We start from the raw sequence: 57671 nt of genomic DNA on the forward strand, positions 1-57671 counted from the left end.
AAATCGAACAGGCCCGTCGCTTTGCGGAAAACCGGGCCGGTGCAGCCAAATTGCGGGTAGTTGACGACGAGTGATCGTCTCGGGCAAAGTCGCCGCCTTGCTCAAATTTCATATGGACCCAGCGCCCCATGATTACTGTTTTCGGCTCCATCAACATGGACCTCGTCGCGACCGCCAAACGCCTGCCCAAGCCCGGGGAAACCGTGACCGGCGAGACCTTCTCCACGGCCGCGGGCGGCAAGGGAGCCAATCAGGCACTGGCCGCACGGCGTGCAGGCGCTACGGTGAAGATGGCGGGCGCCGCGGGCGATGACACCTTTGCCGCACCGGCGCTGACCTTGCTGCGCGATGCCGGCACCGATCTTTCTCTCGTCAAGACAGCACCCGGCCCGACGGGCACGGCCGTGATCCTGATAGGTGAAGGCGGGGAGAACATGATCTCGGTCATTCCCGCAGCCAACGGCGAAGTCTCCGCATCCGATGCTGCAAAGACCATATCCGACATGGCTACGGGCGATATTCTGATGTTGCAGTTCGAGATACCGGCGCCCGCCATCGAAGCGGCACTGACGACTGCAAAGGCAAAGCGCATCACCACCGTCATCAACACCGCACCGCTGACCGCAGACGGCCCTCGGCTTGCCGGCCTCGCCGATATCGTCATTGCCAACGAAACCGAGTTCGAACTGCTGATCGGCAAGAACGGACTTTCCAGCACCGAGCGGGAAAGCGAACTCAAGGCCCTTCACGAGAGGACCGGCCAGACTTTGATCGTCACACTGGGTGCAGATGGCGTGATCGCCATTCGCAATGGCAAGGTCTATAGGGCTTCCGGCCTCAAGATCGAGCCGGTGGACACGGTCGGTGCGGGCGATACCTTCTGCGGATATCTCGCCGCCAGCCTCGATCAGGGAATGGATTTTGAAAAGGCACTGAAGCGTGCCGCCGTTGCAGGTTCACTCGCCTGTACGCGCGCCGGCGCGCAGCCTTCCATTCCGCTCGCAGCGGAAGTGGATGCGGCACTCTGAGGGATCGGGCCGTTAGCGCATTTTCCGGACGTAAAACCGCTGTGCACTTTTGTTGGAAATGCTTTAGCGACGGATGAAGGTGAGATAGGCCGAGCTGCGGCCTTCTCTTTTCGCCTTGTTCTCGTAACGCGTGCCTGGCCAATTGGCATAGGGCGTGCGCCAGTCGTCAGCGCTCGTCGCCGTCCATTCAAAACCGCCATGCCGGGCGCAATGCTGTAGTGTCCAGTTGACGTATGTATCGATATCCGACGCAAAGCAGAATTTGCCGCCGGGCTTCAACACACGATGGAAACGGGCGAGATTGACGTCGGAAACGAAACGGCGCTTCCAGTGCTTTTTCTTCGGCCACGGATCGGGATAAAGCAGATCGATATGATCGATCGATCCCTCGGGCAGCCAGTCGAGCAGCTGTGTGGCATCATCGTCGTAAAGGCGAATATTCATCAGCTCGCGTTCGCGCACGGTGGCAAGCAACTTGGCCATGGAATTGACGAAGGGCTCGACGCCGATGAAACCCGTCTCGGGATTTTCGACCGCCCGGTGGGCGAGATGCTCGCCGCCGCCGAAACCGATCTCCAGACGGATCGATCGCACATCCGCCGGAAAGAGAGCGACGAGATTTTGCGGCGGGGCGTTTTCCAGATCGATTTTCAGCAAGGGCAGCAGGTTTTCGATCGTATCGACCTGCTGATTGCGCAGGGGCTTGCCCTTGCGTCTGCCAAAAAACGCTTCCGTTGCGCGCGAACGCCGTTCTTCCGTCATCTCATACTCTCAAGAACAAATAGACTTAACCCGCACAGCGCCACATGAGGCACTGTGCGGGTTACAAAAGGTGCAGACGGTATCTCTCAATCGCCGTCGAATGACAAGGCTTAGAAAGAATCCCCGCATTTTCCGGACTTAAAACCGCTACGCAGTTTTACTGGAAATGCTTCAGGCGCTCAAAGCTTCCTTGAGCGGCTTCACCAGATCGAGCTTCTCCCAGGAGAAGGAGCCGTCACGGCCAGCCTTGCGGCCGAAATGGCCGTAGGAAGACGTCTTGGCGTAGATCGGCTTGTTGAGATCGAGATGGCGGCGGATGCCCGACGGAGACAGGTCCATGACCTTGCGGATCGCGGCTTCAACCTGATCTTCGCTGACCTTGCCCGTGCCGTGCAGATCGACATAGATCGACAGCGGCTGTGCGATGCCGATCGCGTAGGAGATCTGGATCGTGCAGCGCTCGGCAAGGCCGGCAGCCACGACGTTCTTGGCGAGGTAGCGGGCGGCATAGGCTGCGGAACGGTCGACCTTGGTCGTGTCCTTGCCGGAGAATGCGCCACCACCATGGGGAGCGGCACCGCCGTAGGTGTCGACGATGATCTTGCGGCCGGTCAGACCAGCATCACCATCGGGACCGCCGATGACGAACTTGCCCGTCGGGTTGATATACCACTGGCAATCGTCAGCGATCTTCAGGTCACCCAGAGCTTCGCGGATATAGGGTTCGACAACAGCGCGAACCTTCTTCGAATCCCAGCTTGCATCGAGGTGCTGCGTGGACAGGACGATGGACACGGCTTCAGAAGCCTTGCCGTCGACGTAACGAACGGTCACCTGGCTCTTGGCGTCGGGGCCGAGTTTTGCCGCTTCGCCTTCGCCGCTCTTACGGGCGGTGGCGAGAAGCTGCAGGATACGGTGGGAATAATAAATCGGCGCCGGCATGAGGTCCGGCGTTTCCTTGCAGGCGTAACCGAACATGATGCCCTGGTCGCCGGCACCCTCGTCGCCCTGCTTGTCGGAAGCGCTGTCCACGCCCTGCGCGATGTCCGCGGACTGCGGATGCAGGAGAACGTCGATCTTGGCGGTTTTCCAGTGGAAACCATCCTGCTCGTAGCCGATGTCGCGGATCGCCTTGCGGGCGGCGGACTTGAACTTGGAAGGATTGATGACCGGGTGGCCAGCGGCATCCTTGAGGACCTTGCCGTCCTTGTCCTTCTTCAGAAGCGTGTCGGGAACCCGAACCTCACCGGCGATAACGACGCGGTTGGTCGTCGCAAGCGTTTCGCATGCGATGCGCACGGTCCACGGGTCAACGCCCGTCTTGGCCGCTTCACGATAAATAAGATCCACGATTTCATCAGAAATACGATCACAAACCTTGTCCGGATGACCCTCGGCCACGGACTCGCTGGTGAACAGGTAATTGGCACGCATGCGGGATTCCCCTCAAAGAACGGTCTTGGAGTTTGTTAGTCATTTCGGCCGCGAAAAACAAGGACACAACCACATAGATATATCTTTATGTGAGAATTCCTTTCCAATTGGGCACAAAAAAACGGTCCTTGCGGACCGTTGAGTGCCCGGCATCCCGTGCCGGAAATTTTTGCGCCACGCGGGCTGCGCTTACTCGGCATCGCCTTCGGCGGCAAGCGCCTTGACGAGATCGACGAGACGGCGGCGAACCTTCGGGTCGGCGATCTTCACGAAAGCCCGGTTCAGCTGCAAACCTTCGGCCGAGGACAGAAAATCGACCACGTAGTTAGAGCTCGAAGCTTCAGCCATGCCCGGCGCGCCGCCGGCCTGATCACCGGGCGCATCTTCGAAGAAAAAGGAAACGGGCACATTGAGGATCGCGGAAATATTCTGGAGGCGACTGGCGCCGACACGGTTCGTGCCTTTTTCATATTTCTGGATTTGCTGAAAGGTAATTCCGAGACTTTCACCCAGCTTCTCCTGGCTCATTCCGAGCATGGTTCTACGAAGGCGAATTCGGCTTCCGACATGAATGTCGATGGGGTTAGGCTTTTTCTTATTCTCGGTCATCATGCGGTCCTGACACTCGGAAAGGGTTGATATCTCGCTTCATTACTATTCGAAGAAATGAGTCGGCAATTCGACAGCGTCTAAACTTGTTTTACGACTGACGTATTCACTATGCAATTACAGGGGGTCCCGGTCAATTCTGGCGCCGAGCGAAACTCAAGGCGGGAAATACCGCAACAATCATCCAGATTGAAAAAATCAACCAGAAATACGTCCGATGTGTGTCGTAAGTAAATGCGTCATTAGACCCACCACTCAAAGTGGCGTCAACAATCCCCACCCGACCGTAGTCCAGTCCGGCAATAATGCGGCCATAGGGGTCAATGACGGCGGAAATTCCGGTATTGGCGCCGCGAATCACCGGCACACCCGTCTCGACGGCGCGCACCCTCGCCTGCAGAAAATGCTGATAGGGACCGGGCGTGTCACCAAACCAGCCGTCATTCGTCACATTGAGGATCGCCGCCGATCCCTGGAGACCCGGCGTCATCTCACCCGGGAAAATGATCTCGTAGCAGATCAGGGGATAGAAGGTCTTGCCCGAAGGAAGCGTGAGCGGCGTGCGTGATGAGGCGGCGGAAAAACCGCCCGGCAGGGCAATGACATTGTCGATGCCGAATTCCCGCAGAATGCCTTCAAAGGGAACATATTCGCCAAAGGGGGTCAGATGCACCTTGTCGGTCGCACCGATGATCTCTCCCTGGCTGTCGATCGCATAGACCGAATTGTAGTAACGCGGCGGCCGGCCCGCCCCCTGATCTTCCATCCTGACGGCGCCGGTGAACAGCACCTGGCCATCTTCGAGTGTTCTGGCGATTTCCGCGAGCGCGTCCGGGTTTTGCGTCAGGATGAACGGCACGGAGGTTTCCGGCCAGACGATGATGTCGGGGCGTTTTTTCCCTTCGCCCGGCGGCAAGGCCGACAACCGCAGATGCTCTGCAAAAATCTCGGCCCTGTCGGTATTCAGCATCTTGCGCGACTGATCGATGGAGGGCTGCACGATACGGACGGTCAGGGCGTCCGCAGGCGTCTCCGCCGGTGTCTGCAAGCGGTAAAAACCATAACCGAAATGGGCCGCCAGCAGCAGGCCCGCCAGCGCCAGCCCCGGTCCCATACCCTTTTTCGTGCCGATCAGCGCCGGTGAAGCGAAGATGAAAACCGCAAGCGTCGTAATGCTGAAAAGCCCGAGCAGATGCGCCGACTGCATCATGATCGGGATGGGCATGATGCCGTAACCGATGGCGTTCCAGGGAAAACCGGTCGCGAGGAAACTGCGCAGCCACTCCGAAAGGCCGAAGGCGGCGGCAAGCGCTGCGATGCGGCCGATACCATCCGACCAGAGGAGATTGGCCGCGGCGACGGCAAAACCGTAAAACAGCGCCAGAAGCGCAGGCAGACCGAGGATGGCAAGCGGCAGCGCCCAGGCAAATTCATCCGCTTCCAGCAACAAAGCATTGCCCAGCCACCACAGGCCGGCCACGAAATAACCGAGCCCGAAACACCAGCCGATGCCGAAAGCCGGCAGGATACGGCTGAAGAGACCTCCGCCCGGCTTCCCGGTGCAGCCGTCCACGAGCCAGACGAGCAAAGTGAAAGAGAAAAAAAGCGCCGCAAAAAAGCCGAATGGAGGCAGGGCGAGCGCCCCGACCGCACCTGCAGCAATCGCCATCACTGCTCGGCTCATGCCGCCGGCCAGCATTACCCTGCCTGCAAGACGCTCCATGCCATCTCCGTTTATGCGCGTCCGGAAAAGCCCGCTGCCGGCAAGGCCGCGCCACGGAATTTCCCCTCAACCCGACGTAAAGGAAAAAAGATTCGCAGTCCACAGGAGGGATGGCGGCGGAAGCCTCCTGCGGCCTTTTGGCGGCTGCGGCCTGCTGGATTGATGCCGCCAGGTGAGGTGACGGGGCTTCCCGTCACCCTTCCTGATCGGCGTTCTGCTGGTGCGTGATCAGGCGAACATCCGGCGCGGGCAGCGCGATAACGCCGTTGGCTTCACCCGGAGCCCGGTCGTCCTGACCCTGTGAGCCACGATCACGGACGATACGCACGCCCTTGATCCGCCGGCTATCCGCATCGAGAATCTGGAACTCGAAACCCGGCACGGCCCGAACCACTTCGCCCTTGGCCGGAATGCGGCCGAGCGCAAAAAAGATGAGCCCACCGAGCGTGTCGATTTCTTCCAGATGTTCGCGCACGTCGAACTCCGGGCCGATCGCCTCGGCAAGTTCGGTAAGTTCCGCGCGGGCATCAGCAACAAGCACATCGGCGGAAAGACGCGAAAACATCGCTTCGTCCTTGTCGTGCTCGTCATCGATATCACCCACGACCATCTCGACGATATCCTCGTGGCTGACGAGGCCGTCCGTACCACCATATTCGTCGATGACGAGGGCCAGCTGCGTTCTCTGCGCCTGCATCGTCTTCAACAGATCGGAAGCAAGCATCGAGGGCGGCGCAAAAAGAATCTTGCGCACAAGACCGGCATCGGCAACCGTCTGTTCGAGATCGACCCGCGCGAGGTCAAAATTCGGCCGTGGCGAACGCGGCGCCTTTACCTCACCATAAGCGACGCTGCGCGATCCGGCCCGGCGCTTGTTACGGGCCTGCTTGGCGACATAGGCCAGCAGATCGCGAATGTGGATCATACCCTTCGGGTCATCCAGCGTCTCGTCATAGACCGGCATGCGGGAACGTCCGGTTTCCTCGAACAGGATCAGCGCATCGCCGATCGTCATGTTCTGGTCGAGACCGTCAATGTCCACACGGGGGATCATGATGTCTTCGACCCGGATCTCACGGAAACGGAGGATATTATTGAGCATCGCCCGTTCTTCAGGCGAAAAGGCCGCACCGATTTCGGTGTCGTCCATCAGCGCATCGGTCAAATCCTCACGCAGGCGCTCACCTTGGGATGGTTTCAGCAACCGTGCGATGCGCGACCAGATGGTCGATCTCGGCTTGGCATTGTAGTCCTGACGTAAGTGACTACTGCCCTCCTCCGAGGAGGACTGCTCGCCGTTTTCTCTGCCCTCATTGGCAGGTCGTGCAGAATGTTCGTTCATGGCTCCAGACAATATTTAAAGCGGTTCCTGACCCGCGTAGGGATCAGATAGGCCAAGCACCGCCAAAATGCGAGTCTCAAGCGACTCCATTTCTTCCGCTTCTTCCTCGTCCATGTGGTCATAACCAAACAAATGCAGGAACCCATGAACGAGAAGATGGGTCAGATGATCCTCGAAACTCTTCTCAAGTTCAAGGGCCTCGCGTTCAACCGTCTCGCGGGCGATGACGATATCGCCCAGCATCGGGCCGGGCATTCCGCCCGGGTCCAGCGGAAAAGCGGGGAAAGACAAGACATTGGTCGCCTTGTCCTTGTCGCGCCATTCGGCATTGATTTCCCGGATATTTTCATCGTCGGTAAAGACCAGCGACAGCTCGACCGGCATTTTCGGAAAGGGTTGCTCCTCTTCCCGCTTCAGAAAATCGACCGCCGCATCGAGCACCTTGGTGGCAAAGGCAAGCAGGTCCTCTTCCGAGGACCAGCCTTCAGCCTCGACGCTGATTTGAATATCCAGAACTGTCATTGTCTTTACGTCAGTCGCCCTTCACGAGGCTTTCATCCGGCACGGCCGTGTGGGATTCGTAAGCCCGGACGATGCGCGCCACCATCGGGTGACGGACGACATCGACATCCTTGAAGCGCACGACGGACACGCCCTCGACATCGGTGAGGATTTGCAGGGCCTCGACCAGACCGGATTTCACGCCGCGCGGCAAATCCACCTGGCTCGGGTCACCGGTCACGATCATGCGGCCGTTCTCACCAAGACGGGTCAGGAACATCTTCATCTGCATGGTCGTGGTGTTCTGGGCTTCGTCCAGAATGACGGCAGCGTTGGCAAGGGTACGTCCGCGCATGAAGGCGAGCGGCGCGATTTCGATGACGCCCGCCTGAATGGCGCGCTCAACCTTGTCGCCCGGCATCATGTCATACAGCGCGTCGTAGAGCGGACGGAGATAAGGATCGACCTTTTCCTTCATGTCGCCGGGCAGGAAGCCCAGACGCTCGCCCGCTTCGACGGCGGGGCGTGAGAGGATGATGCGGTCGACCGCGCCGCGTTCCAGAAGCTGTGCGGCATGGGCCACAGCCAGATAGGTCTTGCCGGTGCCGGCGGGACCGACGCCGAAAACCAGTTCGGACTGCTCCAGCGCCCGCATGTAGACATCCTGCGTCGGCGTGCGGGCAGCGATGGTCTTCTTGCGAGTGGAAATCTGCGCCATGGAAATCTTCGCCTTGCGCTCCATCGTCGGCAAGGTCAGTTGGTCGTCAGCGGCCACCGCCATGCGGATCGCACCTTCCACGTCAGAGACCTCGGCGGTTCCGCCCTTGAGCAGACGTTCGTAGAGGAAATCCAGCGCACGGCGGGCCTGATTGGTGGCGACGACATCGCCGGTGATGGCGACGGAGTTGCCACGCGGGCGGGCGTCGATATTGAGGCGCTGCTCCAGGAGCTTCAGGTTCTGATCGAACTGACCGAATAGCTCTCCCGCTATCCTGTTATTCTCGAACGTGAGGACGAAGTGATTGGCGTCGGTCGCGGCTTGGCGTGGCTGGCGCGATGAATTTGATACCAATTCGTGTGCGTTCAAGCGGTCAGGCTCCTGTCCCAATCAGTGTCGGCTCCTCACTCTAACTCCCTGCCACCTCGGCAAACAAGCTGTTTGGACCCGTTGCGGTGATTCGTACATTAACAATGTCACCGATTTTCAACGTCTTTGCATCAAGATTCACGGATTGCAGCCATGGAGAGCGACCTATCAACTGCTCAGGCATGCGGCCGGGCTTTTCCAGCAACACATCCATGGTTTTTCCAACCAGTGATTCCGCAAATTCCTTCTGCTGCCGCAGCAACAGGGCCTGCAATCGTTCCAATCGCTCGGCCTTTACATCTTCCTCCACCTGATCGGTCAGGTCGGCGCCCGGCGTGCCGGGGCGGGTGGAATATTTGAAGGAAAAGGCCTGCGCGTATTTCACCGTCTCAACCATCGCCATCGTATCTTCGAAATCGCGATCGGTCTCACCGGGGAAGCCGACAATAAAATCCCCCGACATGGCAATATCAGGGCGGGCGCTGCGGATTTTTTCAATGAGCTGGATATATTCCTCACCCGTATGGCGACGATTCATCGCTTTCAGAATACGATCCGAGCCGGACTGCACCGGCAGGTGCAGATAGGGCATCAGGATGCGCAGATCACGATGGGCGCCGATCAGGCGATCATCCATGTCACGCGGGTGGCTGGTGGTGTAGCGAAGCCGGGCGAGACCCGGAATTTCGGCAAGCCGATAAAGCAGTTCGGCAAGGCCCCATTTTTCGCCCTTTGGGCCTTCGCCCTGCCAGGCATTGACGTTCTGGCCAAGCAGCGTGATCTCGCGCACACCGGCATCCACCAGTTTCATCGCTTCATCGACGATCTGGCGCACGGGGCGCGACACTTCCGAACCGCGCGTATAGGGCACGACACAGAAGGTACAGAACTTGTCGCAGCCTTCCTGCACCGTCAGGAACGCGGTGACGCCGCGTGTCCGCAATGTGGATTTCTCCGCGACCGGCAGGTGCTCGAACTTGTCCTCGACCGCATATTCGGTCTCGATGACGCGCTCACCGCCGCGTACCCGCTTCAGGGCGTCGGGCAGGCGGTGATAGGTCTGCGGGCCGATGACGACATCGACGGCAGGAGCACGGCGCAGGATTTCCTCGCCTTCCGCCTGCGCCACACAACCGGCAACGCCGATCATGAATTCACGGCCCTGCTCTTCGCGCGACTTTTTCATGTCACGCAGGCGGCCGAGCGCGGAATAAACCTTCTCCGCCGCCTTTTCGCGAATGTGACAGGTGTTCAAGAGAACCAGATCCGCCTCGCCCATGTCCTCCGTCTGAACGTAACCATCCTTCGCCAGCGCATCGCTCATGCGGACGGAATCGTAAACGTTCATCTGACAGCCGTAGGTCTTGATAAAAACCTTGCGGCTGTTTGCGCCCTCGCGGGCGTTCATGGGTGGGGCGTCGAGGCCAAGCGTTTCCTGGGTCATGGCGGCTATCTAGTGTTTTTCACCGCCAGATTAAACAGAAAAATGCCGGAAAAGCGAGGATGCCAGAGCAACGGAGTAATTCCGTTGCTCTTGAGTTTAGCTTACGCATCGGATTTCCCGAAAACCGCGCACACTTTTCGGTCCGATGCTCTATTTCCGCCAGCCGCCGCGCAGGCTGAAGGCCAGCATCGAGCGTATGGCGGCGGCAATATCGGTCGCAAGGCGCTTGCGGTTGTCGGCGCTGTGAAACGGAACGCTTTCGCCAAACGTGACGTCGACGTCGATGGCGCCCGCCTTGATGACACCCAGCAGATGCGGCACGAGCGTAATGCTGCCCGGCCAGGCGGCGATGATCCGGTGGTAACGCCCCATCGCCATGCCCTGCACCCGCGTATAGGCGATAGTGACCGGCTGCACGTAAACCAGCTTGCCCGGAACCTGCTCAGCGGCGGTGGAGGCGGCACCGAACAGGGAGGATTTGACGGCCAGCATGCGGTTGCCGTCCGAAGTGGTGCCTTCCGGGAAAAGGACGACGATCTCGCCGTCGGCCATGCGGCTGGCGATTTCGCTCACCTGGGCGCCGGTGCTGCGCTTCTGTTCGCGCTGAACGAAGATGCTTTTCTGCAGCCGGGCGAGCCAGCCGAAAACCGGCCAGTCGCGCACCTCGGTCTTGGCGATGAACACCACGTCGGCAATGCTGCCCAAAACGAGGATATCTTTCCACGAGGCGTGGTTGACCGCCAGCATCAGCGGTTTTGCCCGCTCCACATCCCCATGCACATGCACACGGATGCCGAGAACGTGACAGGCGATACGATGCCAGATGCGCGGAATGCGGCGGCGCAGCCGCCAGTCGAAGGCGAGACCCAGGAGTTGCAGCGGCAGCAATATGAGCGTCACGATCAGAAGAACGATCGCAATATAGGCTGTCCGGAGCCACATCATGGGAGAAACACCCGCTTGTTCACCGGTGTCTCAGCGCTCGTCGGGTTTCAACGGCACGCCGTAAAGTTCCAGCCGGTGATCCACGAGCTTGAAGCCATGTTCGCGGGCGATCTTTTCCTGAAGCGCCTCGATCTCGGCCGAATGGAACTCGATGACCACGCCGTTCTTCAGATCGATCAGGTGATCGTGATGTTCCTCGGGCACGGTCTCATACCGCGAGCGGCCATCGCGAAAATCGTGCCGTTCGATGATACCGGCGTCCTCGAACAGCTTCACCGTCCTGTAGACGGTGGAAATCGAGATGCGCGGATCCACGGCGGAGGAACGGCGATAAAGCTCCTCGACATCGGGATGATCGGCTGATTCCTGAAGGACGCGGGCGATGACACGGCGTTGGTCGGTCATCCGCATGCCGCGCTCGGCACAAAGCTCCTCCAGCGTTTTCGAAAGGTCTGTCACGTCTTCTAGCCTTTTGAGAATTCCGGTTTGCGGCTTTCGCCGAAAAAATGCCTATCGCAGGGAACTAGCGAAGATCGCGGCGCATGACAAGCGCCGTCGACTTGGTTCCATCCTTGGCGGTGTAATAGGCCTTGCGCTCCGCAACCGTCTTGAAGCCGAGCTTCCTGTAAAGTCCCAGCGCAGAGGCGTTGTTATTGTCCACCTCGAGGAACATGGTTTCGGCGCCGCGCATCATCGCCTCGCGAATGGCCGACTGCATCAGGCGCCAGCCGAGACCGGCGCGTGAGAATTTGTCGGCCACGGCAACGGTGAGGATTTCCGCTTCGCCGGCCACTTCCCGCGCCAGCACGAAACCGCCGAGCGGCTTGCTGAAAAATGCGTTGGTCTGGCGGGCGACGGCACCAAAAACCGCCCCTTGAGTGAGCAGGCCCGAAAACTCCCCATCATTCCACGGGCGTGGAAAGCGCAAGGCATGCAAGTCCGCCACCGCGGCGCAATCTTCATGCTGCATCGGAACGATCTCGAAATAGGGTTTCCAGCTCAGGTAATCGTCAAACATCGCAGGTATCGGGTATCGCAAATATCAGGCATCACGGGAATCAGTGGCAGGCACTCATGCCTGCCGTATCAGGCAACGTCCTGGCGTGCCAGCGCAAAACCGGTCTGTGGCCGGGCATCCGGTCCGCGCAAATAAAGCGGCGCCGGTTTGGGCTGGCCTGCCGGCTTGCGCGCACCAGCGCGGGCGACGGAGGCAATCGGGAAATGATCCGGCCCGGACCCGCTTTCCTCTCCGGCAAACAGCGGCGCGGCGGAACCGATGACGGTACCATTAAAACCGGAAAGAACACCTTTGGCATCATCCAGAGACAGAAGCGCCGCCTCGTTGAGCGGCGATCCATCCGCACCGAATGTCTGGAGATAGGTTTCGCCACGTTTGGCATCGAGCCCCACGGCCACCCGCCGATCGGGATTTTCGAGCAAATAATGCAAGGCGAGCGTCTCGAGCGTGGTAACGCCGACGGCCTCGACGCCGAGTGACAGGGCAAAACCGCGCGCAGCGGCAACACCGACCCGAATGCCCGTGAAGGACCCCGGACCGATGGTCACTGCGATGCGCTCGACCTTCTGGAGCGGCAATTGTGCCTGCTGCAGCGCACCGTCGATCACGGCCATCAGCCTTTCGGCATGGCCCTTGCCGATCGTTTCGCAGACCTCGCCGAGCACCCTGTCAGAGGCGCGGTCATAAATGCAGGCGGAGCAATCTACGCCTGACGTGTCGAGTGCGAGAACAATCATGGCCTGACTTACAGCATCAAACCGCTTCGACTTCGCGCACTTCCGGCACGAAATGGCGAAGCAGGTTCTGGACGCCGTGCTTTAGCGTGGCGGTGGAAGACGGGCAACCCGAGCAGGCGCCCTTCATGTTCAGGAACACGGTGCCATCACGAAAACCGCGGAAGGTGATATCGCCGCCATCCTGCGCCACGGCCGGGCGGACGCGGGTTTCCAGCAATTCCTTGATAGTGGCGACGATGGTTTCGTCCCCCTCTTCGAAGAATTCGCCTTCTTCGTCCGAGACTTCCGCGGCAATCGCGGTTCCCATGATCGGCCGGCCGGACATGAAGTGTTCCATGATCGAACCGAGGATGGCAGGCTTCAGATGCTGCCATTCCGCATCATCCTTGGTGACGGTGATGAAATCGAAACCGAAATAAACCCCGGTGACACCCGGAATCGTGAAGAGGCGTTCTGCCAAGGGCGAAGCCTGCGCCTGCGAAGCATTGAGGAACTCCGCTGTGCCGCTTTCCAGCACCACCTTGCCCGGCAGGAACTTCAGCGTGGCGGGGTTGGGCGTGGCTTCCGTCTGAATGAACATCGTCGTCTCCTTCGAGGTCGCGGTTCACGCCCCGTAATTTAGAATTCTTCCAAAAATACGCCCGGCGAAGCTTCACTTCAAGCCCTGACATGATAATTACATTCAAGAAATCGTCAGCCCTCAGATCCTGTCCGAAACCGGATCAGCAGAGCGCGTCGATTTCCTCGTCCGACAGCGTATCCGGCAAGACGGTGACCGGGATCGGGAAGGCCGCACCGCGTCCGGCGATGGAGGAGACCAGCGGTCCTGGCCCTTCTTTCGTCGATCCGGCCGCCAGCACGAGAATGGCGATATCGCGGTCTTCTTCGATCAACCCATGAATCTGCTCGGTGGCGCTGCCTTCGCGAATGACTGCTTCCGGCTCGATTCCGATTGTTTCACGTACCTTCTGGGCGATCTTGGCGAGCGTGGCTTCCGCCTCCTCACGCGCCTCGGCCCGCATGATCTGCTCTACACCCAGCCATTGCTGGAAATCCCCTTCCGGGATCATGTAAAGCAACACCAGTCCGCCATTGGAGTTCTTGGCGCGACGACCGGCATAGTGCACGGCCCTTTCGCATTCCGGTGTGTCATCGATAACGGCGAGAAACTTGCGGCGATGTCCTTCCAGACGCGACAGCCGTTTTGAAACCATTCCGCACTCCCTCAATCCGCCGTGATCCGAAAAACCGCCCGACAGTTCGGGCGGAGATTATATCAAATCACGGCAGGCGCAAACCGCCCGCCGCATTCGCGTGGCAGCGACCTGTCAGCGCAGGAAGCCGATGATATCGCGCACCTCGTTCATCGTCTTTTCGGCAATGGCGCGCGCCCGCTCGCCACCCTGCTTGAGGATGGCATCGATGTGGGTCGGGTCGTCGAGAAGACGGCGCATCTCGTTGTTGACCGGGGCCAGCACATTGACGGCAAGCTCGACCAGGGCGGGCTTGAAGGTGGAGAACTGCTGGCCGCCGAATTCCGAAAGAACATCAGCCTTAGTCCTGTCGGAGAGGGCGGCATAGATGCCAACGAGGTTTTCCGCCTCGGGACGGCCCTTCAGACCTTCCACTTCGCTCGGCAGCGCGTCCGGATCGGTCTTCGCCTTCTTGATCTTCTTCGAGATCGCGTCGACATCGTCCATCAGGTTGATGCGCGACAGATCGGAAGGATCGGACTTCGACATCTTCTTGGTGCCGTCCTTCAACGACATGACGCGCGGGGCCGGGCCACCGATCAGCGGCTCCACCATCGGGAAATAGGCGTGCACCGGCTCATCGCCCACCGTGATGTCGAGCCCGAGACCAGCCTTGCGGATATGATCGCCGAAATCGATGTTGAATTTCTGGGCGATATCGCGGGCGAGTTCGAGGTGCTGCTTCTGGTCGTCGCCCACGGGAACGTGGGTGGCGCGGTAAACAAGGATGTCAGCAGCCATCAGGCTCGGATAGGCAAGCAGGCCGAGCGACACCTGTTCGGCATTCTTGCCGGACTTGTCCTTGAACTGCGTCATGCGCTCCATCCAGCCGATGCGCGCCACGCAGTTGAACACCCATGCCAGTTCCGCATGCTGCGGCACGGCCGACTGGTTGAAGACGATATGCTTCACGGGATCGATGCCGGCGGCGATGAAGGCGGCCGCGATCGAGCGGGTTTGCGCCTTCAGGTCCGTATGAACGAGCTGGGCGGTAATGGCATGCATGTCGACGACGCAATAGATGCAGTCATTCTCTTCCTGCAGCGCCACGAATTTGCGGATCGCGCCGAGATAATTGCCGAGATGCAGATTGCCGGTCGGCTGGACGCCCGAGAAAACCAGCGGCTTGAATGCGTTCATTATCGTCCTCGAAAAGGCTTGTGGAGGGCCCCGCCCCGTGATTGGAATTGCACGCGCGCTTATGCACCCGCAGCCCCTAGCAATCAAGCGGTTTCAGGGCCTGTCAGCCGCGCGGCTGAAGAAGATCCCAGCGATTTCCGTAAGGGTCGGCAAAGACCGCGACCGAACCGTAAACCTCATGGCGCGGCTCTTCCAGAAAGCGCACGCCGCGCGCAATCATCGTTTCATAGTCGCGGGCAAAATCGTCGGTATGCAGGAAAAATCCGACACGTCCGCCGGTCTGGTTGCCGATAGCAAGCCGTTGCGCTTCGCCATCCGCCTCGGCAAGCAAAAGGGCACCACCCTCCGCGCCTTGCGGCTTGACCACAAGCCACCTTTTGCCATCACCAAGCGGCTGATCGGAGAGGCATTCGAAGCCGAGAACATCGCAATAAAATGCCTTTGCCCGGTCGTAGTCATCCACGACAAGCGTGACCAGTGCGATGCGGCGGTTTGCAGCAAAGGACATCAGCCCGCCTCCGTTTCGGCGGTCTTTTTACCGCGCTTGCGGATGGCTCTCTTGACCATGCCGATATCGGCACCGCCCGAAACGAAAGCCAGCACGAAATAGACCAGCATGGCCGCAAAGACGAGGCCCATGATGGTGCCGGCCCGGACGAAGATGGATGAGGCGGAGGAGAGCTCGAAACTCAGATAGGTCAGCGCATAATGCACAAAAACGGCCATCAAAGCTGCGGCCAGAAGCAACCGCGGAATGCGGGTCAGCAGCGGAATATCCACATGCCAGTGACCGCGCCACAAAAGCATGCCGAACAGGAGGGCGGCATTGACCCAGCCGGCGGTGATTTCAGCGATGGCGATGCCCGGGCCGCCGAGACGCGGAAACAGCGTCAGCGCCAGCGAGACGTTCACAACCACGGAAATTGCCGCAAAAATCATCGGTGTGCGGGTGTCTTCGCGGGCAAAAAAGCCCGGAATGAAGGCCTTGATCAGCACGAAAGCCGGCAGGCCGAGACCATAGATGCCGAGGATTTGCGCGACGGTGATTGTGGCTGAAGGCGAGAAATTGCCGCGCTCGTAGAGAAAGCGCACGATGGGCTCCGCCATGACCAGGAGGGCAGCGGCAGCGGGCAAGGTCAGGAACAATACGAATTCGACCGAGCGATTTTGAAGACTGCCTGCCTCGACCATATGACCGCCGCGCAAAGCCCGCGCCAGTTCCGGCAGAAGCACGGTGGCGACCGCAATACCGACGACGCCGAGAGGCAATTGATAAATCCGGTCCGCATAGGCAAGCGAAGAGATCACGCCCTCGCCGGCAGACGCAATATTGGTGTTGATCAGAAGGTTGATCTGCGTGATGCCGCCAGTGATCGCGGCAGGCAGGGCAAGCACCAGAAGCCGTTGCACGTTCTTGGTCAGCCGCGGCCTGCGGAAACCGATCCGCATGCCGGCATTACGCACGGCGATCCAGACGATGGCGAGCTGCACCAGACCTGCCACCATCACCCCCCAGGAGAGTGCGTAACCCACCTGAAGGGGGTCATAATTCTTCCACCAGGCAAGCGCGAGCACGCCGATGAGGATGATGTTTAAGAAAACCGGCGCAATCGCCGCCGCGAAATAACGGTGCAGCGAATTCAGCATGCCGCCCATCATCGCCGCCAGCGACATGCAGGCGAGATAGGGGAACATGATGGTGGCGAGATGGATGGTGTTTTCGAACTTCACCGGATCATCGACGAAGCCCGGCGCGATGATCGTGCGAACGATGAAGGGCATCGACAGCTCCATCACGATCGTCAGCGCCAAAAGCACGGTGAAGAGAACGCCGAAGACTTCCTCGGAAAAGCGCCTTGCGCCCTCCATACCGTTCGCCTCTATCTCCTTGGCGAAAAGCGGCACGAAGGCCGAGTTGAAGGCGCCTTCGGCAAAGAGCCGCCGGAAGGTATTGGGGAAACGGAACGCGGCGTTGAAGGCATCGGCCACCGGGCCGGTGCCGACGGCAGCGGCCATCAGGGTTTCGCGCAGAAAACCGAAAATGCGGCTGCCGAGCGTGGCGGTGCCGACGGTGGCGAACTTGCCGATGAGACTCATGGGCGCTTCAAGCCTTTGCCGTGCGGGCGGCCGGCAGGGCCGCCACGTCTGGGTGGGCGATGATGCCGTTCGGCATGCGGTCGCGCAATTCATCTTCCTGCTCGCTCATCACCGCCTTCAGGCGCGTGGCGATGCTGGCCTGCCGGTTGTCATTCGTCACCTTCTGCCCGAAGAGGTCCGTGACATAGAAGGTGTCGATGACCTTTTCGCCGAAGGTGGTGATGCGGGCGGAGTGAATATCGAGCGACAGGTCGGCAATGACCGCCGTCATATCCGCCAGAAGCCCCGGCCGGTCGAGGCATTCGACCTCGATGACGGTGAACTTGTTCGACAGACCATTCGAGATGGTGACGGAAGGCGGAATGGTGAAGGCGCTCTTTTTCTTCCGGCTCTTGGTGCGCGTGGCGATCATTTCCGGCAGGCGCTGGCGGCCCGACAGGACCTCTTCAATGAGCTTGCCGACATTGTTGCCGCGTCGCATCTCGTCTTCGTCGATCGGGAATTCGCGGTTGATGAGGATCGTATCGAGCGCCCGCCCGTCGGAGGTGGTGAAAATCTGCGCATCGGCAATGTTTGCGCCAGCCGCCGCACAGGCGCCGGTGATGATCGACAAAAGGCGCGGATGGTCCGGCGCCAATACCGTAATTTCGGTGATGGCGTGGAAAGAATGGGTGCGCACCATGGTCGACAGTGCTTTTTCCTGTTTGTCCGCCTCGCGGATGAAGCGGGTGTGGCGCACCTGATCCTCCAGCGCCACCGTCAGCAGATAGGGCTCGTAATGCAGCTTGGTATATTTGCGTCGTGCCTTCTGGCCCCAGTCATCAAGGGCATCGTAAAGTGCCTGCCGGGCGATCTGCGCGCGTTCCTTGCGGGAGACTTCCGAGAAGCCGCCGGAGAGCAGCAGTTCGGTCTCGTAATAAAGCGAACGCAGCAACTGCCCCTTCCAGCCGTTCCACACGCCGGGGCCAACGGCGCGGATATCGCAGACCGTCAGGATGAGCAGCATCTTCAGCCGCTCCATGGACTGCACCTTGTCGGCGAAGTCGGTGATGGTCTTGCGGTCGTGCAGGTCGCGCGTCTGGGCGACCATGGACATCAGCAGGTGCTGCTCAATCAGCCAGACGACCGTTTCGGTCTGCTTGCCGGTCAGGCGGAAACGCTGGCAAAGCTTGCGCGCGACGCGCGCGCCGGCAATCGAATGATCTTCCTGCCGGCCCTTCGCCACATCGTGCAGTAGCACGGCGACATAAAGCGCCTCGCGTTCCTCGACGCTGGGCATCAGCTGGTTGGCGAGCGGATGGGCATCGATAGCCGTTCCCTTGTCCACTTCCGACAGAACGCCAACAGAACGGATCAGGTGCTCATCCACCGTATAGTGATGATACATGTTGAACTGCATCATCGCGACGATCTTGCCGAATTCGGGGATGAACTTGCCCAGCACGCCGGCCTCATTCATGCGCCTCAGCGTCAGCGCCGGATCACGCCGGGAGGTGAGGATCGACAGGAAAAGCCGGTTTGCTTCCTCATTTTCCCGAAGCTCGTCATTGATGAGCGACAGCGAGCGGGTGACGACGCGCAGCGCATCCGGATGCAGTTCGAGATTGTTGATATCGGCGATGTGGAAGAGCCGGATCAGATTGACCGGGTCGTTCTTGAAGACATCGGGTTTGGCAAGCGCAATGCGTCCCCGATCCTCGACGAATTCCACAGAGCCCGGAATCTTGCGAACACGGTGGGCGAAGCGGCTCAGGACACCGGAAAGGCCCGGCACATCCTTCGCCTGACGGTCCTCAAGTGCCGCGCAGACGATGCGCGTCAGATCACCGACGTCCTTCGCCACGAGGAAATAGTGCTTCATGAAACGTTCGACGGCGGAGAGGCCCGGGCGCGGCTGATAGTTCAGCGCATCGGCGATTTCACGCTGAATATCGAAGGAAAGGCGTTCTTCGGCCTTGCCGGTGATGAAATGCATCTGGCATCGGACGGCCCAGAGAAAATCATCGGCCTTCTCGAACAGCTTCAGTTCCGATCTCGACAAAACGCCGAGTTTGACCAGATCGGCCGTGTCGCGAACGTGGTAATAATATTTGGCAATCCAGAACAGCGTGTGCAGGTCGCGCAACCCGCCCTTGCCTTCCTTGACATTCGGCTCCACCAGATAACGCGTATCGCCCGCCTTGCGGTGGCGCTGGTCGCGCTCGGCGAGCTTGGCGGCGATGAATTCCGGGCCGGTGCCGGTGACGACTTCCGACTCGAAGCGCTTTTCGAGGTCGTCAGTCAGGGATTTTTTGCCGCAGATCGCCCGCACTTCCAGAATGGCGGTGCGGATCGTCATATCGGATTTGGAGAGGCGGATAGATTCATCCACCGTTCGGGTGGCATGGCCAACCTTGAAGCCGAGGTCCCAGAGGAGATAAAGCACGAACTCCACGGCCTTGTGCATGTCAGGCGTGTTCTTCGCCGGCAGCAGGAACAGGAGGTCGATATCCGATCCCGGCGCCAGCGTGCCGCGACCGTACCCGCCGACAGCTGCAACCGCGATCTGGGTCGCATCCTTCGGATAGACATATTGGCAGGTGAGATCGTAAAGCGTCTCGATTAGCCGGTCCTGAAGCCAGGAGATGCGCCGGGCGCAATCAATGCCGCTGCCATCGGTTTTCAGCAGTTCCCGCGCCTTTTCCCGGCCTTCCGTGCTGGCCTTGCGGAAGAGCGGCAGCAGGTCGGACCTGATATCGGCGATACGCTTGCCGTCTTCCTTGAAGATGACGTCGCAGTCGCGCTTCAGCGCCGAGACATCGAGAATGTCGGAAAAATCCAGGTCCTTGATGGCCATCTATGCCGGTATCCATGTCCTGTGGGAGACCCCACCGCTTGCGATGGGAGTGTCCTATAGCGAGTTTTAAAGGCGATGGACAGGCACTCTATCCCTTCAAGCCTTGCCAAGTTCTTTCTTCAAGGCATAGAGCGCGTCCAATGCCTCACGCGGCGTCATTTCGTCCGGATTGAAGCTCTTCAAAGCCTCCTCCACCTTCGATGGCGCCGCCTTGCGGGTTTCCTCGCGGCGCACGGCAATCTGGAACAGCGGCAGATCGTCGATCAGCTGGCTCGCCGGGTTCTTGCGGTCGGCATCTTCGAGCTTCGTCAGCACTTCGCGGGCACGCTCCACCACCGATGCCGGAAGGCCCGCGAGACGCGCCACCTGAATGCCATAGGAACGGTCCGCAGCGCCCGGTCCGACTTCGTGCAGGAAGATGACATCGCCTTCCCATTCCTTCACCCGCATCGTGGCATTGGAAAGGCGGCCGAGTTTTTCCGACAAGACCGTCAGCTCATGGAAATGGGTGGCGAAGAGGCCCCGGCAACGATTGACCTCGTGCAGATGTTCCACCGCCGCCCAGGCGATCGAAAGCCCGTCGAAAGTCGCAGTCCCACGCCCGATCTCGTCCAGAATGACCAGCGAGCGATCCGTCGCCTGATTGAGAATGGCGGCGGTTTCCACCATTTCCACCATGAAGGTCGAGCGGCCGCGCGCCAGATCGTCGGAGGCGCCGACACGGGAAAACAGCCGGTCAACGACACCGATATGGGCGGCTTCCGCCGGAACGAAGGAGCCAATCTGCGCGAGAATGGCGATCAGCGCATTCTGGCGCAGGAAGGTCGATTTACCGCCCATGTTGGGACCGGTGAGCAGCCAGATCGCACCGTTCTTGCCACCATCGCTTGCCGACAGATCGCAATTATTGGCGATGAACGGCCCGGCGGATTGCCGCCGCAGCGCCTGCTCCACCACCGGATGGCGTCCGCCTGTGATCGCGAAGGTCATGGAGGCATCGACGATCGGGCGGCAATAGGCCTGTTCGGTGGCGAGATAAGCAAGGCTCGAGGCGACATCGATCACCGCAAGCGCCAGCGCGCCGGCCTTGATCGCCTCCGCCTGCTGCACCACGGCCTTGACCATACGCTCGAAGGCCTCCAGCTCCATGGTCAGAGCCTCAGCCGCGGCATTGGCGATGCGGCTTTCGAGATCGGCAAGCTCGGTGGTGGTGAAGCGCATGGCGCCCGCCATGGTCTGACGGTGGATGAAACGCGCCTTGGCCTCATCCGTTGCCATCATCACATCCGCATTGCCCGCCGTCACCTCGATGAAATAGCCCAACACGTTGTTGTGCTTGATCTTGAGCGATTTGATGCCGGTCTCATCGGCATATTGCAGCTGCAGCCCGGCGATCACCCGGCGAGACTGGTCGCGCAGCGCCCGCACCTCGTCGAGTTCGGGATTGGCACCCTCGCGCAGGAAACCGCCGTCGCGTTTCAGAAGCGGCAGATCGTCGGCCAGCATCGAGCCGAGCATGGCTTCCAGCCCGCTAGGCAGGGCTTTCAAATCCGAAAGCGCCGCCGCCAGTTCCTCCGGCAGCAGCCCGCCATCGAGAATGATCGCAATTTTTTCGGCCGAAACCAACCCCTGCCGGATGGCACCAAGATCGCGCGGCCCGCCGCGCTCCAGCGCGAGACGCGAAAGCGCACGCGGCATATCGGCGACATGTTTCAGCGCATCGCGCAGGCCATCGCAGAGGGCGACGTCATCGATGAGATAGGCCACGGCATCGAGGCGGGCATTGACCTTTTCGGGATCGGTCAAGGGCGACATCAGCCGCTCGGCCAGAAGCCGCGCGCCACCGCCCGTGACCGTGCGGTTAAGCGCGTGCAGCAGCGATCCATCCCTTTCGCCCGACAGCGTCTTTACCAGCTCCAGATTGGCGCGGGTGGCGGGATCTATGAAAAGCGTGGAGGCCGCACTTTCCCGCTCCGGCGCGCCGAGCGGCGGGCGTTCGGCAATCTGGGTCTTTTCGACATAGGCCACGGCCGCCGCGGCAGCGGCCATTTCCACCCGCGAAAACGTGCCAAAACCATCCAGCGTCGAGACGTTGAAGTAACGGGCAATACGTCCTTCCGCCGTGGCGCTGTCAAAAAGAATGGCCGGTTGCGGCACCGCGACGCGGCCCAGCACATCGAAAACCGGCCGCAATTCCTCGTCGTGGAACAGGCTGTCGGCAACGATCAGCTCACGCGGATCGATGCGCCAGATATCGGCGAGAAGCCGCGTCAGCGTGGTTTCCGCCAGACGGAAGACGCCGGTGGAAATATCGATCCAGGCAAGCGCGAACTGCGCCTCGGCGCTGCCGCGAATACGGGCAAGCGCCATCAGGTAGTTGGATTCCGTCGGCGACAGCAGCTTTTCTTCGGTCAGCGTGCCGGGCGTTACGAGCCGCACCACATCGCGCTTGACCACGGATTTCGATCCGCGCTTCTTAGCCTCTGCCGGGTCTTCGACCTGCTCGCAGACGGCGACACGATAGCCGCGCAGGATGAGCTTTTGCAGATAATCATCCGCCGCATGAACGGGAACGCCGCACATGGGAATATCGTGCCCCATATGCTGCCCGCGTTTCGTCAGCGTGATACCCAGAGCGCGGGAGGCTTCGACCGCATCGTCAAAGAACAATTCGTAAAAATCGCCCATGCGGTAGAACAGCAGCGAACCGGGATTGTTCGCCTTGATCTCGATATATTGCTCCATCATCGGAGTGGCCGTCGCGCGGCTCTCTTCCGAGATCAGGGAAGCGGTTGTCAGAACGTCCGTCAATGGCCTGCCGATGTCATATCGTGTTGCGGAAAAGGAGCGCCGACACTAGCGGCAATGGCCGCCCCAACACAACACGCACCGGGCCGCTGCCCACAGGAACATCCCGATAGGCCCCGATCAAAATCCGCTTAGCCGTTGATGCGCTCGGCCTCGCCGCCATAATAGCTGATATAGCGGCCGGCGATGGAGGCTACGGGCAGGACCACCAGAACGTCCGTCGTATTGAAGGCATGGTCCACGACCGCGCCGGAGCCGAACATGGCGCCAAGACGCATATAACCCTTGATCAGCGGCGGCATGGCGTTCAGCGCCTTGCGGGCGTTGAGCGCCTCGGCCGGCACGAGGTCCATCTCATGGTAGAGTTCGGGCAGAGCGACCGCTTCCCACTCACCCTTTGCAAGGCAATTATGGTGCAGGAAGGAGAGCGCCAGCGCATGTGCTTCCGGCTGGACGCCGGGGAAGGAGGCGCAGCCGATCATGGCGTCCATGCGGTGTTTCGCGGCATAGGCCCAGTTGCCCTGCCACAGAAGCTCGACCGTACGCTTGGTGCGATATTCCGGCAGCACGCAGGAACGGCCAAGCTCCATGAAGCGCTTGCCCGGATGGCGCGCGACGAGCCCGGCGATATCGAACTCGCTGGCGGAATAAAAACCATTATTGGCGAGCGCCGTTTCCTGCCGCAGCAGACGGTAGGTGCCGACGATCTGATCTTCGCTGTCGCCTTCGATCGCCTTGTCGAGCACGAGCAGATGATCGCAGACGCTGTCCCACGCGTCGAAGTCGCGCTTGCGGCGCATCGCGTCAGCGGGAAGGCGCGCTTTCATTTCCTCGACGAAAACCCGATAACGCACGGATTGCGCGGCATCGATTTCGCGTTCGGTTCTGGCCAGCCGTGTTTCCAGCGTGCCTATACGACCGAAAAGACCCTCATTGTCCTGAGCGGTCTCGGGACGAGGAGTAATGACGACATTGTTTTCACAAATGTCGTGATTGAGGATTTCGGCAACCATGGGGAATCGCTCCGCCACCAAAGAATTTTCCTGTCATAAATCACTAATTGACGACAGAATAGTGACAAAATGACGCCAGGGCCAGCCCGTCAAGCTATGATGATGAAAGGCGTTTCGCCTCTAGCAGGCGGCGGATTTCCTCAACCAGCCGCCGTGGGTCCGCAGGCTTGGCCAAAACCGCGCCCGCGCCGGCCTTCAGCAAAATTTCGGCCGCCTCATGACCCGTGTCGCCACTGAGCACGATGAGGGGAATATTTCTCTCGCCCTTCAGCGTATTGAGAATATCCGGCAGCACATCGAGCCCTTCGCCGCCCGGCATATTGAGATCGGAGACGATGAGAGCAGGCAGACGGGACACACCGGGCGTCAGCGATTGCCGCAAGGCCCCGAACTCTTCGACCGTGCGGACGAGATAACCGCTTTTTTCCAGAACGGCGCGGATGATGCGCTGATTGACGGCATCGTCTTCGGCCACGAGTATTTCGATACCGCTTGCCCCTTCCGCCACCCGAGACGAAAATCCCACATCCGGATGATTGTCATTGATGGCATCGCGCCGCTCTATGCCACGCAGGCGGCCGCACAGGACATCGATCAGGGATTTTTCGCGCAGCGGCCGGATCAGCCAGGCATCGAAGGACACATGCATGGTCGAAGCCCGCTCTTCGGGGCTGACCAGCAGCGTGCGGCGGACATTCTGTTGCGGCCAATCCTTCAGGGTGTCCCTGAACAGGGGCGAAACGCGCCGGTCGACGATGATATCGGTAAGATCGGCGACCCAGCCCGCCGGTCCGGCTTTCAGCCTTTCCATATCCTCGGCCTGGTGGATGAGAACACATTTGCCGCCAAAAGCCTTGATTGCCTCCATCGTCACCGCCGCCGCCACGCCCTCTGGCGCGATAAGCAGGACATTCGTATGTTGCAGGCAATGCCTCCGGCCCGGATCCGCCATCGCGGCAGGCGCGCCACCCGGACGGAATGCCAGCTTGAAAATGCTGCCTTTGCCCTTCCGGCTCGAAACCGTGAGGCTGCCGCCGAATTCCCGCACGATACGGGCGGAAATGGCAAGGCCAAGACCCGTGCCGGCGCTTCGCTGCGACAGCGGGCCGGCCTGCTCGAATTCCCCGAAGATACGGGCCTGCTCCACCGGGCTCATGCCGGGGCCGGTATCCTCGACGGTGATCTGCAACTCACCGTCAGCCATGCGAGCCCGGATGACGACACCGCCTTCACGCGTGAATTTGACGGCGTTGCCGATGAGATTGAACAGGACCTGGCGCAACCTTGCCGGATCGAAATCGAGATAATCGGGCACATCCGGCGTGACGAAGGAGGTGATCTCGATGCCTTTTTCATGGGCGCGATGGGCCAGCATCTCGACGATGCTCTCGATCAGCCGCCGCAGGTTTTCCGCGCGCGGATTGAGCCTGAAGCGGCCGGCTTCCATGGTCGAATAATCCAGCAAATCCTCGACAAGCTGCACCAGCGACTGGCCGGACTGTTTCATGCCGTCAAGATAATTGCGCTGTTCCTGGTTGAGCTTTGTCTGCGACAGAAGATGGTTCATGCCGAGCATGCCGGAAAGCGGCAAGCGGATTTCATGGCTGACCGTGGCGAGCAACCTCGCCTTTTCGGCATCCGCCTTTTCGGCGCGCAGACGGGCGTCTTCCCGTTCGGCCAGCGCAAGCCGCTCTTCGGTCACGTCTCTCGCAATGCTGCTGATCATAAGCCGGCTGCTTGCGAGATCGCGGGTCACGACATCGTGCCAGGAGAAGATGCGCTGACCGAACGGCGTCGCGATCTCCACGTCATAGGCATGGACCTTGTCGCCCGGGCGGAAAGCAATGCCGATCTCCTCGCAGCTCAGTCCTTCGGGCGCGGCGCAACCGGTCATTTCACGAAAGACGCGGTTCGCCTCGACGATGCGCCGGTTCATGTCACGGATCACGACGATATCGCCCATGGATTCCTGCATCTCCGCAATCAGCGAGCGGTTTTGCGTTTGCCGCAGCCGGACATCCGAATAATCCGCGGGCAGCGTGCGGGGAAGCGGGAAGGATTTGCCGAAAAGCGCATAAAACAGGACGCCGAGCAGCACGGCGCCAAAAAAGGAAGCGAGCGCAGCGGTGATCGCATAGGGCGCCGCAAGCGCGATCAGGGCCGCGGAGAAGGCCCCCACCGATAGGGAAACAGCGACATAGAGCGCAACCACGCGGACATCATTGGCGTGTTCTTCGTCCGCACGGCGCGTTGTCGCGTCGGCACGGTCTGTCGGCTGCGCCGCGGTGGCGGCCAGGCCATCTGAAACTTTTTGCCGAAGTCTTGCCGGTTCGCTCATACACAACCGCTACCACGGCAGCGGTTTTGATATGTTTGGCTGAAACGCTAAAATTTTACTTTTTGGCCACCCGGGCGTGCAGAAATTCATCGAGAATGACGCAGGCCGCACCGATGGTTATGAAACTGTCAGCCAGATTGAACACGGCAAACGACCATGTCTGCGTGTGAAACAGGATATAGTCGATGACGTGGCCGTAAAAAAAGCGGTCGAGAAGATTGCCAGCCGCACCGGCGATAATGAAGGCAAAGCCGAGATGGGCGAAGGTGCGGTCCGCCGCCGTCTTGCGCCACAGCCACAAAACGAAGACCACGATGACGAGCCGCATGCTGACAATGAACCAGCCGTGCATGTCCTCCAGCATCGAAAAGGCGACACCGAGATTATAGGTGCGGTAAAGCGCCAGAAACGGCGCCACCGGAACCATCTCCTGCAGCGGCAGATAGGCCTCGACCAGCTGCTTGACGATCTGATCCAGCACCAGTGCGGCAACGATCAGCGCAAAAGCCGGAGCGAATTTCGAGAACAATGCCGCTTTGGCCATTACGTCACCGGTGCGAGTTCGAGGAGATGTCGCCGTGCTTCAAACAGCATGACGGCCGTTGCGATGGCGAGATTGAGGCTGTCGGCGCGGCCCTGCTGGGGGATGCGGGCCAGCTGGTCGGCCTTGTCGGCCAGTTCCGGCGGCAGGCCGGATTGTTCATTGCCCATCAGGATCACCACCGGTTTGCCGGCATAGTCGATCTTTCGATAATCCACGGAACCGGCAAGATGCGTGGCGACGACGCTGACATGAGCCGATTTTTTCCAGGCGAGGAATTCCTCGACGGACGCGCGGGCGACGGGTGTGGCGAAGACCGAACCCATGGTGGCGCGCACCGTCTCCAGCGAAAATGGATCAGTGCAATCGCCGACCAGAATGACGCCCGAGGCGCCGGCCGCATCCGCCGTGCGGATGATGGTGCCGAGATTGCCGGGATCGCGCACCCGGTCGAGCGCGATATAGGTCTCGCCCTTTTCCGGGCGGATATCCTTCAGTGGCTTCCATTTCTGTTCGAAAATACCGACGACCATCTGTGGATTGTCGCGGCGGGTGATCGAGGCGATGACCTTTTCGCTGACTTCGAGCACCAGACCACCCGATGCGACGGTCTTTACCGCCGCCTGCTCCACCAGCGGCTTGCCCTTGGCAGCCTTGGCGTAAACCAGCGTCTTGATCGTCCAGCCGAGTTCGAGCGCGTCGATGACCAGCTTCAAACCTTCAGCCATGAAGGTGCCGGTCTCTTCCCTGCCCTTTTTCTGGGTGAGCGCCTTGATATCCTTGATGATGGGATTGGCAAGGCTCGTCACTTCCTTGACCTGGCCAACCCGGCGCGTGGTGTTTTCGCGCATGTCCTTCGTCATTTCGGCTCCCAGCGGCTGAACAGCGATGTGGAAAGCACCCGGCCCGGCGTCTTGCCATCAAGCCCGGCCTCGCGGATGACCAGTTCGCCGGATGCGACGACACCGCCGGCGCCGCGCATGATTTCGCGCATCAGCTCATGCATCGAATAGAAGCTGGCCCGAATGGAATAGGCCGTCAGCACCAGACCAAGCGCCTTGGGCGACAGGATTTCCCGGCAGATATCCAGCATCAGCGGCAGGTGGTCGAACAATTGCCAGACTTCACCATGGGTGCCGCGACCGAATTTCGGCGGATCGGTGAGGATGATGTCATAGCTGTTGCCGCGGCGTTCTTCGCGCTGGATGAACTTCATGGCGTCTTCGCAGATCCAGCGGATCGGCGCCTGTTCCAGCCCGGCGAGCGCCTGATTTTCCTTGGCCCAACCAATCGCCTTCTTGGAAGCATCGACATGGGTCACTTCAGCACCGGCTGCCGCAGCGACCAGCGAGGCGACGCCGGTGTAACCGAACAGGTTGAGCACTTTCAGCGGCCGGTCGGCCGTCTCGACGGCATATTTCAGCCATTCCCAATGCACGATCTGTTCCGGAAAGACCCCGACATGCCGAAACGCCGTGAAGCGTCCAAGAAAATCAACACCCAGCAGGGACAATGGCCAGGTTTCGCCCAGCGCCGCCTTTGGAAAGCGCCAGCGGCCCATACCGTCTTCATCCGTATCGCCGGTAAAGATGGCATCGGCATTCTGCCACACGCGGTCGGGAACGGAAGGCTGCCAGAGAGCCTGCGCCTCCGGACGGACGATACGGTAATCGCCATATTGTTCGAGCTTCAGGCCGTTGCCGCTGTCGATGAGGTGAAAATCACCCGCGCCACTCGATTCCAGAATGACGGGAACCTGTTCTGCGGGCAATTCTCCGGTGCGCTGCTTGAGGGGACGCGGAGGCACCTGCTCAAGGGCGGGCGCTGCGGTAACCTTTTCCTTCGGCGTGGCTTTCGGCACGCTACGCACCGCATCGGGCTCGCGCTTTTTCGGCGCGGCATCCGCACGGCGTGCCGGCTTTGCGGCATGAACCTGTTTTTTTTCGCTCCCGGCGCGCGCGCGATTGCCCGGCCGGCTGTCTTTTTTCTTCAATGGAATCTTTCCGCTTCTGCCCGCGTGTTATTGCGCAGCAAATAGCATTACACGCGGCACTCGCCTAGAGCCGGAACAAATGTCGGCGCCATCACTTTGCCGGGAGCTGTCCCGCATGCGGCGGCTGTCCGGTAGCGGCGGCTTTCTGGCGGTTCGCTTCCTCGTGCCAGCGGACGGCCTCTTTCGCTTCGATACGGGCGCGTTTGCGATGTTTGCCCTGGGCGAACCAGGTGGCCGCCGACCCCAGCAGAACACCAGAAATGACCGCCAGAAACAGGAAGACGAAAAATGGCGCGGTGAAGGACAGCACGCCATCCTCCGGTCGGAAGGGATTGAGCGCCAGCGTCACGGACTGACGGTTGGCCACGCACAGGATGACGAGGATGATCGCCAGCGGAAGCAGGATGATGAGGTTGATGATTTTTTTCGACATCCGACAATACTCCATCGCTGCGGGTGTTCCGCCGGCTCCTTTTCAGTCCGCCAGGCGTCAGAACGATCAATCGTCCTCTTCGTCGCCCATACCCGGGTTCAGGCGCTCACGCAGTTCCTTACCCGTCTTGAAGAAGGGCACCCATTTTTCCTCGACGAAAACCGATTCACCCGTGCGAGGGTTCCGGCCCGAGCGGGACGGACGGTTCTTCACCGAAAATGCGCCGAAACCGCGAAGCTCGACACGATTTCCCGCCGCCAGGGCATCGGTGATTTCATCCAGCACCGCATTGACGATGTTTTCCACATCGCGGTGATAAAGGTGCGGGTTACGCGCAGCAACGATCTGCACCAGTTCAGACTTGATCACGGTTGCCCCCTGAAAGAATTGGATTTTTAACGCGGCTCAACCTGCCAAACGGAAACAAGACCGTCAAGAAACAACTTGTCCGCACCGAGCTGGCTGGGCCCCGCAAAGGGTATTAAATCGTCATATCCCAGAAACTTCGCTATTTGCGCAACACTGAAAAGCGCAAAAGGCGAACGGGACGACGGCGCGCGCCATTCGACGATCGGCAAATCCTTGGCTACACCGCGTGTTTCGAAATAGCTGCGAATTTCCTTTTCGCCGCCCAGCGTATCGACCAGCCTGTTGGCGAGCGCCTGGCGACCGGTGAAGATCGAGCCATCCGCCAGTTTCAGCACATCCTCACGCGGCAATTTGCGGCGATCGGCGACCAGATCGACGAACCAGCCATAGCTGTCCATCACCATGGCGCGGATCATCGTCTTGGCCTCTTCGGGCGCCTCATGGAAGGGCGAAGGCTCCGCCTTCATCGGCGAGGACTTGATTTCCTGCAGCGAGACGCCGAGCTTGTCCATCAGCTGGCCGATCTGAGGATATTGGAAGATCACACCGATCGAGCCGGTGATCGAGGTTTCCCCGGCGATGATGACATCGCCGGCGGAGGCGATCATATAGCCGGCGGAAGCCGCCAGCGTGCGGACATCGGAAACGACCGGCTTCTTTTCCGCCACGCCGCGAATGGCCTTGAAGATGCGCTCACCGCCATAGGTGGTGCCGCCGGGCGAGGAAATCGACACGATCAGCCCTTTGACATTGTCGCTCTTGGCGATCTTGTCGAGCCGCTCCAGAAGTTCGGTATTGTCCTGGATGAGACCGGAGACCTCGACGCGGGCGATATGGGGCTTCTCGCTCTTCTGCGGCTCTTCCCAGAAAAACCGGTAAAGACCGAAAGCGCCGGCAACGAGCAGGAGAACGGCGGCAATCCGCCAGAAAGTCAGCTTGCGGCGCAACCGCCTGCGATCCGCTATCGCCATATTATCCATCGAAAACCTCTGTCATCCGCCTTTGCGCTTCAGGCCATATGGTTCTTCTAGCGCGACGCCGCAAGGAAACAATAAGGAAACCAGAATTACGATAAAATTCGCATTTCCCTTGCACCTTTCCAGACAAAAACCATATTGGCAGGACAAAGCACTCATGCCAAAGACATTTAGATAGAGACACAAGCTTCGATTGTGCGCCAGAATGGCGCCCGAGAAGCATTCCGGACCCACTCTTATGCTCGAAAGACTCCGCGAACCCGCGCCAGCATTTTCGCTGCCCAATGACCAGAACGGCGCCTATGACAACGCGCTGAGGCATTCCGCGCGCGTGAAACGGCTGAAAATCATCCTGCCGCTCGGCGCGGCGATCATTTCGCTCGCCTTCATTGCCGTTTCGGTCATCCGGACCTGGGCACCCGAGGAGGTCTCGCTTGAAAGTGCGAGAATAGAGGACGGCAAGATCGTGATGGAAAAGCCCGCCGTTGCCGGCCGCAACGAGAAGGGGATCGATTATTCCATGAACGCCGACCGTGCGTTGCAGGACATCGCCAACCCCAACCTCATGACGCTTGAGAAGGTTCTGGCGGCAGTACCGGTAAACGACAGCGTCGCGCAGGTGATCGCCAAGGAAGGTATCTTCGACCGGGCCACCAACAAGCTGAAGATGACCGCCCCTTTTGACATCAATCTCAGCAATGGCATACAAGCGAAGTTCCAGTCTGCGGATGTCGATCTGAAGGCCGGGAAAATGAGCAGCCAGGAGCCGGTTTCGATCAAAACAAACGACGGCTCGATTGTTGCGCAATCGATTGACATCGCCGATAATGGCAAGACTATTACATTTTCGGGGCAGGTACGGGCACGTATCGCTGCATCCAATATCAAGAATGAAGGCAAGTGAGAGCCCGGTCCAGATGATGCAAATTTCCCGTCCCGTTTCCCTCGGCAGAACCGCAGGCCTCGCAGCCGCAGGTCTTGTTTTTTCGTGTCTTGCAACCGTGGCTGTGGCACAGAACACGACCAGCAACATGCAGGGCGTCAAGCTCTCCGGCGACCAGCCGATCGCGATCGAAAGCGATCAGCTCGAGATTCGCGATCAGGAGCGCAAGGCCTATTTCACCGGCAATGTTAAGGTTGTGCAGGGCACGACCACGCTTCAGGCCGGCAAGATGACGGTAAATTACAAGGGCGAAGGCTCTTCGCTGACCAGCGGCGACGCCAATATCGAAAAAATCTTCGTCGACAACAATGTCTACCTGACCTCCGAAACGCAGAAGGCCACGGCCGACCACGGCGAATTCGACATGGCGGCGCAGACATTCATCCTGACCGGCAAACAGGTCGTGCTGTCTGAAGGCACGAATGTCTTCACCGGTTGCAAGCTCACCGTTCTGATGAATACGGGACAGGCAAAGCTTGAAAGCTGCGGCGGCCCCGTCCGGATCATGCTTGATCCGAAGTCCCAGAAAAAACAGTAGTCTTTCCTCGTGAAGATACCTTCGATCTCAAAAATATTCGGCGGCGGGCGCAGCCGATCCGCGGGCGCGGCCTCACCGGTCGACAAGACCCCCTATCAGGGCACGTTGATCGCGCATGGTCTGACGAAGACCTATAATACGCGACGTGTCGTCAACGGCGTTTCGCTGGTCGTGCGCCGTGGCGAGGCCGTCGGGCTGCTCGGCCCGAACGGCGCCGGTAAAACCACCTGTTTTTATATGATCACGGGCCTGGTGCCCGTCGATACCGGCAAGATCGCCATCAACGGCAATGATGTCACCACCATGCCGATGTACAGGCGCGCCCGTCTCGGCGTCGGTTACCTGCCGCAGGAAGCCTCGATTTTCCGCGGTCTGACGGTCGAGGAAAACATCCGCGCCGTGCTGGAAGTGCATGAGCCCGATGCGGCCAAGCGCAACCGCAAGCTCGACGAGCTGCTGGAAGAGTTCCACATTGCGCAATTGCGCAAATCGCCCGCCGTGGCGCTTTCGGGCGGTGAGCGGCGGCGTCTGGAAATCGCGCGTGCACTCGCGACCGATCCGACCTTCATGCTGCTGGACGAGCCATTCGCCGGCGTCGACCCGATTTCGGTCAGCGACATCCAGAATCTGGTGCGGCACCTGACGGCGCGCGGCATCGGCGTTCTCGTGACGGACCATAATGTCCGTGAAACACTCGGCCTCATCGACCGCGCCTATATTATCCATGCCGGCGAAGTGCTGACCCATGGACGTCCGGACGATATCGTCAACAATCCGGATGTACGCCGCCTCTATCTCGGCAATAATTTCAGCCTTTAAACTATAGGGCGCGAAAGATTCTTCATCGCGCCCCACCCTGACGCTTGACCAAACAAGATAAAAAAGCAATTTTTGGGCCAAGTTCCATCGCCTCCGCAAAATTTATGAAAACTGTGGCAATGGAGAAGCTGTAAGGGGAGTTTCGCGTCCGCCATGGCATTGTCTGCCAGCCTTTTGCTGCGTCAAAACCAGTCTCTTGTGATGACACCGCAACTGATGCAGTCCATCCAGCTGCTTCAGATGACGCATTTTGAGCTGACGCAGTTCATCGCGCAGGAGGTGGAGCGCAATCCGCTGCTGGAAATTGCGGCAAACGATGGCGATTTGGGCGGCGAGACTTCAGCGGAGGCGGAAACTTTCAGCGACGGCGAAGCTTTGGACGCGGCCGCCAGGGTGACGCCGGACAGCGACGACTGGTATGGGGACCGCGCCACCAATCTTGGCGAGCAGCTCGACACCAGCTTCGAAAACGTCTTTCCCGATGATGGCGAACCGAGAAAGGCCGATGCGCCCGAACTGGCGAGCCAATGGAAATCCATGCCCGGCCAGGAGTCGGGAGAAAGCTACGACCTGGACGACTTCGTCGCGGCCCGACAGAGCCTTGGCGACCATCTCAATCAGCAACTGCCGCTCGCCATCTCCGCCGCCGAGGACCGGATGATTGCCGATGCACTGATTGGCCAGCTCGACGAGACCGGCTATATCGCGGCGGATGCCGTCGATGACGTCGCCGAACGGCTGGGGGCCGCCCCATCGGCGGTGGCGCAGGTTTTGAAAACGCTTCAGGGTTTTKACCCCCCCGGCATATTTGCGCGCTCGCTGAGCGAATGTCTGGCGATCCAGCTCGCCCAGAAGGACCGGCTCGACCCGGCCATGCGGGCTTTTGTGGACAATCTCGAGCTTCTGGCGAAACGTGATTTCGCCGCCCTGAAAAAACTCTGCGGCGTCGATGAGGAAGACCTTCTCGACATGCTGGCGGAAATCCGCACGCTCAATCCCCGTCCCGGCGCAGGTTACGATTCGATGGTTTCGGAGACCATCGTTCCCGACATCATCGTGCGCGCTTCCTCCACCGGCGGCTGGCTGGTGGAGATCAATCCCGATACCCTGCCGCGCGTGCTCATCAACCAGAGCTACTTCGCGGAGGTTTCAAAACATAAGGCCCGCGCCGGAGAGGACCAAGATTTCCTGGCCGAGTGCATGCAGACGGCCCATTGGCTGACCCGCAGCCTCGACCAGCGTGCCCGGACGATCATGAAGGTCGCCACCGAAATCGTACGGCAGCAGGATGCCTTCCTCGTCAACGGCGTCGACCATCTGCGCCCGCTGAACCTCAAGACGGTGGCCGACGCCATCAAGATGCATGAATCCACCGTCAGCCGGGTGACGTCGAAGAAATACATGCTGACACCGCGCGGATTGTTCGAGCTGAAATATTTCTTCAGCGTGTCGATCAGCGCCGTGGAAGGCGGCGACAGCCATTCGGCGGAAGCGGTGCGTCACCGCATCAAGGCCATGATCGCGCAGGAAGCCGCCGAGGCAGTCCTTTCCGACGATGATATTGTCGACAATCTGAAAAAGAGCGGCATCGATATCGCCCGCCGCACCGTCGCCAAATATCGCGAGGCGATGAACATTCCCTCCTCCGTGCAGCGGCGCCGGGAAAAGAAGGCGCAAGCCAAGCTCTCCGCCTTCTGAGCAATGAACCTGATCACGTTTATGGCGGTTTTTTGCCGCACCATTGACTCTTGCCACGGCAAGGGCTAGAAGCCCGCCGCACACGTAAGCAAGGTCATTTGTAACGGAATAATCTCCACCGTCCATGGGCGTAAAATTCGAATGGGGGCTTTTTAAGGTCTTCGAAACGCTTGGATGCGCGCGCGGCTTGACGTAAGCTGGTACTCGCAAATCACTACAAAAAGGAAAATTTCCATGAGTGTGCGTGTATCTGGTAAACATATGGAGATCGGTGAATCTTTCCGCCAGCGGATCGAGGACAATATAGGTCTGGCGGTTACCAAATACTTCGATGGGGGGTATTCAGGCCAGGTGACCGTGGAGAAGTCCGGATCGCGTTTTGCCGCCGATTGCAAGCTGCATCTCGATACCGGCGTTGTGTTGCATGCGGCGGGTCAGGCAAATGATCCACAAGCCAGCTTCGATGCCGCTGCAGAGCGGATTGAAAAGCGCCTGCGTCGCTACAAGCGCAAGCTGAAGGACCACCACAGTGGTTTGAACGGCGCGCTGTCGGAAATCGCCTATACGGTGATGGATGCTGTTCCCGATGAGGACCACGAGGTTCCCGAAGACTATGCACCCACCATCGTGGCGGAGAGTTCGAAACAGATTAAGACCATGTCCGTCGCCAGTGCCGTTATGGCGCTCGACATGACCGATGAGCCGGTTCTGCTGTTCCGCAGCCCCGGCAAGGAATATCTCAACATCGTTTACCGGCGTCACGACGGCAATATTGGCTGGATCGACGCGGAAACGATCAAGAGCTGAACAGTCTGACAAGACATGGGAGGCAGAGCGCAACGCGTGTCTGCCTCCTGCATCGTCTCGATGGCATGAAGGAAAAAGAGAATGGCGTTGGCAGATTTGCTGCAACAAGATGCGATTATTCCCGCCCTCAAGGTGAATTCCAAAAAGCAATTGCTTCAGGAGCTGGCTGCAAAGGCAGCCAGAATTACCGGAGTCTCGGAACGGGAAGTTTTCGACGTCATCCTCCAGCGTGAGAAACTTGGCTCCACCGGTGTGGGCCACGGCATTGCCATTCCGCATGGCAAGCTCAACAGCATTCATCAGATCACTGGCGTTTTCGCGCGCCTTGAAACGCCGGTCGATTTCGAAGCGCTGGACGACCAGCCGGTCGACCTGGTTTTCCTGCTGCTCGCGCCCGAGGGCGCTGGCGCGGATCACCTGAAGGCGCTGTCCCGCATTGCGCGCGCATTGCGTGACCCCGAACTGGTGGCCAAGCTGCGTGCCACCGATTCCGATACGGCAATCTACGCCTTCCTCAATCAGGAACAGGCGACGGCGGCTTGATCGCAAGCCGATCCCCTCAGTGTAATGGCAATAAAAAACGCGCCCTTAAGGCGCGTTTTTTTGTGACGTAAGGACAAATGCCTTACGCATCCTTTTCATTGAGAGACGACGTGCCCGGCTCCGCCGAGGCGGCGGTCTCCACCTTCGGTCCGCCCTTGGCGACACCGACCATGGCGGGACGCAGCACACGGTCACCAATCGTGAAGCCGGCCTGAACCACCTGCAGCACGGTATTGTTCGGAACCGCCGGGTTCGGAATTTCGAACATGGCCTGATGGAAATTCGGGTCGAACTTCTGGCCCTCGGCATCTATCTTCTTCACGCCATGGCGTTCCAACGTCGACAGCATCGAGCGCTCGGTCATCTCGACGCCTTCGATCAGGCCGTTGAGACCGGCTTCGCCATTGGTCTTGAGTTCGTCCGGAATGGCTTCCAGCGCGCGGCGAAGATTGTCGGAAACGGCGAGCATGTCGCGCGCAAAACCGGCCAGAGAATAGGCCTTTGCATCCTTGACATCGCGTTCCGTGCGGCGGCGAAGATTGTCCATTTCGGCCGCAAGGCGCAGGAATTTGTCGCGCAGATCGGCATTTTCCGCCTTGAGCAGCTCGGCCGGATCGGGCTCGGCAGCATCAGCGGGCTCTTCCCCGGCAAATGCGGGTTCAATAAGCTCTTCGGCGACGTCCGCGTCAGGTCCGGGCTTTTTTGTATCGTCGGTCATGACGTTCTCCAGATTTGAATGTTGTCGGTTGCGCCCGATATCGAGCTTTGACGGGCAAAAATCAAGGCTTGCGGCGAAAAGCTTGCCGCATTCTCCGACCTTGCGGGTCTGTCCTATCTCTGCTTGCGGGAAAGGCGCGCCATGATCTGCGCCGTGTAATCCACCATGGGCACGATGCGGGCATAGTTCAGCCTGGTGGGACCGATGACGCCGACCGCACCCACGACGCGGTTTTCCTCGTCGCGATAGGGCGCGACGATCAGCGACGAACCGGAAAGCGAAAAGAGCTTGTTTTCCGAGCCGATGAAAATCCTCACCCCCGAACCGCTTTCGGCAAGATTGAGTATCTCGATCAGATTTTCCTTGCGCTCCAGATCGTCGAACAGCAGGCGTACACGATCGATGTCTTCCTCACCGGCCAGCCCTTCGAGCAGGTTGGAGCGGCCGCGAACGATGAGCCGCCCGAGCTTGCCTTCCTCATTGTCACCCGCCCAGACCGCCAGACCACGCTCCACGAGATCCTGCGCCAATATGCCGAGTTCCGATCGCAGCTCCGCCCGCTGTGTCTGGAACTGGCCACGCAGTTCCTGCAACGTCTGCCCGGACAGATGGGCATTGATGAAATTCGCCGCCTCGGTCAATTGCGAGGAGGAAATGCCGGCCGGCAGTTCGATGATGCGGTTTTCGACCTGATTGTGGTCGCCCACCAGCACGGCGAGCGCCTTGGTGGGCTCCAGCCTGATGAATTCCACATGTTTGAGGATGACGTCGTTCTTCGCTGTCAATACAAGGCCCGCGCCTCGCGACATGCCTGAGAGCATGCGGCTCGCTTCCGTCAACAAGCCTTCCAGCGATTGTTCGTGGCCGGCGACCGGCCCGATCTGACGGTCGATATTCGCCCTTTCCTCGGCCGGCAGATCGCCCACCTGCATGAAGGCATCAACGAAGAAGCGCAGCCCCGTCTGCGTGGGCAAGCGCCCGGCGCTGATATGCGGCGAATAGATGAGGCCAAGCTCCTCCAGGTCGCTCATGACGTTGCGGACGGAGGCCGGAGACAGCGACATCGGCAAAAGCCGCGACAGGCTGCGTGATCCGAGCGGCTCACCCGTATCGAGATAGCCTTCGACGATGCGCCTGAAAATTTCCCGAGACCGTTCATCCAGCAGTGATGCCTGATCTTTTGATAGCGGTGCGGAAAAACCCATTTCGTCCGTTCTTTGTCGTTCAAACCAGCTTGCACCAATATAATGCGTTGCAACGCCGCGGCAAAATGGAAATTGGCTTTGCAAAAGCCCGGAGCGCACCTTAGAAGGCAGGAACCAACATGGAGAGTGGATCATATGCGGCCTTCAGGCAGAAAAACCGACCAGATGCGCAAGGTTTCCTTCGAGCGCAATTTCTCGAAACATGCCGAAGGCTCCTGTCTCGTGAAATTCGGCGACACGCATGTGCTCGTCACCGCCAGCCTTGAAGAAAAGACGCCGCCATGGCTTCGCAACAGTGGCAAGGGCTGGGTCACCGCCGAATACGGCATGCTGCCGCGCTCCACCCATGAACGCATGAAGCGCGAGGCCGCATCCGGCAAGCAGGGCGGCCGCACGCAGGAAATCCAGCGCCTCATCGGCCGCTCGCTGCGTGCCGTTGTTGACCTGCAGGCTCTCGGCGAGCGTCAGATCAGCATCGACTGCGACGTCATCCAGGCCGATGGCGGCACCCGCACCGCCTCCATCACCGGCGCATGGATTGCCCTGCATGACTGCCTGAAATGGATGGAAACCCGCAACATGATCAAGGTCGAGAAGGTTTTGAAGGACCACATCGCCGCGATCTCCTGCGGCATCTTCGCCAACCAGCCGGTGATCGATCTCGATTATCTTGAGGATTCCTCCGCCGAAACCGATGCGAATTTCGTCATCACCGGCTCCGGCGGCATCGTCGAGGTTCAGGGAACGGCAGAAGGCGCCCCCTTCTCCGAGGAAGAATTCCTGACGCTGCTCGGTCTTGCCAAGGCCGGATGCAGCGAGCTGGTCTCCCTTCAGAAACAGGCCATCGCCTGAGCCGACAGGAAAACGCCATGCGCAAGCTCGATACCAGAACGATCGTCGTCGCCAGCCACAACAAGGGCAAGATTGCCGAAATCGCCGATCTGATCGGACCTTTCGGTTTTTCGGCCAAATCGGCGGCGGAGCTGAATTTTGTAGAGCCGGACGAAACGGGCACGACCTTCGAGGAAAATGCCGCCATCAAGGCGCTTGCCTCCGCAAAGGCATCTGGCCTGCCGGCTTTGTCCGACGATTCCGGTCTGGTGATCGATGCGCTTGACGGTGCTCCCGGTGTATATACCGCCAATTGGGCAGAGACGGCCGACGGTACGCGCGATTTCGCCATGGCGATGCAGAAGGTCGAGAATGCGCTTGCCGAGCGTGGCGCATCCAAACCGGAAGATCGCACCGGCCGCTTCGTCAGCGTGCTGTGCCTGGCCTGGCCGGATGGGCATGTCGAATATTTCCGTGGCGAGGTGGAAGGCACGGTGGTATGGCCGCCGCGCGGAACGAGCGGTTTCGGTTATGATCCCGTCTTTAAACCCGAGGGATACGACACCACATTCGGCGAAATGAGCGCGGATGAAAAACACGGCTGGAAACATGGCGATGCTTTCGCACTTTCTCACCGCGCCCGCGCGTTTAAAAAATTCGTAGAAACCTGCCTGGAGGCATGAACCCGATGGTCGGGGAGCACCAACTTTCTGCCCCCGGCGCATCGCTTCTGCCGGATACGGGCGATCCCGGTTTCGGGATCTATCTGCATTGGCCCTTCTGCGCGGCCAAATGCCCCTATTGCGATTTCAACAGCCATGTCCGCCACCGGCCGGTGGATCAGGAACGGTTTACTGCGGCCTTTCTCCGTGAAATGGAGCACATGCGGACGCTGAGCGGCCCGCGTGTCGTGACCAGCATCTTCATGGGCGGCGGTACACCATCGCTGATGGACCCGCAGACGGTCGGCGCCCTGCTGGACGGCATCTCGCGCTTCTGGCATGTGCCTGACGGTATCGAAATCACCATGGAAGCCAACCCTTCCAGCGTCGAGGCGGAACGGTTTCGCGGTTATCGGGCGGCAGGCGTCAATCGTGTCTCGCTCGGCGTGCAGGCGCTGAATGACCGGGACCTGAAATTCCTCGGCCGCCTGCATGATGTTGCCGACGCCTTGAAAGCCATCCGCCTGGCACGGGAAATCTTTCCGCGCATGTCCTTCGATCTCATCTATGCGCGCCCGAACCAGACGGTCGCCGAATGGGACGCCGAGTTGAAGGAGGCTGTCTCCTATGCCGTCGACCATCTGTCGCTCTACCAGCTGACGATCGAGGAAGGCACGCCCTTTTATGGCCTGCACAAGGCCGGCAAACTCATCGTGCCGGATGGCGAACATTCGGCCGTGCTTTATGAGGCTACGCAGGAAATCACCGAGCGTTACGGCATGCCGGCCTATGAGGTTTCCAACCACGCCCGGCCCGGCGCCGAAAGCCGCCATAACCTCACCTACTGGCGTTACGGTGATTATGCCGGCATCGGCCCCGGTGCGCATGGACGCCTGACACGAGGCGCTTCCAAGCTCGCCACCGCCACCGAGCGGCACCCCGAGACCTGGCTCGAAACCGTTGAGCGGGAAGGCCATGGCATGGTCGATCAGGAATTGCTCGGTGTCGATGAACAGGCTGATGAATTGCTGCTAATGGGCCTTCGCCTGCGTGAAGGCATCGATCTCGCCCGCTGGAGCGATCTTTCCGGCCGCGACCTCGATCCGGAGAAGGAGGAATTCCTTCTGCAACACGGTTTCGTGGAAAGGCTCGGCAATTCCCGGCTGCGCTGCACCCCATCGGGCATGCTCATTCTGGACGCGGTCGTCGCCGATCTCGCCTGCTGAACCCAGCGCCACCCTGCTTACACCCAATAAACAATAAAAAAGCGGCCCGAAGGCCGCTTTTTTCATGCGTTGTTTTCGTTGATCAGGCGTTTCAGCAGCTCAACCTCGTGGCCGAGCTTGGTGTCGCCGGAAATCAGTTCCTCGATCTTGCGCACCGCATGCAGAACCGTGGTGTGGTCGCGACCGCCAAAACGGCGACCGATCTCCGGGAAGGAGCGTGGTGTCAGCATCTTGGCCAGATACATGGCGATCTGGCGTGGCTTGACGATGACGCGGGTGCGGCGGTTGGAGACCAGCTCCTGCCGCGACACATTATAGTGCTTGGCAACGATGCGCTGGATATCCTCGATGCGCACGCGCTTGGCCTCACCGGTTCCGACGAGGTGCGACAGCAGCTCATCGACACGATCAACCGAGAGGTTCGGCTCGAAAGAACGGCGGAACATCAGCTGGTTGAAGGCGCCTTCAAGCTCACGACCGCTTGCCGTCACGCTCTTGGCCACATGGGTCAGGATTTCGTCGGAAATCTCGAAGGACGGATCATCCTGGCGCGCCGAGCCGAGGCGACGGTTGAGCATTTCATAACGCATATCGTAATCGGGACCTTCGATCTCGATCGCCATGCCGCCCTGCAGACGGGACCGGACGCGCGGATCGAGCGATTCCAGCTCCCAGGGTGCACGATCAGCCGCAACCACGACCTGCTTGGCGCTGTCGAGCAGCATGTTCAGCAGGTGGCAGAATTCGTGCTGGATCATCTTGCCCTGCAGGAACTGCATGTCGTCGATGACGAGCAGGTCGATATTGCGCAGCGTGTCCTTCAGCGTCAGGGCGTCATTGTCGCGGATCGCAGTCGCAAAACGCCACATGAAATATTCAGCCGTCAGATAGACCACGCGCGGATTACGCGGGCTGTCGATCGCCGCATTGGCAATGGCCTGCAGAAGATGTGTCTTGCCAAGGCCGACACCCGCATGAATGAACAGCGGATTAAAGCGCACGGCACCGGCACCGGCTTCGGCGATCGTCTTAGCCGCCGCAAGCGCAACGCGGTTGGACGAGCCTTCGACAAAGGTGTCGAAGGTGAAACGTGTGTCGAGTGGCGAGCCGAACAACGGCCCGGAACCACCCTGACGCAGGGTCGCCTGCGCTGCCGCAGGCTGTGCTGCGGGCGCCGCCGCCGGCTGCGACGGAATGAAGGACTTGTTACGCGGTGCCGCGCCAATTTCCGGAACCGGATGTGCCCGCTCTTCGGCCTGCGCCGGACGGACCGGGCGGCTCGCCGAACGGACGAGAATCTCCACCTTCAGCACGTCCGGGTCTTCGCTCTGGACGAGGTTGGTGATCAGATCCATGTAACGGTTGTTGATCCAGGACTTCAGAAAAGTCGTCGGAACGGTAAAGCGGACGACGCTTTTCGAAACGGTATGGAGTTTGAGCCGTGCGAACCAGCTTGCATAGACCTCCGGACCAACCTGTGCCTTGAGCCGCGCGCTAAAACGTTCAAACAGCGCATCGTGCTTCATTGCCGATTTGTCCCCTGCCGCATCTGAGCAAGCTGCATCACATGCCTTTGGTGCGCGGTCCCCATCAGCCACCGCACCCATCGCCAAATTCAATTGCATATTGCCGCCTTTCAAATTGCCAATCATAGCCTGACGACCAAAGATCGATCGCCAGGGATCCCCCTCGTTTATTTCTGCCCCCAGCGTTCCCCTCGAAAGAACGTCAAAGGCGACTACCCGTTTGCGAGTCGGTTATCCCATTTCCCTCCCCCTCATGGAGAGGCCTGCGACACGCTAAAAACGCTCCTTTCGTTACAACCTTAAGGCGCATTCTTGAGGACAAAAAACCCCTGCCCGTTCCGAGACCGAAACGGCACAAAAAGCTCCATGACCTGAAAAAACGGACCCCGAAAGACCCGTCAGCAAGAGATCAATATCATCGATACGATCATCGAGATAATCTGTGGACTGAGATCCGCATCCCTTGTTGGAATGCATTTAGGCAGGATCGTGGGGAGAGATCAATGGCGTTTTTTCTGCAAAAACTCAGATCGGCCATTGACTCGCAAAGGCCGTTTTGCATCACCGACGAGGTGCGAAGCAGAATCGCTTATGAATCAATGAGATTCAATTTTGGCAATTTTTGAGAGCTGTTTTTACCGAAAAAATAAAAATCTGCTTGACTCAAAACTAGCCGCGACTTCCGTAGAGAAAGCTTCCCATTTTCCGGGAGACCTCCAGCAAGCACTTGTTTTTATTTAAGTTTTCCTGTCGTCCATCTGACACGCATTTGTCACGTTACGGCAGCAATGGTTAACGGGCGGTTAGAATCACAAAAAGCCCGGTCAAAAGACCAGGCTTTTAGAATAATTATTTGTGATTAGCCGGATTAGGCGGAAAGAGCCTTCACGCGCTGTGCGAGACGCGACACCTTGCGAGATGCGGTGTTGCCGTGCAGGACGCCCCTGGTCGCGGCGCGCTGGATCTCAGGCTGAGCTGCCTTCAGAGCTTCGGTGGCGATTGCGAGATCACCGGTAGCGATTGCTTCCTCGACCTTGCGGATGAAGCCGCGAACGCGCGAACGGCGAGCCTTGTTGACTGCGGTACGGCGAGCGATCTTGCGGGTCGCCTTTTTCGCCGAAGTTGTATTGGCCATGTATGCCTCTCTTCGAATTCAAACCAAATTCCGCAACCAGAGGATCGGGTCGTTCGACGACCTCACGTAACCCAAGAATGCGGGAGTAATTTCGGACAAGCCGGATGGCTTTCCTTAACCGTGGGCGGGCATATACCGCTAAAGCTTGAGCCCGTCAACGCGCAAAATGCTTAAAAGCGCCGATATTCCGAATCCTTAGCGATTCCGGAAAGCGGGTTTACGCTTTTCAACGAAGGCAGCCATGCCCTCCTTCTGGTCCGCCGTGGCAAAGAGTGACTGGAAGGCGCGTCTTTCATATCTCAGCCCCTCGGCAAGCGGGACTTCGAAGGAGCGGTTGACGCTTTCCTTGGCCATCAGAACGGAAGCACGCGACAGGGAAGCGATGCGGGTTGCGGCCTCCACCGCCTCGTCCATGAAGTCTGCAGCCGGCACGACACGCGATACGAGACCAGCGCGCTCGGCTTCCGCCGCATCCATCATCCGGCCGGTCAGAACCAGGTCCATGGCCTTTGCCTTGCCCACCGCCCGCGTCAGACGCTGGGAACCGCCCATGCCGGGAATGACGCCAAGGGTGATTTCCGGTTGGCCGAACTTCGCCGTGTCCGAAGCGATGATAAAATCGCACATCATCGCCAGTTCGCAGCCGCCGCCGAGCGCAAAGCCGGAAACAGCGGCGATAACGGGTTTGCGGGTCGCCGCAACATCGTCCCAGCCGCCGAGAAAATCGCCGACATAGGCATCGACAAAATCCAGCCCCTGCATTTCCTTGATGTCGGCCCCTGCGGCAAATGCCTTTTCCGAGCCGGTGATAATGATGGCGCCAATGGAGTCATCGGCAGAAAATGAAGACAGAATGTGCCGCAGCTCTTTCAGAAGCACCGAATTGAGGGCGTTGAGCGCCTTGGGGCGGTTGAGCGTGATGACGCCCACCTCATCGCGTTTCTCGACCAGTATCATTTCATAGTCCACGGCAATCTCCCCTTCTCCGTAACTTGCAGCACTGTCACTTCTGGCAGGCGGCACAATAGAATGTCGAACGACCGGCCTGCACCACCCTTTCAACCGTACCCCCGCAGCCGGGTGTCCGGCAAGGCTGGCCTTCCTGATCGTAGACCGAAAAGGAATGCTGGAAATAACCAAGCGTCCCATCCGTCTGTATATGGTCACGCAGGGAGGAACCGCCGGCAGCAATGGCATCGGCGATCACGTCGCGGATTTTGTCCGTCAGATCGATGAGCTGCGCTTTCGGCTTGCCACCCTTCGTCACCAGCGTTCCCGCCGCCCGCAAGGGAGAAAGATGGGCGCGCCACAGCGCCTCGCAGACATAGATATTGCCCAACCCGGCAATGACCTTCTGATCCAGCAGCGTGCTTTTGAGCGGCTGGCTTTTGCCCTCAAACCGGCTCGCCAGATAATCGGCGCTCAGCGCATTGCCCGTCGGCTCGGGCCCAAGCTCGGCAAAGGCAGGGTAAAGATCGAGCTTGTTGCGCTCCACCAGATGCATGAAACCGAAGCGGCGCGGATCATTATAGATCACGCAGACGCGCTCTTCTCCTTTATCCAGATAAAAGACGACATGGTCATGCTTGCCGTCTTTCGAGCGAGCATGATGAAACGCGCCGGGCGCATCACCACCCTCACCCTTTTCCGCCTCGATGCGGAACGAGCCGGACATGCCGAGATGCGACACGATCGTCAGCCCACCCTCCAGCTCGATGAGAAGATATTTCGCCCTGCGCCCGAGCGATATGATCGTCTTTCCCTCAATGAGCCCTGCGAAATCCGCAGGAAACGGAAAACGCAGATCGGGGCGGCCGAGATGGAGCTTACGGACCCTTGCGCCTTCCATGGCGGGTGCGAGGCCGCGTCTGACGGTTTCGACTTCTGGCAATTCTGGCATCTGGCTTATCCGGCAGTTTATCGTTAGGACCATGTGGTCTATACAGTGCACGCGAAATGTCGCGCCCAGGCGATGCGGCAACAGATAGCGTTGCCATGGCGTTTCCGCTATGGTCCGCCACGCAATAAATTATGGAGACAGACGATGACCGACGCCCGTACCACCGCCCAAGGCGGCATGGAAACGTCCTATGGCTTCCACAAGGTGGACGAAGGCAGGAAGCAGGGGCTGGTCAACGAAGTCTTCCACAAAGTGGCCAAACGCTACGACATCATGAATGACGTGATGTCGGCCGGCCTGCACCGGCTGTGGAAAGACGCCATGGTCTCTTCGCTTTCGCCACGCAAGGATGCGTCCTACAAGGTTCTGGACGTTGCGGGCGGCACCGGCGATATCGCCTTCCGCATCATCGAAGCGTCCAACCGTCTGGCGCATGCCACCGTTCTCGACATTAACGGCTCGATGCTGGCCGTCGGCGAAGAACGTGCGGCAAAAAAGAAGCTCTCCGACAATCTGACCTTCGTGGAGGCCAATGCCGAGGAACTGCCTTTCGAGGCAAACAGTTTCGACGCCTATACGATCGCGTTCGGCATTCGCAACGTGCCGCGCATCGATGTTGCGCTGAAGGAGGCGCACCGTGTGTTGAAGCGTGGCGGACGGCTGCTGGTGCTGGAATTTTCCGAGGTCGAAATGCCGCTGCTTGACCGCGTTTATGACGCCTGGTCGTTCAATGCCATTCCGCAATTCGGCAAGATGATCACGGGTGACGCCGAGCCTTATCAATATCTGGTCGAATCGATCCGCAAATTCCCCAATCAGGAAGACTTCGCGACGATGATCCGCTCGGCCGGCTTCTCCCGCGTGACCTATACCAATTACACCGGCGGCATCGCCGCCCTGCATTCCGGCTGGAAGCTCTAAGACCATGGCCGGCAGACGCAGGAGACAAGCATAAGCATGAGTACTTTGGGCGCATATTTCCGCCTCGCAAGGGTTGGCTGGGTTCTCGTGCGCGAAGGCGTCGTGCTGGCCCTGCCGTCCGATGACCTGCCTGCTCCCGCCCAATTATTGAAAGCGGCGCTGAAGCCCTTCGCCCGCAGCAAGGCGAAACGGGCGCAGCGAAGCGACCGGCTGGCCGTGGCTGTCGAACGGCTTGGGCCTTCTTATGTGAAAATGGGCCAGTTTCTTGCCACCCGGCCGGATGTGGTGGGTGCCGACTTCGCCGACGATCTCGCGAGCCTTCAGGACCGCATGGCCTTTTTCCCGGCGGCCGCGGCGAAGGCCAATATCGAGGGCTCGCTCGGACGGTCGGTATCTGATCTCTACAGGGAATTCGGCGATCCGATTGCCGCCGCCTCCATCGCCCAGGTGCATCCGGCCATGGTGGATACGCCGAAGGGGCCGCGCAAGGTGGCCGTCAAGGTCATCCGCCCCGGCGTGCGCCAGCGTTTCCAGAACGATCTCGAGGCGATGTATCTGATCGCCGATCTGCAGCAGCGTTTCGTCCGCTCCGCCCGCCGCCTGCGCCCGGTCGAGGTTACCCGCACGCTGGAGCAGACGACCAAGATCGAGATGGATCTGCGGCTCGAGGCCGCCGCGCTTTCCGAACTTGCGGAAAATACCAGACAAGATCCCGGCTTCCGTGTTCCGGAAGTGGATTGGGAACGCACCGGCCGCGATGTCGTCACCATGGAGTGGATCGACGGCGTCAAGATGTCGGACATCGAAGGGTTGAAGGCCGCCGGTCACGACCTGAACAAGCTGGCCGACACGCTGATCCAGTCCTTCCTGCGGCACACGCTGCGCGACGGTTTTTTCCATGCCGACATGCATCCCGGCAATCTCTTCGTTGATGCCGAGGGCGAGATCGTCGCCGTGGATATGGGCATTGCCGGACGCCTCGGCAAAAAGGAACGCCGCTTCCTTGCCGAAATCCTCTATGGCTTCATTACGCGTGACTACATGCGGGTGGCGGAAGTGCATTTCGAGGCCGGTTATGTGCCGGGCCATCACGATAAAGCCAGCTTCGCCCAGGCGATCCGCGCCATTGGCGAGCCGATCCACGGCCAACCGGCCGAGACGATCTCCATGGGCAAGCTTCTGACGCTGCTCTTCGAAGTGACCGAGCTTTTCGACATGGAAACGCGGCCGGAACTCGTCATGCTGCAAAAGACCATGGTGGTGGTGGAAGGCGTGTCGCGCATGCTCAACCCCCGCTTCAACATGTGGAAGGCGGCCGATCCGGTCGTCGGCGGCTGGATCAGGGACAATCTCGGGCCGAAGCGCATCGTCACCGATCTGAAGGACGGCGTAAAGGCCGCTCTCAAGCTCGCCGAAGCGGCACCCGAGATCGCCGCCAAGACGGAAAAACTGCATTCCGAACTGATGTATATGAGCGAGAACGGCCTGCGTTTCGACGCGCAGACAGCGGAAGCCATCGGCAAGGCGGAAGCGCGCAACACCAAATGGGGGCGCATCGCGCTCTGGGTGATCGCACTGACGCTTGTCTACATTGCGATCAGGGTGAGCTGACGGGCGGCTAGTGCCATGTTTGTGTAACGTATTGGAGCGATAAGAGCCTGATCTTCAAGCGAGACAGGTAATCGATGCGGGTAAGGGCTGCTTTGATGCCTGCGCGGAATTGCGCGGGTCGTTGAGAGCCGAATGATGCCGGACGGGATTTGAGTTTCATGGCAAAAACGCAGGTAATAAAACAGGCCCTTTCCTATTCTTCGTGGCCGCTCGTCTTCGTCGGCGGCCTCGTGGGGTCCTATTTCGCTTTCACGGGCAGCCATCCCATCGCGGCCTTTCTGGCCGTTTATGCGGGCGCGGTTCTGAGCCTGTTTCTTCTCGAGCGCTACATTCCCTATGAAGTCGAATGGCTTGAGGGCGACGGCGAGACCATGACCAGCATCGGCCACACGCTTTTGACCAAGGGGCTCGTGCAACTTGCCGCCGCAGCAGCGGCAATCTTCCCGATGCTGGCCGCCAATGTGCTGCAGCCGCTGGCGGCGATGCGCTTCGACATGTGGCCGTCTCATCTGCCGATGATCGTTCAGGTGGCGCTGGCGGTGACGATTGCCGAGTTCGGTCTCTACTGGGCCCACCGCATCGCGCATGAAACCGTGTTCTTCTGGCGCTTCCACGCGCTGCATCACAGTGTCGTGCGGCTCTGGGTCGTCAATACCGGCCGGTTCCACGTGGCCGATTCCCTGTTCAAGATCGCGCTCAGCCAGATTCCGCTCTATTTCATGGGTGCGCCGCTTCAGGTCTTCTGGTGGCTGGGTGCCGTGACCGCATTCATCGGTATCCTGACCCATTGCAATGTCGATATGAAAACGGGGCTGCTCGATTATGTCTTCAGCACCCCGCGCCTGCATCGCTGGCACCATTCGAAACAGCTTCCGGAAGGCAATACCAATTACGGCGAGAATCTCGTCATCTTCGATATAATCTTCGGATCCTACCATAATCCCGACCGGCCCTCTTCCACCGATATCGGCATCAAGGGTCAGATCGCAAAAGGGTTTGTGCCGCAGCTCCTGCAGCCCTTCACCAAGGAAGGCGTCCGCCAGATCATCGGCAAGGACAAGAACGTCAATTGACGCAAGTTACCGGCTGAGCGCGGTGTCGATCACGATGCCGAGCTCGCCCCGCAGCTTTTTTGTCAGGCCGGCTGCGACAAGCTCATAGGAACGGCGCACATAGTGTTCCAGTTCCTCCTGCTCGAGCGGCGAATGATCACCAATCGACACCCATTTGCGTTTGGCGAAATAAGGCGCCTGAGCGATGCCTTCAAGCGAGGTGAGGATTTCAAAACTCTCTTCCGAGCATTTCACCACCAGCCGCCAGTCCTCCCGCTCGCCCAGCACCGCAAAGACCTTGTCGCCCACCTTGGCGACATGCGAATCCCATTGATCGACGAACCTCACGCCCGGCCATTCGCCAAGCACCCTGTCGAATGTCTTGCGACCGAAAAAGGTCATGCGAGTTTCTCCGCGATAAGGCTGGCCAGACGTCTTGCGACGTCCGCCTTGTCGAGATCCGGCCAGGCCTCGACACCATCAGCCGAAATGATCTTCACGCTGTTGCGGTCTCCGCCCATGATGCCGGTCTCGGCCGAGACATCGTTCGCGACAATATAATCCGCACCCTTGCGCTCCAGCTTGGCGCGGCCGTTTTTCTCGACATCCTGCGTTTCGGCGGCGAAACCCACCACAAGCCTTGGACGCTTTTCATGATGGCCGACGGTCTTGAGAATATCCGGATTCTCCGTCAGCTGCAGCGCCGGTGGCGCATCGCCCGGCTGCTTCTTGATCTTCTGTTCCGATGAGCCCATCACCCGCCAGTCGGCGACTGCAGCGACCATGACGGCGATATCCGCCGGGAGCCGCGAAATCACCGCATCGCGCATTTCTTCGGCGCGCTCGACATGGATCGTCGTGACCCCGGCCGGATCGGCGATGGTGACGGGGCCGGAAACCAGCGTGACCTTTGCGCCCAATTCCGCCAGAGCCGCCGCAATGGCATGGCCCTGCTTGCCGGAAGAGCGGTTGGCGATATAGCGCACCGGATCGATCGGCTCATGCGTCGGGCCGGAGGTGACGATCGCCGTTTTGCCTTCGAGCGGCTTCGGACCACCATCCAGCAATGACTCAACGGCTTCGACGATCTGCAAAGGCTCCGCCATGCGGCCAAGGCCCGCCTCGCCCTTCTCCGCCATCTCGCCGGCCATGGGCCCGATGAAAAACACGCCATCCTTCTTCAGGGTTTCGACATTGCGCGCCGCCGGCTTCGCCGTCCACATTTTCGGGTTCATGGCGGGTGCTACCAGCACCTTGCGGTCGGTCGCCAGAAGCACCGTGGAAGCGAGATCGTCGGCCAGGCCATGCGCCATCTTCGCCATCAGATCGGCGGTGGCGGGKGCCACCAGCACAAGGTCACAATCGCGCGCCAGCCGGATATGGCCGACATCCTGCTCATCCTGCCTGGAAAAAAGCTCGGTAAAGACGTGAGTGGCGGAAAGCGCACCGACCGCAAGCGGCGTGACGAATTCCTGCGCGCCCTTGGTCATGACCGGCGTCACCTTCGCGCCGCGCTCTTTCAGGCGGCGGATAAGATCGAGGCTCTTATAGGCCGCGATGCCGCCGGAAATGATGAGGAGAATATGTTTGCCTGAAAGCGTCATGATGCCGGACCAGTTTCCCGTTTCACCGGGAAACTAAGCCCTTGGCATTCAAAGTGCAATCCGGCTGATATCACGCCGCCTTGGCGACGTGATATTCCTTGATCGCGACCATCTTGATCGCCGGAAAACGCTCGGATTCGTAACGCAGCGAGAAGGCATCCTGCGCCAGAAACACCGGATCGCCATCGAGATCGCGGGCAATATCGCCACGCTTGACGTTGAGGAACTTGTCCATTTCCGCCGGCTGATCGGAAGAAATCCAGCGGCAGACCGAAAAGCGCGACATTTCGAAGGAGACCGGCAGGCCATATTCGCCCATCAGCCGCTCCTTCAACACATCGAGCTGCAGCGCGCCGACGACACCGACAATGGCCGGCGAGCCATCTTCCGGCGAGAAAAGCTGCACGACGCCTTCTTCCGCCATCTGCTGCAGGGCTTCCTTCAGCTTCTTCGCCTTCATGGCATCTTCCAGACGCACGCGGCGCAGGATTTCCGGCGAGAAGTTCGGAACGCCCTGGAAAACGAGATTTTCACCTTCGGTCAGCGTATCACCGATGCGCAGCGTGCCATGGTTCGGGATGCCTACCACGTCACCCGCAAAGGCGGTATCGGCCAGCTGGCGCTGCGAGGCGAAGAAGAACTGCGGCGCAGTGAGGCCCATCTGCTTGCCGGTGCGAGCAAGCCGCGCCTTCATGCCGCGCTCCAGCTTGCCGGAGCAGATGCKGGCGAAAGCGATACGGTCACGATGGTTCGGGTCCATATTGGCCTGAATCTTGAAGACGAAGGCCGTCATTTTCTCTTCAGCCGCATGTACGGTGCGGGTATCCGCCACCTGATCGCGCGGCGGCGGCGCAAAATCGCCAAGCGCATTGATGAGGTCACGCACACCGAAATTGCGCAGCGCCGAACCGAAGAACACCGGCGTCATATGGCCTTCAAGAAAAGCCTGGCGGTCAAAGGGACGGCAGGCTTCCAGCGCAAGCTCCGTTTCTTCGACAAAAAGCTGACGTTCATTTTCCGGCAGACGATCGGCAACCGCCTGCGGACCGTTGACGGCCATGGCCTCCACCTGCGTATCGACGCCTCGGAACGTATTGTCGGCAAGATTATAGGCGCCACAGAAGATTTTAGCGCGACCGACCGGCCAGGTGATGGGCGCGGTGTCGAGCGCGAGCTTCTCCTCGACCTCATCCAGAATCTCGAAGGGGTCGCGGCTTTCGCGGTCCATCTTGTTGATGAAGGTGATGATCGGGATATCGCGCATGCGGCAGACTTCGAAAAGCTTCAGCGTGCGCGGCTCGATACCCTTGGCGGCGTCGATGACCATGATCGCCGCATCCACCGCCGTCAGCGTGCGGTAGGTATCATCGGCGAAGTCTTCGTGGCCGGGCGTATCGAGAATGTTGAAGACCCGGTCGTTATACTCGAAGGTCATGACCGAGGTGACGACCGAAATACCACGCTCACGCTCGATCTTCATCCAGTCCGAACGGGTCTGGATACGGTCCTTCTTCGCCTTCACCTCACCGGCAAGCTGGATCGCTCCGCCGAACAGCAGCAGCTTTTCGGTAAGCGTGGTCTTACCCGCGTCCGGGTGCGCGATAATAGCAAAGGTGCGGCGGCGGGAGACCGCCTCGGCAAGTGTTTCGGCCATCTGACAAATCCTGTGGAATTGCGGGCTATCTAGCGTTTCAGGCCCGCATTTGCAATTGACCTTGCCGCGATCTCGGCAAACTAATGCCCCATGACCGTTCAAAACGACAATCGCCCCCCTCTCCGCCTCGTCCGCCTCGCCAATGGCGCAGGCCTCGATTTGCCCTCTTATGAAACCGGCGGCGCCGCCGGCATGGACCTGCGCGCGGCAGTGTCCGCAGGTGAACCGCTGACCCTGAAACCCGGTGAACGGGCGCTGGTGCCGACCGGTTTCATCTTCGAGGTTCCTCAAGGGTATGAGGCGCAGATCCGCCCCCGCTCCGGCCTCGCCATCAAGAACGGCATTACCTGCCTCAACTCCCCCGGCACGGTGGACAGCGATTATCGCGGCGAGGTGAAGGTCATTCTCGCCAATCTGGGGCAGGATGATTTCGTGATCGAACGCGGCATGCGCATCGCGCAGATGGTGATCGCGCCGGTGACGCAGGTGACCGTAAGCGAGGTGACGGAAACATCCGAGACGGTGCGCGGTGCCGGCGGTTTCGGCTCCACCGGCGTTTAGCGACACCGCTTACCCGCCACGCGGCACTGCCCTGTTCCGCTTCAAGATGGGGCGCGCGGGCTGATTGTCTTTACCCGGCAATTTCGCTATGGATTTGGCGGATTTTCCGGGAAACACGATCATGACGCTGACCACCATTCTTGCCTATGCCACCGCCCTCTTCATTGCTGCCGCCATTCCCGGCCCCGGCATGACGGCGATCGTGGCGCGGGCGCTGGGATCTGGCTTTCGCGAGACCTTCTTCATGGGTCTCGGGCTGATACTGGGTGACATGATCTATCTTACCGGCGTGATATTAGGGCTCGCCTTTGTGGCGCAGACCTTTCAGGAAGCTTTCATGATCCTGAAATTCGCGGGCGCAGCCTATCTGCTCTATATCGCCTGGAAGCTCTGGACCGCCGGTCTGTTGCCGCAGGATCTGAAGGCTAAAAAAAGCTCCAGCATGTCCATGTCGTTCCTGTCCGGCCTGCTGATCACGCTCGGCAACCCGAAAACCATGCTGTTTTATGTGGCGCTGGTGCCGACGCTGATCGATATCCGCATGATCGGGCCATCGGAATATGCGACACTTCTTGCCCTGACCTTCGTTGTGCTGATGGCCGTTCTCCTGCCTTACATCGTGCTTGCGGCCAAGGCACGCAACCTGCTGAAACGGCCAAGCGCCCTGACGATCCTCAACCGTACGGCGGCCGGCATTCTTGCCGGAACGGCGACCATGATCGCGATCCGCAGCACCTGAAATAAATTCGTGCGCCGATCACACTTTCCGTAAAATTATTCCTGTCATTTCGCTACATTAGGATGAACGTTCGCTAGCCTGAGAGGGCTATTGCTCCTATTCTGCCGCTCAAATCTTGCGGTCTTCATACAGGAGAGCATCATGCCCGAAGCCAGAAAGCCCGGACGCGGACGCGTCTATTCCTCGATCACGGAAACAATCGGCGACACGCCGATCGTGCGGCTCGACAAGCTGGCGAAAGAAAAGGGCGTGAAGGCCAACCTGCTTGCCAAGCTGGAATTCTTCAACCCCATCGCTTCGGTGAAGGACCGCATCGGTGTTGCCATGATCGAAGCGCTCGAGGCGCAAGGGAAGATCACCCCCGGCAAGACTACGCTGGTGGAGCCGACCTCAGGCAATACGGGCATCGCGCTCGCCTTCGCCGCCGCCGCCAAGGGGTACAAGCTGATCCTGACCATGCCGGAAACCATGTCGGTCGAACGCCGGAAAATGCTGGCCCTGCTGGGTGCCGAGCTGGTGTTGACCGAAGGTCCGAAGGGCATGAAGGGCGCGATCGCCAAGGCGCAGGAATTGGCCGAGACCCTGCCTGACGCCGTCATTCCGCAGCAATTTGAAAACCCCGCCAACCCGGATATTCATCGCAGAACGACCGCGGAAGAAATCTGGAACGATACCGAGGGTACCGTCGACATTCTCGTCTCCGGCATCGGCACCGGCGGCACGATCACCGGCACGGGTCAGGTTCTGAAATCCCGCAAGCCAGAGGTGAAGGTTGTCGCGGTCGAGCCGGCCGACAGCCCGGTTCTTTCCGGCGGAAACCCCGGCCCGCACAAGATTCAGGGCATCGGTGCCGGTTTTGCACCCGCGATCCTCGACACCGGCATCTATGACGAAATCGTCACCGTAACCAATGATGAAGCTTTCGAAATCGCGCGTCTGGCGGCGCGGCTCGAAGGCGTGCCGGTCGGCATTTCCTCGGGTGCAGCACTGGCTGCCGCCATCAAGGTTGGCGCACGTGAGGAAAATGCCGGCAAGAACATCGTCGTCATCATTCCTTCCTTCGCGGAACGTTATCTTTCGACCGCGCTTTTCGAAGGGCTTGGACTCTGACCATGCCATCCGGTGCGCAGTCGCGCACCCAATGAGTGAACATTTCGATATGCCGCCGGCTGCCGGTGGCATGTCGGTTTTAAGACGCCTTACATTCAGCCGCGCCCGTGCGATGTTCTTCAAATCTCTTTTTGGCTGTCCTTAATATGCAAGCATCACGGTTCTAGGCCGCCACCGTCAGCCTTTCGCCTGCGATACGATAAGAAACCGCTTCCGCCACATGGATGCGGCCGACGGTCTGCTTGCCATCCAGATCCGCAAGCGTGCGGGCAACCTTGAGAATGCGATGATAACCACGCGCGGAAAACTTCAGCCGCTCGGCGGCGTCGCGCAGCAATTGCAGCCCGGAGGCATCCGGTTCGGCATATTTTTCGATTAGCGTCGTTGTGCAGCGGGCATTGGTGCGGATGGACGGGAACCCCGCCGCCGCATAACGTTCCTGCTGTACAAGCCGAGCCTGGGCAACACGTGCGGCGACTACCGCACTTGGCTCGGACGCAGCGGGTCGGATGAGATCGGTGGCGGAAACGGCGGGAACGTCAATGCGAATATCGATGCGATCCAGCAGCGGCCCGGAAATGCGGGCCTGATAATCGGCCACACAACGCGGGCCTCGGGCGCAGGTGAAGCCCGGTTCTCCCGCCATACCGCAGCGGCACGGGTTCATGGCAGCCACGAGCTGAATTTCGGCGGGATAACTGACGCGATGATTGGCCCTTGCGATGATGCATTCGCCGGTTTCCAGCGGCTGGCGCAACGCATCCAGCACCTGCGGCGAAAACTCCGGAAATTCATCCAGAAACAGGACGCCGTGGTGGGCAAGCGAGGCCTCACCCGGCTTGGCGCGCAAGCCGCCGCCGATCAGCGCCGCCATGGTGGCGGAATGGTGCGGCGTGCGAAATGGTCTGCGGTCCGAGAGCTTGCCGCCCGATAGTTGGCCGGCAATGGAATGCACCATCGATACTTCCAGCAGTTCCGCCACCTCCAGCGGCGGCAGGATGGAGGGCAAGCGGGCGGCAAGCATCGACTTGCCCGAACCGGGCGGCCCGACCATCAGCAAATTGTGCTACATTAATCACGTCACTTCTGATATGGAACGCCGATCATGACGAAAGCATATTCATATATTCGCTTTTCCACTCCCGAACAGGCTCAGGGTGATTCCTTGCGCCGCCAGACAGCGAAGGCGGAGGCTTGGGCGCGAGAGCGCGGACTTACCTTGGACAACTCTCTTCGCGACCTTGGCGTAAGCGCGTATCACGGCGCGAATCGGACGACTGGCGCGCTTCGTTCGTTTCTTCAGATGGTGGAGGACGGCAGGATAGAACGGGGGTCGTACCTCATCGTTGAAAGCCTAGATCGCATCTCTCGCGAGGCGGTCATGGATGCGGTTACCAGGCTGCTCGACTTGATCCGGGCAGGGATTATCGTTGTCACACTCAGCGATGGTCAGGAATACTCGGAGGACCGCCTACGCACGGACTGGACACCGTTGGTGTTCTCATTGATCGTCATGGCCCGAGCGCACGAAGAGTCCCGGATCAAGTCCGATCGCGTCAGCGAAGCATGGCGACAGAAAAAGGAGACGGCTCGCAAAGAAGGAAAGCCTCTGACGCCGAGGTGCCCGGAATGGCTGGAGGTTCGCGACGGCGCATTCGTGGAACGCCCGGAAAGGGTCGCGCTGGTCCGACGCATCTTTCAAGAGACGATCGAGGGATTCGGACGACGCGAGATCATGCGCCGTTTGAACGTAGAGGAAGTACCGACGTTCCGAGGCGGCAAAGGGTGGCATACTTCGAGCATCGCCAAAGTTATTCAGAGCCATGCGGTTCTTGGAGAGTACCAACCTCACAGTGGGACTCACAAGAATCGCAATCGGAAACCGGACGGCGATCCGATTCCAAACTATTACCCCCGCATCATAGATGATGAAACCTATTGGAGAGCTCAAAATGCCACCGAGGGACGGCGTCAAGCGGCGTCAGGAAGGAAGGGCCAGAAGGGGGCTCACATCCTCCAAGGCCTTGGCCGCTGTGCTTCCTGCGGTGGTCCCATGCATATCCAAAATAAAGGGGCGTTGCCCAAAGGTGGCATCTGGCTTGCCTGTTCGAGCAATCTTCGAAAAGCGGGTTGTGACAATGGCCGACGCATTCGGGTTGAACGCCTTGAGAGGGACTTGTTGACGGCGCTGCTTCACGTCGACGTTGCTGCTCTCGCCTCTTTGGATGATGAGACTCCTAAGCTGCTCCGGCAGATCGAAGCACTGAAAGCCAAACTAGCCGACGCGAACGCTCGACGCACTCGCTTGCTCTCAGTTTTTGCTAAGACAGGCGATGAAGAGGTCGAGGAGAACCTTGTTCAGGCTGCCTTGGAAGCGAAAAAATTTAAAGCTCAATTGAAAGAGCAAGAAAAGGCAGCGGCCAGCAGACAAGCCGATCCAGGCGTTATCGCGCGCTTAACTACGGCAAATGAACTATCCGGTCAGCTTGAAGAAGCAGACTTGGAGAAGCGTCGAGAACTCCGAATCAAACTGTCGTCTCTTTTGCGTGGACTGGTGGAGCGCGTAGAATGCCGACCCATCGGGCCAGTCATGATCCTCAAGCCGCGATTGGAAGTGCGGATGACGGCCGAACCCATGCCCTTCGCATTTCGGATGGACTATGGCGTTGTCTCAATGCTCCTTGAATCTCCCGTCAACAACGCTGCTTTGGATCAGTTCTTCCTCGGTCTAGGTGGCGCATCCGGAATGGAGTAATGGCATCTCCCGAGCGCTTGCGCGACGGCGATGAAACCCAGTCGCCCCGCGAGGGGCGTGAGGCCCTTCCCCGGGGGAGGGCCGCAGCACCGCCCGCGGGCGGGGTGGGGGATTTCATGCCGAAAGCAACGGAGCGGACCTCACCAACGATAAATTCTGTAATTCCCGAGGCTGCAAGGAACCCGGTTATCAACAAAAGTCATCAATTGTCTCGCCGCCATCCCACGTCAACCCCTGCGCCAGAGTGAACTCTTTCTCCGCACCCTCGCGGGAGAAGAACATCCCATGGCTTTCGTGAACGAAATATCCATTCTCGAATGTTATCCGCATTAATGACCATGGCTTGATTGCATCTTCACCATGCTCACCGAGAAGAAGGATGCTGCTGCCGTCGGGCGTCATAGCGGTATCGCCAATGGTGGTCTGCCCAAAGCGTGTAATGACCGCCACATCGCCGACGTACAATCCTTCGAAATAGGTAGCCAGTGGTGCATCTGAAGAAGTTGAAGGGCAGAGTGGGAAAAGTGCAGGAACCTTCCAGTTCCGCTGTAACGCACCTGGGGTTTCGGAGATAACAAGCGATCGTGATTGTGTGTTTTCGTAAGCCATCCGGTAGCCCTTCAAACAGATTCGTTAGATCGTTCACGCCCCATAACAGAAAGTAAAGCCTGAAGATCGCCATGAC

General features: G+C 59.6%; 55 protein-coding genes and 1 pseudogene (1 of these 56 running past the window's edge). 18 read left to right on the forward strand and 38 right to left on the reverse strand.

Going from position 1 to position 57671, the window contains the following annotated elements; genetic code table 11:
* Both QD336_RS05790 and QD336_RS05795 read left to right on the forward strand, forming a co-directional pair.
* Positions 1-74: the final stretch of a DNA recombination protein RmuC gene (locus QD336_RS05790; RefSeq protein WP_499169774.1), read on the forward strand. 1120 nt of this gene lie to the left of the window's left edge; only the last 74 of its 1194 coding nucleotides appear in the window; the start codon falls outside the window, past its left edge; the stop codon is at positions 72-74.
* A gap of 54 nt (positions 75-128) precedes the next feature.
* On the forward strand, positions 129-1028 hold the full coding sequence (locus QD336_RS05795; protein WP_499169776.1) for a ribokinase: 900 nt from the start codon (positions 129-131) through the stop codon (positions 1026-1028).
* 63 nt (positions 1029-1091) lie between these two features.
* Here QD336_RS05795 and trmB read toward each other — a convergent pair whose 3' ends face one another.
* From trmB to sppA, 27 genes are all read right to left on the reverse strand, one after another.
* On the reverse strand, positions 1092-1790 hold the full coding sequence (trmB, locus tag QD336_RS05800; protein WP_499169778.1) for a tRNA (guanosine(46)-N7)-methyltransferase TrmB: 699 nt from the start codon (positions 1788-1790) through the stop codon (positions 1092-1094).
* Positions 1791-1961: 171 nt separating this feature from the next.
* Positions 1962-3224: a methionine adenosyltransferase gene (metK, locus tag QD336_RS05805; RefSeq protein WP_499169780.1), complete on the reverse strand. Its 1263-nt coding sequence runs from the start codon at positions 3222-3224 to the stop codon at positions 1962-1964.
* Between the two features lie 189 nt (positions 3225-3413).
* Positions 3414-3833, reverse strand: a complete 420-nt coding sequence (locus tag QD336_RS05810; RefSeq protein WP_269341718.1) for a helix-turn-helix domain-containing protein — start codon at positions 3831-3833, stop codon at positions 3414-3416.
* A gap of 133 nt (positions 3834-3966) precedes the next feature.
* Positions 3967-5556 carry an apolipoprotein N-acyltransferase gene (gene lnt / locus QD336_RS05815; protein ID WP_499169782.1) on the reverse strand — a complete coding sequence of 530 codons (1590 nt, stop codon included), beginning with the start codon at positions 5554-5556 and terminating at the stop codon, positions 3967-3969.
* Between the two features lie 193 nt (positions 5557-5749).
* Positions 5750-6898 carry a hemolysin family protein gene (locus QD336_RS05820; RefSeq protein ID WP_499169783.1) on the reverse strand — a complete coding sequence of 383 codons (1149 nt, stop codon included), beginning with the start codon at positions 6896-6898 and terminating at the stop codon, positions 5750-5752.
* Positions 6899-6913: 15 nt separating this feature from the next.
* The gene (ybeY, locus tag QD336_RS05825) at positions 6914-7420 is read right to left on the reverse strand and encodes an rRNA maturation RNase YbeY (RefSeq protein WP_499169784.1); all 507 of its coding nucleotides are present in this window, start codon (positions 7418-7420) and stop codon (positions 6914-6916) included.
* A 10-nt stretch (positions 7421-7430) separates the two neighbouring features.
* Entirely contained in the window at positions 7431-8486 is a 1056-nt protein-coding gene (locus QD336_RS05830) for a PhoH family protein (protein ID WP_269341711.1), read from the reverse strand.
* Between the two features lie 40 nt (positions 8487-8526).
* The gene (gene miaB, locus QD336_RS05835) at positions 8527-9930 is read right to left on the reverse strand and encodes a tRNA (N6-isopentenyl adenosine(37)-C2)-methylthiotransferase MiaB (RefSeq protein WP_499169786.1); all 1404 of its coding nucleotides are present in this window, start codon (positions 9928-9930) and stop codon (positions 8527-8529) included.
* 150 nt (positions 9931-10080) lie between these two features.
* Positions 10081-10875, reverse strand: coding sequence for a lyso-ornithine lipid O-acyltransferase (gene olsA, locus QD336_RS05840; protein ID WP_499169788.1), 795 nt, complete (start codon positions 10873-10875; stop codon positions 10081-10083).
* A gap of 30 nt (positions 10876-10905) precedes the next feature.
* Positions 10906-11334: a Fur family transcriptional regulator gene (locus QD336_RS05845; RefSeq protein WP_142914212.1), complete on the reverse strand. Its 429-nt coding sequence runs from the start codon at positions 11332-11334 to the stop codon at positions 10906-10908.
* A gap of 64 nt (positions 11335-11398) precedes the next feature.
* Positions 11399-11893 (reverse strand): GNAT family N-acetyltransferase, encoded by a 495-nt coding sequence (locus tag QD336_RS05850; protein WP_269341705.1) that lies wholly within the window; start codon positions 11891-11893, stop codon positions 11399-11401.
* A gap of 68 nt (positions 11894-11961) precedes the next feature.
* Complete coding sequence (gene tsaB / locus QD336_RS05855) at positions 11962-12630, reverse strand: tRNA (adenosine(37)-N6)-threonylcarbamoyltransferase complex dimerization subunit type 1 TsaB (RefSeq protein ID WP_499169790.1); 669 nt, start codon at positions 12628-12630, stop codon at positions 11962-11964.
* Between the two features lie 16 nt (positions 12631-12646).
* Positions 12647-13210, reverse strand: coding sequence for a NifU family protein (locus tag QD336_RS05860; protein ID WP_269341703.1), 564 nt, complete (start codon positions 13208-13210; stop codon positions 12647-12649).
* A 142-nt stretch (positions 13211-13352) separates the two neighbouring features.
* Positions 13353-13844, reverse strand: coding sequence for a universal stress protein (locus QD336_RS05865; protein WP_003503758.1), 492 nt, complete (start codon positions 13842-13844; stop codon positions 13353-13355).
* Between the two features lie 114 nt (positions 13845-13958).
* On the reverse strand, positions 13959-15023 hold the full coding sequence (gene trpS / locus QD336_RS05870; RefSeq protein ID WP_269341700.1) for a tryptophan--tRNA ligase: 1065 nt from the start codon (positions 15021-15023) through the stop codon (positions 13959-13961).
* Positions 15024-15126: 103 nt separating this feature from the next.
* Positions 15127-15531 (reverse strand): VOC family protein, encoded by a 405-nt coding sequence (locus QD336_RS05875; protein ID WP_499169792.1) that lies wholly within the window; start codon positions 15529-15531, stop codon positions 15127-15129.
* Entirely contained in the window at positions 15531-17120 is a 1590-nt protein-coding gene (gene murJ, locus QD336_RS05880; RefSeq protein ID WP_499169793.1) for a murein biosynthesis integral membrane protein MurJ, read from the reverse strand. Before murJ ends, QD336_RS05875 begins: the two co-directional genes overlap by 1 nt.
* A 7-nt stretch (positions 17121-17127) precedes the next feature.
* Complete coding sequence (locus QD336_RS05885; RefSeq protein WP_499169795.1) at positions 17128-19956, reverse strand: [protein-PII] uridylyltransferase; 2829 nt, start codon at positions 19954-19956, stop codon at positions 17128-17130.
* Between the two features lie 96 nt (positions 19957-20052).
* Complete coding sequence (gene mutS / locus QD336_RS05890; protein ID WP_499170024.1) at positions 20053-22704, reverse strand: DNA mismatch repair protein MutS; 2652 nt, start codon at positions 22702-22704, stop codon at positions 20053-20055.
* Between the two features lie 191 nt (positions 22705-22895).
* Positions 22896-23777 (reverse strand): l-ornithine N(alpha)-acyltransferase, encoded by an 882-nt coding sequence (gene olsB, locus QD336_RS05895; protein WP_269342416.1) that lies wholly within the window; start codon positions 23775-23777, stop codon positions 22896-22898.
* A 94-nt stretch (positions 23778-23871) separates the two neighbouring features.
* Positions 23872-26115, reverse strand: coding sequence for a hybrid sensor histidine kinase/response regulator (locus QD336_RS05900; protein ID WP_499169796.1), 2244 nt, complete (start codon positions 26113-26115; stop codon positions 23872-23874).
* Between the two features lie 55 nt (positions 26116-26170).
* Positions 26171-26659, reverse strand: a complete 489-nt coding sequence (gene lspA, locus QD336_RS05905; RefSeq protein WP_499169797.1) for a signal peptidase II — start codon at positions 26657-26659, stop codon at positions 26171-26173.
* On the reverse strand, positions 26659-27519 hold the full coding sequence (locus QD336_RS05910) for a TrmH family RNA methyltransferase (protein WP_499169798.1): 861 nt from the start codon (positions 27517-27519) through the stop codon (positions 26659-26661). The genes lspA and QD336_RS05910 overlap by 1 nt, the downstream gene beginning before the upstream one ends.
* Positions 27516-28649, reverse strand: coding sequence for a class I SAM-dependent methyltransferase (locus tag QD336_RS05915; protein ID WP_499169800.1), 1134 nt, complete (start codon positions 28647-28649; stop codon positions 27516-27518). The genes QD336_RS05910 and QD336_RS05915 overlap by 4 nt, the downstream gene beginning before the upstream one ends.
* Positions 28650-28740: 91 nt before the next feature.
* Positions 28741-29082, reverse strand: coding sequence for a LapA family protein (locus QD336_RS05920; RefSeq protein ID WP_269341688.1), 342 nt, complete (start codon positions 29080-29082; stop codon positions 28741-28743).
* 66 nt (positions 29083-29148) lie between these two features.
* Positions 29149-29475 (reverse strand): integration host factor subunit beta, encoded by a 327-nt coding sequence (locus tag QD336_RS05925; protein ID WP_219256707.1) that lies wholly within the window; start codon positions 29473-29475, stop codon positions 29149-29151.
* A gap of 2 nt (positions 29476-29477) precedes the next feature.
* Positions 29478-30431: a signal peptide peptidase SppA gene (gene sppA, locus QD336_RS05930; RefSeq protein WP_499169801.1), complete on the reverse strand. Its 954-nt coding sequence runs from the start codon at positions 30429-30431 to the stop codon at positions 29478-29480.
* 235 nt (positions 30432-30666) lie between these two features.
* Between sppA and lptC the strand changes: the two genes are divergently transcribed.
* From lptC to ptsN, 6 genes are all read left to right on the forward strand, one after another.
* Positions 30667-31332 (forward strand): LPS export ABC transporter periplasmic protein LptC, encoded by a 666-nt coding sequence (lptC, locus tag QD336_RS05935; RefSeq protein ID WP_269341684.1) that lies wholly within the window; start codon positions 30667-30669, stop codon positions 31330-31332.
* A gap of 13 nt (positions 31333-31345) precedes the next feature.
* Entirely contained in the window at positions 31346-31909 is a 564-nt protein-coding gene (locus tag QD336_RS05940) for an LptA/OstA family protein (RefSeq protein ID WP_442864879.1), read from the forward strand.
* 9 nt (positions 31910-31918) lie between these two features.
* Positions 31919-32728 carry an LPS export ABC transporter ATP-binding protein gene (gene lptB, locus QD336_RS05945; RefSeq protein ID WP_269341682.1) on the forward strand — a complete coding sequence of 270 codons (810 nt, stop codon included), beginning with the start codon at positions 31919-31921 and terminating at the stop codon, positions 32726-32728.
* Between the two features lie 153 nt (positions 32729-32881).
* The gene (rpoN, locus tag QD336_RS05950; RefSeq protein WP_499169802.1) at positions 32882-34426 is read left to right on the forward strand and encodes an RNA polymerase factor sigma-54; all 1545 of its coding nucleotides are present in this window, start codon (positions 32882-32884) and stop codon (positions 34424-34426) included.
* Between the two features lie 234 nt (positions 34427-34660).
* On the forward strand, positions 34661-35233 hold the full coding sequence (hpf, locus tag QD336_RS05955) for a ribosome hibernation-promoting factor, HPF/YfiA family (protein ID WP_269341679.1): 573 nt from the start codon (positions 34661-34663) through the stop codon (positions 35231-35233).
* Positions 35234-35314: 81 nt separating this feature from the next.
* Complete coding sequence (gene ptsN, locus QD336_RS05960; protein ID WP_003503792.1) at positions 35315-35776, forward strand: PTS IIA-like nitrogen regulatory protein PtsN; 462 nt, start codon at positions 35315-35317, stop codon at positions 35774-35776.
* Positions 35777-35858: 82 nt separating this feature from the next.
* Here the strand turns inward: ptsN and grpE are convergent, their stop codons facing one another.
* Positions 35859-36494, reverse strand: coding sequence for a nucleotide exchange factor GrpE (gene grpE, locus QD336_RS05965; RefSeq protein ID WP_499169804.1), 636 nt, complete (start codon positions 36492-36494; stop codon positions 35859-35861).
* A 113-nt stretch (positions 36495-36607) separates the two neighbouring features.
* Positions 36608-37699, reverse strand: a complete 1092-nt coding sequence (hrcA, locus tag QD336_RS05970) for a heat-inducible transcriptional repressor HrcA (protein WP_499169805.1) — start codon at positions 37697-37699, stop codon at positions 36608-36610.
* Between the two features lie 135 nt (positions 37700-37834).
* On the opposite strand from hrcA, the gene rph reads away from it, so the two are divergent.
* The 3 genes from rph to hemW are packed head-to-tail and all read left to right on the forward strand — an operon-like array spanning position 37835 to position 40418.
* Positions 37835-38551 carry a ribonuclease PH gene (rph, locus tag QD336_RS05975; RefSeq protein ID WP_269341674.1) on the forward strand — a complete coding sequence of 239 codons (717 nt, stop codon included), beginning with the start codon at positions 37835-37837 and terminating at the stop codon, positions 38549-38551.
* A gap of 17 nt (positions 38552-38568) precedes the next feature.
* Entirely contained in the window at positions 38569-39213 is a 645-nt protein-coding gene (rdgB, locus tag QD336_RS05980) for an RdgB/HAM1 family non-canonical purine NTP pyrophosphatase (RefSeq protein ID WP_269341672.1), read from the forward strand.
* Positions 39214-39218: 5 nt separating this feature from the next.
* Positions 39219-40418, forward strand: a complete 1200-nt coding sequence (gene hemW / locus QD336_RS05985) for a radical SAM family heme chaperone HemW (RefSeq protein ID WP_006310172.1) — start codon at positions 39219-39221, stop codon at positions 40416-40418.
* Positions 40419-40480: 62 nt separating this feature from the next.
* Here hemW and dnaA read toward each other — a convergent pair whose 3' ends face one another.
* From dnaA to mutM, 4 genes are all read right to left on the reverse strand, one after another.
* Complete coding sequence (gene dnaA / locus QD336_RS05990; protein WP_269342412.1) at positions 40481-41944, reverse strand: chromosomal replication initiator protein DnaA; 1464 nt, start codon at positions 41942-41944, stop codon at positions 40481-40483.
* 868 nt (positions 41945-42812) lie between these two features.
* Positions 42813-43079: a 30S ribosomal protein S20 gene (rpsT, locus tag QD336_RS05995; RefSeq protein WP_269341670.1), complete on the reverse strand. Its 267-nt coding sequence runs from the start codon at positions 43077-43079 to the stop codon at positions 42813-42815.
* Between the two features lie 195 nt (positions 43080-43274).
* Positions 43275-44036, reverse strand: coding sequence for an enoyl-CoA hydratase (locus tag QD336_RS06000; protein WP_499170025.1), 762 nt, complete (start codon positions 44034-44036; stop codon positions 43275-43277).
* A 46-nt stretch (positions 44037-44082) separates the two neighbouring features.
* Positions 44083-44979: a bifunctional DNA-formamidopyrimidine glycosylase/DNA-(apurinic or apyrimidinic site) lyase gene (mutM, locus tag QD336_RS06005; RefSeq protein ID WP_499169809.1), complete on the reverse strand. Its 897-nt coding sequence runs from the start codon at positions 44977-44979 to the stop codon at positions 44083-44085.
* Positions 44980-45123: 144 nt separating this feature from the next.
* Between mutM and ubiE the strand changes: the two genes are divergently transcribed.
* The 3 genes from ubiE to olsE all read left to right on the forward strand — a co-directional run bounded on the left by ubiE (position 45124) and on the right by olsE (position 48584).
* Positions 45124-45900 (forward strand): bifunctional demethylmenaquinone methyltransferase/2-methoxy-6-polyprenyl-1,4-benzoquinol methylase UbiE, encoded by a 777-nt coding sequence (gene ubiE / locus QD336_RS06010; protein ID WP_499169811.1) that lies wholly within the window; start codon positions 45124-45126, stop codon positions 45898-45900.
* A gap of 36 nt (positions 45901-45936) precedes the next feature.
* The gene (ubiB, locus tag QD336_RS06015) at positions 45937-47511 is read left to right on the forward strand and encodes a 2-polyprenylphenol 6-hydroxylase (RefSeq protein WP_499169813.1); all 1575 of its coding nucleotides are present in this window, start codon (positions 45937-45939) and stop codon (positions 47509-47511) included.
* A 158-nt stretch (positions 47512-47669) separates the two neighbouring features.
* A complete protein-coding gene (gene olsE / locus QD336_RS06020) occupies positions 47670-48584 on the forward strand; it encodes an ornithine lipid hydroxylase OlsE (RefSeq protein WP_499169815.1) in 915 nt (304 codons plus the stop codon).
* Positions 48585-48590: 6 nt separating this feature from the next.
* Here olsE and QD336_RS06025 read toward each other — a convergent pair whose 3' ends face one another.
* From QD336_RS06025 to QD336_RS06035, 3 genes are all read right to left on the reverse strand, one after another.
* Positions 48591-48965 carry an MmcQ/YjbR family DNA-binding protein gene (locus QD336_RS06025; protein WP_499169816.1) on the reverse strand — a complete coding sequence of 125 codons (375 nt, stop codon included), beginning with the start codon at positions 48963-48965 and terminating at the stop codon, positions 48591-48593.
* Positions 48962-50167, reverse strand: a complete 1206-nt coding sequence (coaBC, locus tag QD336_RS06030; RefSeq protein WP_499169817.1) for a bifunctional phosphopantothenoylcysteine decarboxylase/phosphopantothenate--cysteine ligase CoaBC — start codon at positions 50165-50167, stop codon at positions 48962-48964. Before coaBC ends, QD336_RS06025 begins: the two co-directional genes overlap by 4 nt.
* Positions 50168-50237: 70 nt before the next feature.
* Positions 50238-51821 (reverse strand): peptide chain release factor 3, encoded by a 1584-nt coding sequence (locus QD336_RS06035; RefSeq protein ID WP_499169819.1) that lies wholly within the window; start codon positions 51819-51821, stop codon positions 50238-50240.
* Positions 51822-51911: 90 nt separating this feature from the next.
* Between QD336_RS06035 and dut the strand changes: the two genes are divergently transcribed.
* From dut to cysK, 3 genes are all read left to right on the forward strand, one after another.
* Positions 51912-52382 carry a dUTP diphosphatase gene (gene dut / locus QD336_RS06040; protein WP_499169820.1) on the forward strand — a complete coding sequence of 157 codons (471 nt, stop codon included), beginning with the start codon at positions 51912-51914 and terminating at the stop codon, positions 52380-52382.
* 121 nt (positions 52383-52503) lie between these two features.
* Positions 52504-53121 carry a LysE family translocator gene (locus QD336_RS06045; RefSeq protein WP_499169822.1) on the forward strand — a complete coding sequence of 206 codons (618 nt, stop codon included), beginning with the start codon at positions 52504-52506 and terminating at the stop codon, positions 53119-53121.
* A 141-nt stretch (positions 53122-53262) separates the two neighbouring features.
* Positions 53263-54231, forward strand: a complete 969-nt coding sequence (gene cysK, locus QD336_RS06050) for a cysteine synthase A (RefSeq protein WP_269341655.1) — start codon at positions 53263-53265, stop codon at positions 54229-54231.
* Between the two features lie 163 nt (positions 54232-54394).
* On the opposite strand, the pseudogene QD336_RS06055 reads toward cysK, so the two are convergent.
* Positions 54395-55297 (reverse strand): annotated as a pseudogene (locus tag QD336_RS06055) (YifB family Mg chelatase-like AAA ATPase); the annotation flags it as partial.
* A 39-nt stretch (positions 55298-55336) separates the two neighbouring features.
* On the opposite strand from QD336_RS06055, the gene QD336_RS06060 reads away from it, so the two are divergent.
* Positions 55337-56986: a recombinase family protein gene (locus QD336_RS06060; protein WP_499169824.1), complete on the forward strand. Its 1650-nt coding sequence runs from the start codon at positions 55337-55339 to the stop codon at positions 56984-56986.
* Positions 56987-57175: 189 nt separating this feature from the next.
* Here the strand turns inward: QD336_RS06060 and QD336_RS06065 are convergent, their stop codons facing one another.
* Positions 57176-57595, reverse strand: coding sequence for a hypothetical protein (locus QD336_RS06065; protein ID WP_333898015.1), 420 nt, complete (start codon positions 57593-57595; stop codon positions 57176-57178).
* Positions 57596-57671 lie beyond the last annotated feature (76 nt).

Source organism: Rhizobium sp. BR 250 (assembly GCF_047445855.1).
Taxonomy (GTDB): domain Bacteria; phylum Pseudomonadota; class Alphaproteobacteria; order Rhizobiales; family Rhizobiaceae; genus Agrobacterium; species Agrobacterium tumefaciens_I.

Coding starts and splice junctions, on each gene's coding strand:
- QD336_RS05795 (WP_499169776.1), top strand. CDS start 129: ATGATTACTGTTTTCGGCTCCATCAACATGGACCTCGTCGCGACCGCC.
- trmB (WP_499169778.1), bottom strand. CDS start 1,790: ATGACGGAAGAACGGCGTTCGCGCGCAACGGAAGCGTTTTTTGGCAGA.
- metK (WP_499169780.1), bottom strand. CDS start 3,224: ATGCGTGCCAATTACCTGTTCACCAGCGAGTCCGTGGCCGAGGGTCAT.
- QD336_RS05810 (WP_269341718.1), bottom strand. CDS start 3,833: ATGACCGAGAATAAGAAAAAGCCTAACCCCATCGACATTCATGTCGGA.
- lnt (WP_499169782.1), bottom strand. CDS start 5,556: ATGGAGCGTCTTGCAGGCAGGGTAATGCTGGCCGGCGGCATGAGCCGA.
- QD336_RS05820 (WP_499169783.1), bottom strand. CDS start 6,898: ATGAACGAACATTCTGCACGACCTGCCAATGAGGGCAGAGAAAACGGC.
- ybeY (WP_499169784.1), bottom strand. CDS start 7,420: ATGACAGTTCTGGATATTCAAATCAGCGTCGAGGCTGAAGGCTGGTCC.
- miaB (WP_499169786.1), bottom strand. CDS start 9,930: ATGACCCAGGAAACGCTTGGCCTCGACGCCCCACCCATGAACGCCCGC.
- olsA (WP_499169788.1), bottom strand. CDS start 10,875: ATGATGTGGCTCCGGACAGCCTATATTGCGATCGTTCTTCTGATCGTG.
- QD336_RS05850 (WP_269341705.1), bottom strand. CDS start 11,893: ATGTTTGACGATTACCTGAGCTGGAAACCCTATTTCGAGATCGTTCCG.
- tsaB (WP_499169790.1), bottom strand. CDS start 12,630: ATGATTGTTCTCGCACTCGACACGTCAGGCGTAGATTGCTCCGCCTGC.
- QD336_RS05860 (WP_269341703.1), bottom strand. CDS start 13,210: ATGTTCATTCAGACGGAAGCCACGCCCAACCCCGCCACGCTGAAGTTC.
- QD336_RS05865 (WP_003503758.1), bottom strand. CDS start 13,844: ATGGTTTCAAAACGGCTGTCGCGTCTGGAAGGACATCGCCGCAAGTTT.
- trpS (WP_269341700.1), bottom strand. CDS start 15,023: ATGAACGCATTCAAGCCGCTGGTTTTCTCGGGCGTCCAGCCGACCGGC.
- QD336_RS05875 (WP_499169792.1), bottom strand. CDS start 15,531: ATGTCCTTTGCTGCAAACCGCCGCATCGCACTGGTCACGCTTGTCGTG.
- murJ (WP_499169793.1), bottom strand. CDS start 17,120: ATGAGTCTCATCGGCAAGTTCGCCACCGTCGGCACCGCCACGCTCGGC.
- QD336_RS05885 (WP_499169795.1), bottom strand. CDS start 19,956: ATGGCCATCAAGGACCTGGATTTTTCCGACATTCTCGATGTCTCGGCG.
- mutS (WP_499170024.1), bottom strand. CDS start 22,704: ATGATGGAGCAATATATCGAGATCAAGGCGAACAATCCCGGTTCGCTG.
- olsB (WP_269342416.1), bottom strand. CDS start 23,777: ATGGTTGCCGAAATCCTCAATCACGACATTTGTGAAAACAATGTCGTC.
- QD336_RS05900 (WP_499169796.1), bottom strand. CDS start 26,115: ATGAGCGAACCGGCAAGACTTCGGCAAAAAGTTTCAGATGGCCTGGCC.
- lspA (WP_499169797.1), bottom strand. CDS start 26,659: ATGGCCAAAGCGGCATTGTTCTCGAAATTCGCTCCGGCTTTTGCGCTG.
- QD336_RS05910 (WP_499169798.1), bottom strand. CDS start 27,519: ATGACGAAGGACATGCGCGAAAACACCACGCGCCGGGTTGGCCAGGTC.
- QD336_RS05920 (WP_269341688.1), bottom strand. CDS start 29,082: ATGTCGAAAAAAATCATCAACCTCATCATCCTGCTTCCGCTGGCGATC.
- sppA (WP_499169801.1), bottom strand. CDS start 30,431: ATGGATAATATGGCGATAGCGGATCGCAGGCGGTTGCGCCGCAAGCTG.
- lptC (WP_269341684.1), top strand. CDS start 30,667: ATGCTCGAAAGACTCCGCGAACCCGCGCCAGCATTTTCGCTGCCCAAT.
- QD336_RS05940 (WP_442864879.1), top strand. CDS start 31,346: ATGATGCAAATTTCCCGTCCCGTTTCCCTCGGCAGAACCGCAGGCCTC.
- hpf (WP_269341679.1), top strand. CDS start 34,661: ATGAGTGTGCGTGTATCTGGTAAACATATGGAGATCGGTGAATCTTTC.
- ptsN (WP_003503792.1), top strand. CDS start 35,315: ATGGCGTTGGCAGATTTGCTGCAACAAGATGCGATTATTCCCGCCCTC.
- grpE (WP_499169804.1), bottom strand. CDS start 36,494: ATGACCGACGATACAAAAAAGCCCGGACCTGACGCGGACGTCGCCGAA.
- hrcA (WP_499169805.1), bottom strand. CDS start 37,699: ATGGGTTTTTCCGCACCGCTATCAAAAGATCAGGCATCACTGCTGGAT.
- rph (WP_269341674.1), top strand. CDS start 37,835: ATGCGGCCTTCAGGCAGAAAAACCGACCAGATGCGCAAGGTTTCCTTC.
- rdgB (WP_269341672.1), top strand. CDS start 38,569: ATGCGCAAGCTCGATACCAGAACGATCGTCGTCGCCAGCCACAACAAG.
- hemW (WP_006310172.1), top strand. CDS start 39,219: ATGGTCGGGGAGCACCAACTTTCTGCCCCCGGCGCATCGCTTCTGCCG.
- dnaA (WP_269342412.1), bottom strand. CDS start 41,944: ATGAAGCACGATGCGCTGTTTGAACGTTTTAGCGCGCGGCTCAAGGCA.
- rpsT (WP_269341670.1), bottom strand. CDS start 43,079: ATGGCCAATACAACTTCGGCGAAAAAGGCGACCCGCAAGATCGCTCGC.
- QD336_RS06000 (WP_499170025.1), bottom strand. CDS start 44,036: ATGATACTGGTCGAGAAACGCGATGAGGTGGGCGTCATCACGCTCAAC.
- mutM (WP_499169809.1), bottom strand. CDS start 44,979: ATGCCAGAATTGCCAGAAGTCGAAACCGTCAGACGCGGCCTCGCACCC.
- ubiE (WP_499169811.1), top strand. CDS start 45,124: ATGACCGACGCCCGTACCACCGCCCAAGGCGGCATGGAAACGTCCTAT.
- ubiB (WP_499169813.1), top strand. CDS start 45,937: ATGAGTACTTTGGGCGCATATTTCCGCCTCGCAAGGGTTGGCTGGGTT.
- olsE (WP_499169815.1), top strand. CDS start 47,670: ATGGCAAAAACGCAGGTAATAAAACAGGCCCTTTCCTATTCTTCGTGG.
- QD336_RS06025 (WP_499169816.1), bottom strand. CDS start 48,965: ATGACCTTTTTCGGTCGCAAGACATTCGACAGGGTGCTTGGCGAATGG.
- dut (WP_499169820.1), top strand. CDS start 51,912: ATGACCGTTCAAAACGACAATCGCCCCCCTCTCCGCCTCGTCCGCCTC.
- QD336_RS06045 (WP_499169822.1), top strand. CDS start 52,504: ATGACGCTGACCACCATTCTTGCCTATGCCACCGCCCTCTTCATTGCT.
- cysK (WP_269341655.1), top strand. CDS start 53,263: ATGCCCGAAGCCAGAAAGCCCGGACGCGGACGCGTCTATTCCTCGATC.
- QD336_RS06060 (WP_499169824.1), top strand. CDS start 55,337: ATGACGAAAGCATATTCATATATTCGCTTTTCCACTCCCGAACAGGCT.
- QD336_RS06065 (WP_333898015.1), bottom strand. CDS start 57,595: ATGGCTTACGAAAACACACAATCACGATCGCTTGTTATCTCCGAAACC.